General features: G+C 68.5%; 57 protein-coding genes and 1 tRNA gene (1 of these 58 running past the window's edge). 40 read left to right on the forward strand and 18 right to left on the reverse strand.

Translation table 11 applies throughout. The features are described 5' to 3' along the window. Positions 1–108: 108 nt before the first annotated feature. From ACE3T2_RS03300 to ACE3T2_RS03315, 4 genes are read left to right on the forward strand one after another with little or no spacing between them, the layout of a single operon-like run. Entirely contained in the window at positions 109–939 is an 831-nt protein-coding gene (locus ACE3T2_RS03300; protein ID WP_374654678.1) for a TonB-dependent receptor domain-containing protein, read from the forward strand. Positions 940–991: 52 nt separating this feature from the next. Further along, the gene (locus ACE3T2_RS03305; protein ID WP_374654680.1) at positions 992–1,615 is read left to right on the forward strand and encodes a peptidylprolyl isomerase; all 624 of its coding nucleotides are present in this window, start codon (positions 992–994) and stop codon (positions 1,613–1,615) included. Between the two features lie 8 nt (positions 1,616–1,623). Continuing rightward, positions 1,624–2,058, forward strand: coding sequence for an SgcJ/EcaC family oxidoreductase (locus ACE3T2_RS03310; protein WP_374654682.1), 435 nt, complete (start codon positions 1,624–1,626; stop codon positions 2,056–2,058). A gap of 3 nt (positions 2,059–2,061) precedes the next feature. Beyond that, positions 2,062–3,006, forward strand: a complete 945-nt coding sequence (locus ACE3T2_RS03315; protein WP_374654684.1) for an ornithine cyclodeaminase family protein — start codon at positions 2,062–2,064, stop codon at positions 3,004–3,006. Here the strand turns inward: ACE3T2_RS03315 and ACE3T2_RS03320 are convergent. The 3 genes from ACE3T2_RS03320 to gph form a co-directional block, all read right to left on the reverse strand. After that, a complete protein-coding gene (locus tag ACE3T2_RS03320) occupies positions 3,003–3,695 on the reverse strand; it encodes a DsbA family protein (RefSeq protein ID WP_374654686.1) in 693 nt (230 codons plus the stop codon). The two genes, ACE3T2_RS03315 and ACE3T2_RS03320, sit on opposite strands and share 4 nt — an antisense overlap. A gap of 28 nt (positions 3,696–3,723) precedes the next feature. Next, positions 3,724–3,798, reverse strand: a tRNA-Val gene (locus ACE3T2_RS03325). A gap of 18 nt (positions 3,799–3,816) precedes the next feature. Continuing rightward, the gene (gene gph / locus ACE3T2_RS03330) at positions 3,817–4,530 is read right to left on the reverse strand and encodes a phosphoglycolate phosphatase (RefSeq protein WP_374654688.1); all 714 of its coding nucleotides are present in this window, start codon (positions 4,528–4,530) and stop codon (positions 3,817–3,819) included. An 84-nt stretch (positions 4,531–4,614) separates the two neighbouring features. On the opposite strand from gph, the gene glmU reads away from it, so the two are divergent. The 5 genes from glmU to ACE3T2_RS03355 all read left to right on the forward strand — a co-directional run bounded on the left by glmU (position 4,615) and on the right by ACE3T2_RS03355 (position 10,739). Next, positions 4,615–5,964 carry a bifunctional UDP-N-acetylglucosamine diphosphorylase/glucosamine-1-phosphate N-acetyltransferase GlmU gene (gene glmU, locus ACE3T2_RS03335; protein ID WP_374654690.1) on the forward strand — a complete coding sequence of 450 codons (1,350 nt, stop codon included), beginning with the start codon at positions 4,615–4,617 and terminating at the stop codon, positions 5,962–5,964. Between the two features lie 37 nt (positions 5,965–6,001). Continuing rightward, entirely contained in the window at positions 6,002–6,691 is a 690-nt protein-coding gene (gene rpiA / locus ACE3T2_RS03340; protein ID WP_374654692.1) for a ribose-5-phosphate isomerase RpiA, read from the forward strand. An 11-nt stretch (positions 6,692–6,702) separates the two neighbouring features. Beyond that, positions 6,703–8,079, forward strand: coding sequence for a glutathione-disulfide reductase (gor, locus tag ACE3T2_RS03345; protein ID WP_374654694.1), 1,377 nt, complete (start codon positions 6,703–6,705; stop codon positions 8,077–8,079). Continuing rightward, the gene (locus ACE3T2_RS03350) at positions 8,076–9,266 is read left to right on the forward strand and encodes an O-antigen ligase family protein (RefSeq protein WP_374654696.1); all 1,191 of its coding nucleotides are present in this window, start codon (positions 8,076–8,078) and stop codon (positions 9,264–9,266) included. The genes gor and ACE3T2_RS03350 overlap by 4 nt, the downstream gene beginning before the upstream one ends. A 93-nt stretch (positions 9,267–9,359) precedes the next feature. Further along, the gene (locus tag ACE3T2_RS03355; RefSeq protein ID WP_374654698.1) at positions 9,360–10,739 is read left to right on the forward strand and encodes a class II 3-deoxy-7-phosphoheptulonate synthase; all 1,380 of its coding nucleotides are present in this window, start codon (positions 9,360–9,362) and stop codon (positions 10,737–10,739) included. Here the strand turns inward: ACE3T2_RS03355 and ACE3T2_RS03360 are convergent. Further along, positions 10,736–11,218, reverse strand: coding sequence for a DUF4188 domain-containing protein (locus ACE3T2_RS03360; protein ID WP_374654700.1), 483 nt, complete (start codon positions 11,216–11,218; stop codon positions 10,736–10,738). The two genes, ACE3T2_RS03355 and ACE3T2_RS03360, sit on opposite strands and share 4 nt — an antisense overlap. A gap of 164 nt (positions 11,219–11,382) precedes the next feature. Here ACE3T2_RS03360 and ACE3T2_RS03365 point away from each other — a divergent pair, with 164 nt between their 5' ends. Together ACE3T2_RS03365 and ACE3T2_RS03370 are read left to right on the forward strand one after the other, a co-directional pair. Further along, positions 11,383–12,759, forward strand: coding sequence for an MATE family efflux transporter (locus ACE3T2_RS03365; RefSeq protein WP_374654702.1), 1,377 nt, complete (start codon positions 11,383–11,385; stop codon positions 12,757–12,759). A 60-nt stretch (positions 12,760–12,819) separates the two neighbouring features. After that, entirely contained in the window at positions 12,820–13,221 is a 402-nt protein-coding gene (locus tag ACE3T2_RS03370) for a VanZ family protein (RefSeq protein WP_374654704.1), read from the forward strand. Here ACE3T2_RS03370 and ACE3T2_RS03375 read toward each other — a convergent pair. Then, positions 13,218–14,117 carry a cobalamin biosynthesis protein CbiG gene (locus ACE3T2_RS03375; RefSeq protein WP_374654706.1) on the reverse strand — a complete coding sequence of 300 codons (900 nt, stop codon included), beginning with the start codon at positions 14,115–14,117 and terminating at the stop codon, positions 13,218–13,220. The two genes, ACE3T2_RS03370 and ACE3T2_RS03375, sit on opposite strands and share 4 nt — an antisense overlap. A 149-nt stretch (positions 14,118–14,266) precedes the next feature. Here ACE3T2_RS03375 and ACE3T2_RS03380 point away from each other — a divergent pair, with 149 nt between their 5' ends. Genes ACE3T2_RS03380 through ACE3T2_RS03390 form a run of 3 tightly spaced genes read left to right on the forward strand, consistent with a single transcriptional unit; the run spans position 14,267 to position 16,398 of the window. Further along, a complete protein-coding gene (locus tag ACE3T2_RS03380) occupies positions 14,267–15,193 on the forward strand; it encodes a Gfo/Idh/MocA family protein (protein ID WP_374654708.1) in 927 nt (308 codons plus the stop codon). Between the two features lie 36 nt (positions 15,194–15,229). Further along, the gene (locus ACE3T2_RS03385) at positions 15,230–15,709 is read left to right on the forward strand and encodes a glutathione peroxidase (protein ID WP_374654710.1); all 480 of its coding nucleotides are present in this window, start codon (positions 15,230–15,232) and stop codon (positions 15,707–15,709) included. A 5-nt stretch (positions 15,710–15,714) separates the two neighbouring features. After that, positions 15,715–16,398, forward strand: a complete 684-nt coding sequence (locus ACE3T2_RS03390) for an aspartate/glutamate racemase family protein (RefSeq protein ID WP_374654712.1) — start codon at positions 15,715–15,717, stop codon at positions 16,396–16,398. Between the two features lie 3 nt (positions 16,399–16,401). On the opposite strand, the gene ACE3T2_RS03395 is transcribed toward ACE3T2_RS03390, so the two are convergent. Continuing rightward, on the reverse strand, positions 16,402–17,037 hold the full coding sequence (locus ACE3T2_RS03395) for a hypothetical protein (RefSeq protein ID WP_374654714.1): 636 nt from the start codon (positions 17,035–17,037) through the stop codon (positions 16,402–16,404). A gap of 128 nt (positions 17,038–17,165) precedes the next feature. Here ACE3T2_RS03395 and ACE3T2_RS03400 point away from each other — a divergent pair, with 128 nt between their 5' ends. Next, a complete protein-coding gene (locus tag ACE3T2_RS03400) occupies positions 17,166–17,567 on the forward strand; it encodes a YidB family protein (RefSeq protein WP_374654716.1) in 402 nt (133 codons plus the stop codon). Here the strand turns inward: ACE3T2_RS03400 and ACE3T2_RS03405 are convergent. Then, positions 17,564–18,157 (reverse strand): DUF4126 domain-containing protein, encoded by a 594-nt coding sequence (locus ACE3T2_RS03405; protein WP_374654718.1) that lies wholly within the window; start codon positions 18,155–18,157, stop codon positions 17,564–17,566. The genes ACE3T2_RS03400 and ACE3T2_RS03405 overlap by 4 nt on opposite strands. Positions 18,158–18,227: 70 nt before the next feature. After that, on the reverse strand, positions 18,228–19,007 hold the full coding sequence (gene xth, locus ACE3T2_RS03410) for an exodeoxyribonuclease III (RefSeq protein ID WP_374654720.1): 780 nt from the start codon (positions 19,005–19,007) through the stop codon (positions 18,228–18,230). Positions 19,008–19,137: 130 nt separating this feature from the next. Between xth and ACE3T2_RS03415 the strand changes: the two genes are divergently transcribed. Continuing rightward, a complete protein-coding gene (locus ACE3T2_RS03415; protein WP_374654722.1) occupies positions 19,138–20,109 on the forward strand; it encodes a CsgG/HfaB family protein in 972 nt (323 codons plus the stop codon). A gap of 54 nt (positions 20,110–20,163) precedes the next feature. Here ACE3T2_RS03415 and erpA read toward each other — a convergent pair whose 3' ends face one another. Beyond that, positions 20,164–20,496 carry an iron-sulfur cluster insertion protein ErpA gene (erpA, locus tag ACE3T2_RS03420; protein WP_267229748.1) on the reverse strand — a complete coding sequence of 111 codons (333 nt, stop codon included), beginning with the start codon at positions 20,494–20,496 and terminating at the stop codon, positions 20,164–20,166. A 77-nt stretch (positions 20,497–20,573) separates the two neighbouring features. Here erpA and ACE3T2_RS03425 point away from each other — a divergent pair, with 77 nt between their 5' ends. From ACE3T2_RS03425 to ACE3T2_RS03480, 12 genes are all read left to right on the forward strand, one after another. Then, positions 20,574–21,746: a deoxyguanosinetriphosphate triphosphohydrolase gene (locus tag ACE3T2_RS03425; RefSeq protein WP_374654725.1), complete on the forward strand. Its 1,173-nt coding sequence runs from the start codon at positions 20,574–20,576 to the stop codon at positions 21,744–21,746. Between the two features lie 98 nt (positions 21,747–21,844). Next, entirely contained in the window at positions 21,845–22,663 is an 819-nt protein-coding gene (locus ACE3T2_RS03430; RefSeq protein ID WP_374654727.1) for an SPOR domain-containing protein, read from the forward strand. Continuing rightward, positions 22,660–23,682, forward strand: coding sequence for a beta-N-acetylhexosaminidase (gene nagZ, locus ACE3T2_RS03435; RefSeq protein WP_374654729.1), 1,023 nt, complete (start codon positions 22,660–22,662; stop codon positions 23,680–23,682). The genes ACE3T2_RS03430 and nagZ overlap by 4 nt, the downstream gene beginning before the upstream one ends. After that, positions 23,679–24,482, forward strand: coding sequence for a ScpA family protein (locus tag ACE3T2_RS03440; RefSeq protein ID WP_374654731.1), 804 nt, complete (start codon positions 23,679–23,681; stop codon positions 24,480–24,482). Before nagZ ends, ACE3T2_RS03440 begins: the two co-directional genes overlap by 4 nt. Continuing rightward, positions 24,479–25,126, forward strand: a complete 648-nt coding sequence (gene scpB, locus ACE3T2_RS03445) for an SMC-Scp complex subunit ScpB (RefSeq protein WP_374654733.1) — start codon at positions 24,479–24,481, stop codon at positions 25,124–25,126. Before ACE3T2_RS03440 ends, scpB begins: the two co-directional genes overlap by 4 nt. Positions 25,127–25,226: 100 nt before the next feature. Then, positions 25,227–25,436 carry a twin-arginine translocase TatA/TatE family subunit gene (locus tag ACE3T2_RS03450; RefSeq protein WP_374654735.1) on the forward strand — a complete coding sequence of 70 codons (210 nt, stop codon included), beginning with the start codon at positions 25,227–25,229 and terminating at the stop codon, positions 25,434–25,436. 77 nt (positions 25,437–25,513) lie between these two features. Continuing rightward, positions 25,514–26,032 carry a Sec-independent protein translocase protein TatB gene (gene tatB, locus ACE3T2_RS03455; protein WP_374654737.1) on the forward strand — a complete coding sequence of 173 codons (519 nt, stop codon included), beginning with the start codon at positions 25,514–25,516 and terminating at the stop codon, positions 26,030–26,032. Beyond that, positions 26,029–26,973, forward strand: coding sequence for a twin-arginine translocase subunit TatC (gene tatC / locus ACE3T2_RS03460; RefSeq protein ID WP_374654739.1), 945 nt, complete (start codon positions 26,029–26,031; stop codon positions 26,971–26,973). Before tatB ends, tatC begins: the two co-directional genes overlap by 4 nt. An 80-nt stretch (positions 26,974–27,053) precedes the next feature. Beyond that, complete coding sequence (serS, locus tag ACE3T2_RS03465) at positions 27,054–28,331, forward strand: serine--tRNA ligase (protein ID WP_374654741.1); 1,278 nt, start codon at positions 27,054–27,056, stop codon at positions 28,329–28,331. Next, positions 28,328–29,107, forward strand: coding sequence for a 5'/3'-nucleotidase SurE (gene surE / locus ACE3T2_RS03470; RefSeq protein ID WP_374654743.1), 780 nt, complete (start codon positions 28,328–28,330; stop codon positions 29,105–29,107). Before serS ends, surE begins: the two co-directional genes overlap by 4 nt. Positions 29,108–29,114: 7 nt before the next feature. Then, complete coding sequence (locus ACE3T2_RS03475; protein WP_374654745.1) at positions 29,115–29,783, forward strand: protein-L-isoaspartate(D-aspartate) O-methyltransferase; 669 nt, start codon at positions 29,115–29,117, stop codon at positions 29,781–29,783. 96 nt (positions 29,784–29,879) lie between these two features. Continuing rightward, positions 29,880–31,676 (forward strand): LysM peptidoglycan-binding domain-containing protein, encoded by a 1,797-nt coding sequence (locus ACE3T2_RS03480; protein WP_374654747.1) that lies wholly within the window; start codon positions 29,880–29,882, stop codon positions 31,674–31,676. A gap of 34 nt (positions 31,677–31,710) precedes the next feature. Here the strand turns inward: ACE3T2_RS03480 and ACE3T2_RS03485 are convergent, their stop codons facing one another. Further along, entirely contained in the window at positions 31,711–32,550 is an 840-nt protein-coding gene (locus tag ACE3T2_RS03485) for an ATP-binding protein (RefSeq protein ID WP_374655225.1), read from the reverse strand. A gap of 115 nt (positions 32,551–32,665) precedes the next feature. Here ACE3T2_RS03485 and yajC point away from each other — a divergent pair, with 115 nt between their 5' ends. The 6 genes from yajC to ACE3T2_RS03515 all read left to right on the forward strand — a co-directional run bounded on the left by yajC (position 32,666) and on the right by ACE3T2_RS03515 (position 37,397). Next, a complete protein-coding gene (gene yajC / locus ACE3T2_RS03490) occupies positions 32,666–33,016 on the forward strand; it encodes a preprotein translocase subunit YajC (RefSeq protein ID WP_374654749.1) in 351 nt (116 codons plus the stop codon). A gap of 15 nt (positions 33,017–33,031) precedes the next feature. Then, the gene (gene secD / locus ACE3T2_RS03495) at positions 33,032–34,633 is read left to right on the forward strand and encodes a protein translocase subunit SecD (RefSeq protein ID WP_374654751.1); all 1,602 of its coding nucleotides are present in this window, start codon (positions 33,032–33,034) and stop codon (positions 34,631–34,633) included. 15 nt (positions 34,634–34,648) lie between these two features. Next, positions 34,649–35,587 (forward strand): protein translocase subunit SecF, encoded by a 939-nt coding sequence (gene secF / locus ACE3T2_RS03500; RefSeq protein WP_374654753.1) that lies wholly within the window; start codon positions 34,649–34,651, stop codon positions 35,585–35,587. 4 nt (positions 35,588–35,591) lie between these two features. Continuing rightward, positions 35,592–35,951: an Mth938-like domain-containing protein gene (locus tag ACE3T2_RS03505; protein ID WP_374654755.1), complete on the forward strand. Its 360-nt coding sequence runs from the start codon at positions 35,592–35,594 to the stop codon at positions 35,949–35,951. A 67-nt stretch (positions 35,952–36,018) separates the two neighbouring features. Further along, a complete protein-coding gene (locus ACE3T2_RS03510) occupies positions 36,019–36,624 on the forward strand; it encodes a urate hydroxylase PuuD (RefSeq protein WP_374654757.1) in 606 nt (201 codons plus the stop codon). A gap of 71 nt (positions 36,625–36,695) precedes the next feature. After that, positions 36,696–37,397 carry a squalene/phytoene synthase family protein gene (locus tag ACE3T2_RS03515; RefSeq protein WP_374654759.1) on the forward strand — a complete coding sequence of 234 codons (702 nt, stop codon included), beginning with the start codon at positions 36,696–36,698 and terminating at the stop codon, positions 37,395–37,397. Here the strand turns inward: ACE3T2_RS03515 and trmFO are convergent, their stop codons facing one another. Further along, on the reverse strand, positions 37,398–38,804 hold the full coding sequence (trmFO, locus tag ACE3T2_RS03520; protein ID WP_374654761.1) for a methylenetetrahydrofolate--tRNA-(uracil(54)-C(5))-methyltransferase (FADH(2)-oxidizing) TrmFO: 1,407 nt from the start codon (positions 38,802–38,804) through the stop codon (positions 37,398–37,400). Positions 38,805–38,933: 129 nt separating this feature from the next. Here trmFO and ACE3T2_RS03525 point away from each other — a divergent pair, with 129 nt between their 5' ends. Beyond that, the gene (locus tag ACE3T2_RS03525; protein WP_374654763.1) at positions 38,934–39,812 is read left to right on the forward strand and encodes a hypothetical protein; all 879 of its coding nucleotides are present in this window, start codon (positions 38,934–38,936) and stop codon (positions 39,810–39,812) included. 4 nt (positions 39,813–39,816) lie between these two features. On the opposite strand, the gene ACE3T2_RS03530 is transcribed toward ACE3T2_RS03525, so the two are convergent. Next, positions 39,817–40,428, reverse strand: coding sequence for a glutathione S-transferase family protein (locus ACE3T2_RS03530; protein WP_374654765.1), 612 nt, complete (start codon positions 40,426–40,428; stop codon positions 39,817–39,819). A 147-nt stretch (positions 40,429–40,575) separates the two neighbouring features. On the opposite strand from ACE3T2_RS03530, the gene ACE3T2_RS03535 reads away from it, so the two are divergent. Both ACE3T2_RS03535 and ACE3T2_RS03540 read left to right on the forward strand, forming a co-directional pair. After that, entirely contained in the window at positions 40,576–41,049 is a 474-nt protein-coding gene (locus ACE3T2_RS03535) for a nuclear transport factor 2 family protein (protein WP_374654767.1), read from the forward strand. A gap of 78 nt (positions 41,050–41,127) precedes the next feature. Beyond that, positions 41,128–41,655, forward strand: a complete 528-nt coding sequence (locus tag ACE3T2_RS03540) for a methylated-DNA--[protein]-cysteine S-methyltransferase (RefSeq protein ID WP_374654769.1) — start codon at positions 41,128–41,130, stop codon at positions 41,653–41,655. Here the strand turns inward: ACE3T2_RS03540 and uvrA are convergent. Then, a complete protein-coding gene (uvrA, locus tag ACE3T2_RS03545; protein WP_374654771.1) occupies positions 41,652–44,549 on the reverse strand; it encodes an excinuclease ABC subunit UvrA in 2,898 nt (965 codons plus the stop codon). The genes ACE3T2_RS03540 and uvrA overlap by 4 nt on opposite strands. A gap of 249 nt (positions 44,550–44,798) precedes the next feature. Here uvrA and ACE3T2_RS03550 point away from each other — a divergent pair, with 249 nt between their 5' ends. Further along, the gene (locus tag ACE3T2_RS03550; RefSeq protein WP_374654773.1) at positions 44,799–46,580 is read left to right on the forward strand and encodes a DUF885 domain-containing protein; all 1,782 of its coding nucleotides are present in this window, start codon (positions 44,799–44,801) and stop codon (positions 46,578–46,580) included. A gap of 48 nt (positions 46,581–46,628) precedes the next feature. Here ACE3T2_RS03550 and ACE3T2_RS03555 read toward each other — a convergent pair whose 3' ends face one another. The 4 genes from ACE3T2_RS03555 to ada form a co-directional block, all read right to left on the reverse strand. After that, positions 46,629–47,846 (reverse strand): dipeptidase, encoded by a 1,218-nt coding sequence (locus tag ACE3T2_RS03555; protein ID WP_374654775.1) that lies wholly within the window; start codon positions 47,844–47,846, stop codon positions 46,629–46,631. Positions 47,847–47,965: 119 nt separating this feature from the next. Beyond that, positions 47,966–48,436, reverse strand: a complete 471-nt coding sequence (locus tag ACE3T2_RS03560; protein WP_374654777.1) for a DUF1203 domain-containing protein — start codon at positions 48,434–48,436, stop codon at positions 47,966–47,968. A 17-nt stretch (positions 48,437–48,453) separates the two neighbouring features. Continuing rightward, positions 48,454–49,185, reverse strand: a complete 732-nt coding sequence (locus tag ACE3T2_RS03565) for a 2OG-Fe(II) oxygenase (protein ID WP_374654779.1) — start codon at positions 49,183–49,185, stop codon at positions 48,454–48,456. Continuing rightward, complete coding sequence (ada, locus tag ACE3T2_RS03570; protein WP_374654781.1) at positions 49,182–50,237, reverse strand: bifunctional DNA-binding transcriptional regulator/O6-methylguanine-DNA methyltransferase Ada; 1,056 nt, start codon at positions 50,235–50,237, stop codon at positions 49,182–49,184. Before ada ends, ACE3T2_RS03565 begins: the two co-directional genes overlap by 4 nt. A gap of 254 nt (positions 50,238–50,491) precedes the next feature. Here ada and ACE3T2_RS03575 point away from each other — a divergent pair, with 254 nt between their 5' ends. Beyond that, complete coding sequence (locus tag ACE3T2_RS03575) at positions 50,492–52,096, forward strand: ABC-F family ATP-binding cassette domain-containing protein (RefSeq protein WP_374654783.1); 1,605 nt, start codon at positions 50,492–50,494, stop codon at positions 52,094–52,096. Here the strand turns inward: ACE3T2_RS03575 and ACE3T2_RS03580 are convergent. After that, the gene (locus ACE3T2_RS03580; RefSeq protein ID WP_374654785.1) at positions 52,068–52,904 is read right to left on the reverse strand and encodes a LysR family transcriptional regulator; all 837 of its coding nucleotides are present in this window, start codon (positions 52,902–52,904) and stop codon (positions 52,068–52,070) included. The two genes, ACE3T2_RS03575 and ACE3T2_RS03580, sit on opposite strands and share 29 nt — an antisense overlap. An 87-nt stretch (positions 52,905–52,991) precedes the next feature. Here ACE3T2_RS03580 and ACE3T2_RS03585 point away from each other — a divergent pair, with 87 nt between their 5' ends. Next, positions 52,992–53,810: the 5' portion of an MBL fold metallo-hydrolase gene (locus tag ACE3T2_RS03585; RefSeq protein WP_374654787.1), read on the forward strand. 102 nt of this gene lie beyond the right edge of the window; 819 of the gene's 921 nt are visible here — the first part of the coding sequence; the start codon lies at positions 52,992–52,994; its stop codon lies beyond the right edge, outside the window.

Below are 53,810 nucleotides of genomic sequence, written 5' to 3' on the forward strand. Positions count from 1 at the left end.
TGGGGAAGTGCGGCCGTAGCCGCTCCATCTGCTCGTCCGTCAGCCAATACAGGTCGCTCATATCCAATCTCCTTGCAGAGCCTGAATCAGATCGAGCGCATCACATCAATGGGTCCTGAGCCTAAGGAAGACGGCTACAATCCGAAGGTCAACGTCTCGTATGACCTGACCGACGACTTCCTGGTCTACGCCCAGGCCGCGCGCGGCTTCCGCTACGGCGGCATCAACACCCCGGTTCCGAAGGACGTCTGCGCCGCTGAGTTGGCCGACTTCCAGCGCACCGGAACCGACCCGAACGTGTTCTCGGCCGACAAGCTGTGGAACTACGAAGTCGGCGGCAAGGGAACCCTGGCGGACGGCCGCATCCGCGTGAACGGTTCCTACTTCCACCTGGTGTGGGACGACATGCAGACGGCCCGCCGTCTGGACTGCGGCTTTGGTTTCCGCGAGAACGTCGGCGGCGCGGTGTCGGACGGCGTGGAACTGGAAGTCGTGGCCCATCCCATCGACGGCCTGACCCTCACGGCCGGCGGTTCCTACATCAATTCGCGCCTGTCGCGCGACGTGGTGAACCTGAAGGCCAAGAAGGGCGACAAGGCGCCGTTCGTGCCGGAGAAGACCTTCAACGCCTCGGCGGAATATAACTTCCCGCTCACCGGCACGATCGACGCCTTCGTCTACGGCAACGTCCAGTACATGGGCGAGCGCGCCACCGAGTTCAGCCCCTCCCAGGCGGCCTATCGCAAGATGGACGCCTACACCCTGGTTAACCTGCGCGCTGGCGTGAACTACGGAAACGTCGAGTATTCGGTCTACGCCAACAACGCCTTCGACGATCGCGGCGTTATCCGGGCCATGCCTGCCAGCCCGTTCGATCCGGAAGCGCGTATCCGCGTGACGCCGCGCACGATCGGAGCCAATGTGCGGATGACGTTCTAGTCGTCCGGGGCCGGCGGGTTCGCCCGTCGGCCCTTTTTGTTTGCGAGGACATATGAGCCTGATCCGCCGCGCCGTCCTCGGCGCCACGCTCGCCCTGGCCGTGGGAGGGCTCGCCCAGGCTGCAGCGCCCGCGGTGGTCCCTGTGGTGATGACCACCGACCTGGGCGTGGTCGAACTCGACCTCTATCCCGCCAAGGCGCCGGTCACTGTCGCCAATTTCCTGCGCTATATCGACGAGGGCCGCTTCACGGGCGCGCGCTTCTATCGCGTCGTGCGCTCCGACACCGATCCGAATTTGAAGGCCCCGATCCAGGTGATCCAGGGCGGTATCGACGACGAGGCTCACCGCGGCCAGATGCTGCCGCCGATCGCGCACGAGACCACGGCGACAAGCGGGATTTCCCACACCGACGGCGTCATCTCCATGGCCCGCGACGGCCCGGGCACGGCGACCTCGGAGTTCTTCATCACGGTCGGCGACAACCGCGCCCTCGACTTCGGGGGGCTGCGCAATCCGGACGGGCAGGGCTATGCGGCTTTTGGCCGGGTGACCCAGGGCATGGACGTCGTGCGGAAGATCCAGGGCCAGCCCTCGAACGCGCCCACCGACGTCGTCTATGTGAAGGGCCAGATTCTGGAACGCCCGGTCCAGATCCTGTCGATCAAGCGCAAGTGAGAGCCCCTATGCCCCGCAAGTTCCTCATCGCCGCCGGCCTGACGCTCGGCCTCGCGTTCGCCGGTCCGGCCCTGGCCGACGACCGTGCGGCCATCGCCAAGGTGCTGGCCGATTCCAGCGCCGGCTGGACCCGCGGCGACCTCGACGCCTTCATGGCCAGCTACGAGAAGGCGCCGCAGATCAACTATGTCAGCGGTGGCAAGGTCATCCAGGGCTTCGACGCCATTCGCGCGACCTACGCCCCGCGCTTCGCCGATCCAAAGGCGATGCCGCCGCTCTCGACCGAGATCGTCGACTTCGACCCGCTGGGTAAGGACTACGCTGCGGTCGTCGGCCGCTTTCACCTGAAGATGCCGGACGGAACCGACGCGACAGGGCTCTTCAGCCTGATCTTCCACAAGACCAAGGACGGCTGGCGGATCGTTTCCGATCATTCGAGCTGACCCATGCGGTTCATCGACCACGACGAGGTGGCCAGGCGACTGACCTATGAAGTCGCCATCCCCATCGTGCGCGAGGCGATGATCGCCTTCTCCACCGGGCAGACGCGGCAACTGCTGCGCTCGATCATTCCACTGGCCCAGGGCAGGATGTTTGGGATCATGCCCGGCGCGCTCGGCGAGCGCGCGCCCTTCGGTGCGAAGATCATCAGCGTCTACCCGGAGAACTTCGAAGCCGGACTACAGTCGCATCAAGGCGTCATCGTCCTGTTCGAGCCGGAGAGCGGCGCGCCGGTCTGCGTCGTCCACGCGGGGGAAGTCACAGCCATCCGCACAGCCGCGGCCAGCGCGGTGGCCACCGACGCGCTCGCCCGGCCGGACGCCTCGCGCATGGCCATCCTCGGCTATGGCGAGCAGGCCCGGACCCATCTGCGGGCCATCGCCAAGGTGCGCGCCCTCGATAACGTGCTGGTATGGGGGAGGGCGCCTGAGCGCGCCGAGGCTTTCGCCCGCGAGATGTCCGCCGAAATGGGCCTCCAGGTCGGCGCGGCGCCTGACGTGCAGGCGGCGGTCGCGCAGGCCGATATCGTCTGCACCGTGTCAGCCGCCAGCGAGCCGATCCTCAAGGGAGGGTGGCTGCCGCCCGGCGTCCACGTCAACCTTGTCGGCTCCAGCCGCGCTGGCCCTGCGGAGGCCGACGATGACGTCGTGCGCCGCTCGCGCTTCATCGCCGACAGCCGCGAGGGCGTGATCGCCCAGGGGGCCGAGTTCCTCAACGCCAAGGCCGCCGGCGTGGTCGGCGACGATCATGTAGTCGGCGAGATCGGCCAAGTGCTGGCGGGCCAGATCGATGGGCGGCAAAGCCGCGAGCAGATCACGGTCTACAAGTCGCTGGGCCACGTCGTGCAGGACCTGGCCAGCGCCTGGGCGCTTTATCGGGAAGCGATCTAGCTGGAGGGCCTCGGCGGCCCGGCTTTGCGCGCCCTGGCGACTTCACGGGCCAACCGGCGGTCGTCCAGACCGCCCTGGATCAAGTGCGGGCCGACCAGATAGGCCGGCGTGCCCTTCAAGCCGAGTGCGAAGGCCTGGGCCGCATGTCGATTCAGTTGCTCGTCGATGTCGCGGGCATGCTCGGCCATGTCGCGCGTCAGCTGGTCCGCGTCCAGGCCGGCGCGGCGGGCGACCTCAGGCAGCCGATCGGCCGTCAGAGGCGCAGGATCGCTCATCAGGGCGCGATGCAGGGCCAGGTACTTGTCCTGGCGCTGCGCCGCCAGCGCCGCCTGCGCGCCCAGTCGCGAGGCCTCGCCTAGGATCGGCCAGTCCTTGAAATGCACCCGCACACGAGGATCGGCGGCCAGCAGCCGCTCCAGCGCCGCGTCCGTGCGTCGGCAGATGGGGCAGCGATAGTCGGTGAACACCACCACGATCACATCGGCGTCCGCCGCTCCGGCGCGCGGCGTGCCGGCGTCTCTCAGGACCGATTCCACGACCGGTGTGAGGCGCACGACCACCGGCGGCGGCCCCTGCAGGCGCAGGACGAACGCGATCAGCGCCCCGACGCCGGCCAGCACCGCCAGGGTCAGCAGCGGAGAGGCCTCCGCGGCCTTCGACGCGCGCTTAAGCAGGTGCGCGAACGTCACGGGCGGCTCCGGCGATGTCGGTGAGAAATGGTGGATGCGACAGGGATTGAACCTGTGACCCCCTCGGTGTGAACGAGGTGCTCTCCCGCTGAGCTACGCATCCGCCGCAGGAAGGGTGCGCCTATAGCCGCTCGCTTTGCGCCGGGCAAGCGCTGAGAAGCTGAACACATGCTTTTGGCATCTCGTCGAAGTGGTCGACCAGGATGTCGGCGCCTAGCTCGGCGACCGGAATCTCTGTGTAGCCGAAGCTGACAAGGATCAGCGGCGTCTTTGCGGCGCGCGCCGCGCCCGCGTCGGTCGATGCGTCGCCGACCATGACCGCACGGTCGATCCGCCCGCCGGCCGCCTCGACCGTGTGAATCAGATGTCGCGCGTCGGGCTTGGGGGCCGGAGCCGCGTCGGCTCCGATCACCGCGTCGAAGAAACCGGCGAGATCCAAACGCTGGAGGATCGGCGTCGACAGCCGGGTCAGCTTGTTCGTGCAGACCGCCAGCCGCGCGCCCGCGTCCTTCATGGTCTTGAGGGCGGCCACGGCGCCGGGAAAGGGGCGGGTCAGGTCGGCGCTGTGCTCGTTGTAGTGGGCGATGAAGCGCTCGAAGAGCTCGGGCATGCGTTCGGCCGGTGCGGGATGGCCTTGGGCCGCGAACCCGCGCTCGATCAGCCGGCGCGCGCCGTGGCCGATGAAGGGCCGGGCCTCGTCGACGGGCAGGGGCGCGATCCCTTCCTGCTGCAGGATCACGTTGAGCGTGCCGATCAGGTCGGGCGCGGAATCGACTAGCGTTCCGTCCAGATCGAAGACGATGGTGGCGCCCGCCAGGGCCGTCAGGTCGGTCAAGCGCGTCGCCTCCGTCGAAACCGCTCGCCGTTTCGGCTAAACGCCGGATGATTGCAACATCGCCGACTCGCGAAGGGACCGCCCATGACCAGACGCGCCGCAGTGATCATGGCCGCCGGCCAGGGAACGCGCATGAAGTCGCCGACCCCCAAGGTGCTTCACAAGGTCGGCGGGCGGGCGATCCTCGACCGCGTGATCGACACGGTTCAGGCCAGCGGCTGCGAGCGCATCGTGGTGGTGGTCGGCAATCACAGCCCGGGCGTGCGCGCGCTGGTCGAGGCCCGCCTGGGCGCTGACGCTGTCGCCGTACAGGACCCGCCGCTCGGCACCGCCCACGCCGTCCTGGCCGCTCGCGACGCCCTGGCCGATTTCGATGGCGACGTGCTGGTGCTGAACGGTGACTGTCCGCTGCTGGAGCCGCACGACCTGGAGCCGCTGTTCGACCTGCGCGAGAACGGCGTGGCCATGGCGATGCTGGCGTTCGAGCCGGCCGACCCGCTGCTCTACGGTCGGGTGCTGCGCGGCGCCGACGGCCATGTGCTGCGGATCGTCGAGGCGCGCGACGCCACCGAACAGGAGCTGTCGGTCAAGATCTGCAACGCCGGCATGATGGTCGCCGACCGCGCCAGGATGTTCGGCTGGCTCGCACAAGTGCGCAACGACAACGCCAAGGGCGAATATTATCTGACCGACATCGTGAAGATCGCGGTGGCCGAGGAAGCCCTGGTCAAGGCCGCCATCGCGCCCGAAAGCGCGGTCATGGGCGCCGACACGGCCATGCAGCTCTCCCAGGCCGAGGCGATCTTCCAGCAGCGGCGGCGTGCACATTTCCTGGCGCAAGGCGTGCAGATGCTGGCGCCCGACACGGTCCATTTCAGCTGGGATACGGAAATCGCCACCGCCGCCGTGATCGAGCAGTTCGTGGTGTTCGCCCCCGGCGTCCGCATTGAGGCCCAGGCCGTGATCCGCGCGTTCAGCCATCTGGAGGGCGCTCATGTGAAGGCGGGCGCCCTGATCGGGCCCTATGCCCGCCTGCGGCCGGGCGCGGAGATTGGCGAGGAGGCGCACATCGGCAACTTCGTCGAGGTCAAGAAGGTCAAGGTCGGGCCGGGCGCCAAGGCCAACCATCTCAGCTATCTCGGCGACGGCGTCGTAGGGGCCAAGGCCAACCTCGGAGCCGGCACGATCTTTTGCAATTACGATGGCTTCGACAAGCACGAGACCCATGTGGGCGAGGGCGCTTTCGTCGGCTCCAACTCGGCCCTGGTGGCGCCGGTCACGATCGGTGCGGGAGCCTATACGGGCTCGGGGTCGGTGATCACCCGCGACGTGGCGCCCGACGCGCTCGCGCTGGAGCGCGGCCAGCAGGTCGAGAAGGAAGGCTGGGCGGCCCGGTTTCGCGCCATGAAGCTGGCCAAGAAGGCCAAGAAATAGCATCGCCCAGCGACCCGGCTTGGCCTATGTGACCGCCATGAGCACTCTCGCAGACGATCAGAAGCGGGCCGCAGGCGAAGCCGCCGCCGCGCTTGTCGAAAACGGCATGACGGTTGGCCTGGGCACCGGTTCGACCGCGGCTTGGTTCGTGAAGGCGCTGGCGGCCCGCGGCCTCGGTATCGTCGGCGTGCCGACCTCCCTGGCCACTGCCGAGCTGGCGCAGAGCCTGGGCATCCCGCTGGGTGAGCTGGGCCAGGTGAAGTCGATCGACCTGACCGTCGACGGCGCCGACGAGATCGGCCCGGCCCTGTCGCTGATCAAGGGCGGCGGCGCGGCGCTGCTGCGTGAGAAGCTGGTCTGGGAGGCGTCCAAACGCTGCGTCGTCATCGCCGACGCCGAGAAGCGCGTCGCGACCCTCGGCAAGTTTCCGCTGCCGATCGAGGTTGTCGCCTTCGGCCACGAGATCACCGCCCTGCGCATTTGCGATGCTCTGGCCGAGTGCGACCTGGGCATCGCGCCGCGCCTGCGGCTCAAGGACGGCGCCCCCGTGAAGACCGACGGCGGCAACCTTATCTATGACGCAGCTTGCGGGCGCATCGAGGATCCCGCCCAGCTCGCCGACGCGCTGAAGAGCGTGACCGGCGTGGTCGATCACGGCCTCTTCCTCGACCTGGCGGACATGGCCCTGGTGGGGACGCCCGACGGCGTCGTCACCCTGGAGCCCTAAGGAGCAGCAAGTTGGGCAAGTACGACTACGACCTCTTCGTTATCGGGGCCGGTTCGGGCGGCGTGCGCGCCGGACGGCTTGCGGCGCTTACCGGCGCCAAGGTCGGGCTGGCCGAGGAGCATCGGGTTGGCGGCACCTGCGTCATCCGCGGCTGCGTGCCGAAGAAGTTCATGGTCTACGCGTCGGAATTCGCCAACCAGGCGGCCGTGGCGGAGGGCTACGGCTGGTCGGCCAGCCAGGCGACCTTCGACTGGAAGCGGTTCCTGGACGCCAAGGACCGCGAGATCTCGCGCCTGTCGGGCATCTACGTGACCAACCTCAGCAACGCCGGCGCCGAGATCGTCCACGCCAAGGCGCGCCTGGCCGACGCCCATACCGTCGAACTGGAAGGCAAGGGGAGCGTCACCGCCGACAAGATCCTGATCGCCACCGGCGGGCGGCCCTGGAAGCCGACCGAATTCCCGGGCGCCGAGCACATCATCACCTCGGAAGAAGCCTTCCATCTGGACGAGCTTCCCAAGCGCATCCTGATCGCCGGGGGCGGCTATATCGCGGTCGAGTTCGCCGGCATCTTCGCGGGGCTGGGCGTCGACACCACCCTCGTCTATCGCGGTCCGAACCTGCTGCGCGGCTTCGACGACGACGTGCGTGCGCATGTGGCCGAGGAAATGAAGAAGCGCGGCGTGAAGATCATGCTGGGCTGCCAGCATACGGCCATCGAGAAGACCGCCACCGGCTACGTCAACAAGATGACCGGCTGCGCCGACATCGAGACCGACCTAGTCATGTTCGCCACCGGCCGCCGTCCCTATGTCGATGGCCTCGGCCTCGAGAACGCGGGCGTGCGACTGAACGAGGCCGGCGCCATCGCCGTCGACAAGTTCTCGAAGACCAATGTCGACAACATCTGGGCCGTGGGCGACGTCACCGACCGGATCAACCTGACGCCGGTCGCCATCCGCGAGGGCGCGGCCTTTGCCCAGACCGAATTCTACAACAACCCGACCACCTTCGATCACGACATGGTGGCGTCGGCGGTGTTCTCCCAGCCGCCGGTCGGTTCGGTCGGCCTCTCGGAGGCCGACGCTCGCCATCTTCATGGCAAGGTCGACATCTACCTGTCCCGCTTCCGTCCGATGAAGACGACCTTTTACGGGGGCGACGAGCGGTGCCTGATCAAGCTGGTGGTGGACGCCGCTTCGCAGAAGATCCTGGGTTGCCACGTGGTGGGCCCGGACGCGCCGGAAATAATCCAGATGGCGGCTATCGCCCTCAAGATGGGGGTGACCAAGCAGCAGTGGGATTCGACCTGCGCGGTGCACCCGACTCTGGCCGAGGAGTTGGTCACCATGCGCGACAAGTACGTGCCCCAGGGCGCGGCCGCGTGACGACAGGGCAGGGGGCCGGGCGGGGCGAACTCTGGCTGGGGGGCGTGCTCGTCCTCCTGTTCGGGCTCACGCCGCTGGTCGCCTGGCTCGCGCCGCTGGCCTTCGCGCCGCTGGCGGCGATTTGCGGCCTGGCCGCGATCTGGAACCTTCGAAGCGGGGAGAGCGACCGGCCCGCGGCCATCGCCATCCTCGTGTTGGTCTGCTGGGCGGCGGTGTCGCTGGTCTGGAGCCCGAACCACCCGACCAAGCTCGGCAATTCCACGGCGCTGAAGCTGATCGCCGAGGCGATCCTTTACTGGTCGATGTTCCGCGCCGCCGGCCGCGCCGCGCCGGCCTCGCGAAAGCTGGCGCTGAAGCTGCTGGCCTGGGGCTTGGCCGCTTACGGCGTTGTGCTGGTCATCGAGGCGGCGAGCGGCGCGCTGCTCTATCGCAGCCTGCGCGACGCCATCGGCGATCCCATCCGTCCCGACCTCGGCGTCAAGAACGTGGCCCAGGGCGCCTACGCCCTTGCGGCCCTGGCCCCCATCGGCGCGCTCGCCGCCTGGCGAACCGGCGGAGGTCCCTGGCCAGGCCTGCTGATCGCCGCTGGAGTGATCGCCGCGACCCTCGGGCTGGCCGCCGACGCGCCGACCCTGGCGCTGGTGGTCGGGCTCTGCGCGGCGGCGCTGGCCTGGGCCTGGCCCACCGGAGGACCGCGGGTGATCGCGGCCGGCGCGGCGGCCTATGTCCTGGCCGCGCCCCTCGTGGTGTTCGCCGCGCGCAAGACCGGCGTCTTCCAGGCCATCGAGGAGAAAGTAGAGCTCTCCTGGTCGATGCGGATGGGTTACTGGCGTCACGCGGTCGACTGGATCGGCGACCATCCGTTCCGCGGCTGGGGGATCGACGCCAGCCGCATGTTCGGACCCGGCATCGCCCTGCATCCCCACAACGGCGCGCTACAGGCGTGGCTGGAACTGGGACTGATCGGCGCCATGGCCATGGCTGTGTTCTTCGCGGTCGCCATCGCCCGCCAGGCGAAACGCGGGCGCGATCCTGCCGCCGCCGTCGCCGTTGCGGTGGCCAGCGCCTATCTCGTCATGGGGGCGGTCTCCTTTGGCCTCTGGCAGGAATGGTGGCTGGCTGTGGGCGCCGTGGCCGCCACCGGATGCCTGGCCCTTCACCGCCAGGGCGTGGCCGAAAAGGCCTAGCGCCGGGCGCAAACGGCGCCTAGGTCATCGACGGCCCGGCCTTTCCGGGTTTAGAAGCCAGCGGCCCGATCGAGCCGGGCGCGGAGTTGGAACATGAGCGACCACTGGACACCTGCCTCCTGGAGGACCAAGCCGGCCAAGCACGTGCCGACCGACTATCCGGATCTGGCCGAGCTGACCAAGGTCGAGCAGACCCTGCGCGGCATGCCGCCGCTGGTGTTTGCCGGTGAGGCGCGTCGACTGAAGAGCCTGCTGGGCGATGTGGCCGAGGGCCGCGCCTTCCTGCTGCAAGGCGGCGACTGCGCCGAGAGCTTCAAGGAATTCCACGCCGACAACATTCGCGACACCTTCCGCCTGATCCTGCAGATGGCGGTGGTGCTCACCTTCGCCGGCGGCAAGCCGGTGGTGAAGGTCGGGCGCATGGCCGGCCAGTTCGCCAAGCCGCGCTCGTCGCCGGTCGAAAGCGTCGGCGGCGTCGAGCTGCCGTCGTATCGCGGCGACATCATCAACGGCATGGAGTTCGACGCCGGCTCGCGCACGCCCGACCCGCAGCGCCTGCTGCAGGCCTACAGCCAGTCGGCGGCGACCCTGAACCTGCTGCGCGCCTTCGCCGGCGGCGGCTATGCCGACCTCTACAACATCCACCGCTGGACCCTCGGCTTCGTCGCCGACAGCCCGCAGGGCGCGAAGTACCGCGAGCTGTCCGAGAAGATCAGCGAGGCCCTGACCTTCATGGCGGCCATCGGCGTCACGCCCGACAGCCAGCCCGACCTGCACCGCGTCGAGTTCTTCACCAGCCACGAGGCCCTGCTGCTGGGCTTCGAGGAGGCGATGACCCGCGTCGATTCCACCTCCGGCGAATGGTACGACACCTCGGCCCACCTGATCTGGATCGGCGAGCGCACCCGGCAGTTGGACGGCGCGCATGTCGAGTTCTTCCGCGGCATCAAGAACCCGATCGGCGTGAAGTGCGGCCCGACTATGGAGCCGGACGACCTCCTGCGCCTGATCGACGCCCTGAACCCGAAGAACGAGCCGGGGCGTCTGACGCTCTACGGTCGCTTCGGTCACGACAAGATCGCCGAGCGCCTGCCGCGCCTGCTGCAGGCGACCAAGGCCTCGGGCCGCTCGGTGGTCTGGGCCATCGACCCGATGCACGGCAACACCCTGACCGCCGCCAACGGCTACAAGACCCGGCCCTTCGACCGCATCCTGTCCGAGGTGAAGAGCTTCGTGCAGATCGCCGAGGCAGAAGGCGTCCATCCGGGCGGCGTGCACCTGGAGATGACCGGCCAGAACGTCACCGAATGCCTGGGCGGGGCTCGCGCCCTGACCGAAGGCGACCTGGCCGACCGCTACCACACGCACTGCGACCCGCGTCTGAACGGCGAGCAGGCGCTGGAACTGGCCTTCCTGGTGGCCGAGAAGCTCAAGGAAGAGCGGCTGGAAGCGGCTCTGCGCGCGGCGGTCTAACCCGCCGCCGCGGCCATCCGCTGGCGCGCCGCCTGCCGGGCGCCCTGGGCTTCCTTCAGGACGCCCGCCGCGCCCAGGCCGAAGGCCGGCATGTTGTTGTAGACGTTCTCGTAGGCGCCGGCCTTGACCACATAGGTCTCGTGCCAGATGCCGACGTCGCCGTTCGAGGCGACCGCGCGGTTGAACGCCTGCCAGGCGGGCAGGTGGGCGTTGGAGCCGCTGCGGGCATAGGCTTCGAGCGCCTCGAAGCTGCGCCAGTACTGCACGACCATGACGACCGGCAAGCCGAAGTGGCTGCGCGCGTGAAGCAGGCCGAGCTCGGGACGCTTCGCCAGCTCTATCAGCATGCGCGGCATGGCCTGGGCGACGGGCCACCATTTCCAGACCTTCCAGAGTTTGTTGATCCGCATGCCGATCAGGAAGACGACGAACTCGCCCTCCAGCTCGGCGCACATCCGATTGGCGATGATCCTGCTCATGAGGCCCTCCCTGGACTCGCGTAATATACGCTGTAAGCCATCCTCGTCGAGGGCGTATGGAGGCGGCGAGGGCGCCTGAAAAAAAGGCGCCAGGGCCAAGCTCGCCCTTGCCTTGCGGCCTGCAAAGCCTCACGTTCCGCGCCTCTTTGAAAACCGGTGAGACCATGGCCGACCCGGCCCAGGCGGCCCTTCCCTCGGGAGGGCGCGAAATCGACGTTGTCCGCAAAGAAACCGCCGAGCTGTGGAAGCTCTCGTGGCCGGTGGTGCTGTCGCGCCTGGGCATCATGGTGATGGGCCTGTCCGACGCCATCGTCGTCGGCCGCTTCTCCGCCACCCAGCTGGGCTATCATGCCTTGGCCTGGGCGCCGACCAGCGTGGTGGTGACCATGTGCGTGGGCCTGCTGACCGGCGTCCAGGTGATGACCGCTCGCCGGATCGGGCAGGGGCGTCGCGACCTCACCGGGGCGGTGCTGCGCCGCGGCCTGGCCTACGCCTTCTGGATCGGCGCCATCTCCACCGCGGTGACCCTGCTTGGCGGCCCCACGTTCCTGCACCTGATCGGGTTGGAGACGGACCTCGCCGACGGGGCGGCGCGCGCCATGCTGATCTTCGCCCTGTCGCTGCCCGGCTACGCCTTCAGCGTCGCGGCCAGCTTCTGGCTGGAAGGGCTCGGCCGGCCCAAGCCAGGGGCGGTGATGATGTGGGCGGCCAACGGGGTGAACCTGGCCCTGCTGTTGGTGCTGGTGCCCGGCAATTTCGGGCTTCCCGCGCTCGGCGCAGTGGGCGGCGCCTGGGCGACCACGGGCGCCCGGACGTTCCTGGCGCTCGCGTTCCTCGTCTACATCTGGCGGATGCCCGAGGCCCGGGGGCTGGGCGTCTTCGACAAGTCCGAGCGCGACCGCCCGGCCGAGGTCGAACAACGCCGTATCGGCTACGGCGCCGGCGCCTCGAACTTCTTCGAGGTCGCGGCCTTCGCGTCGATGAACGTCTTCGCCGGCTGGATGGGCGGCCTCAGCGTCGCGGCCTGGGCCGTGGTGCTGAACGTGGCGGCGATCATCTTCATGGTGCCGCTCGGGCTGTCGACGGGTACGGCGGTCATGGTCGGCCGCGCCTATGGCGCGCGCGACGCGCACGGCGTGGTGCGCTCGGGCCTGATCGGCTTCGGCATTACCGCGGCCTTCGGCCTGGTCATCTCGCTGGTCGTCTGGCCCGCCGCCGGCCTGATCAGCCAAGCCTACACGTCCGACCCGAAGGTCATCGCCATGGCCTCGGCCGCGTTGGTGCTGTCGTGCCTGTTTTTCCTGGTCGACGCGCTGCAGGTGGTCATCGCCCAGGCGCTGCGTGCGCGGGGCGATGTCTGGTTGCCGACCTTCACCCATATGACCAGCTATGTGCTGGTGATGATGCCACTCGCCTGGTTTCTGGCGATCCATCTGAAGATCGGCCTCAATGGCATCGTCTGGGCGGTCATCGCCGCTTCGTTCCTGTCGGCGGGTCTGCTGGGATCGCGCTTTGCGATCCTGGCGCGGCGCGGGTTGTAGCCGCAGTATTTTTCTCGCGGTGAACGGTCGATTCACGCTGACCTGCCATGACTTCGCGCCATGGTTCTCTCGTCCAAGATCCTCGCGCGCTTCCTGCTGGTCCTCGCCGCCGCCGTCTGCGCCGTGGGAATGATCACGCCCTCGCTCCAGGGCGTCGAGAAGAACTTCGTGCCGGCCGATAAGGCGGCCCACTTCGTCGCGTTCTACGGCCTCACGGCGCTGATGATGGCGGCGTTTCCTAAGAACCGGCGGCTGGAGATCACGTTGGCGGCGGTGCTGTTGGGCGGTTCGATCGAGATCGCCCAGATGTTCACGCACCGGGGCGTCAGCCTTGGAGACCTGAGCGCCGACGCCGTCGGGGCATTCGCGGTCTGGGTTCCGATGTGGCTGCAGTCGCTGCGCAGCCCGCCGGTGGTCGAGCGGCGCCGTCGCGCGAGCGATGCGGTGAAAGAGGCCGCTTAAGCCTCGACGCCCAGGATCCAGCCTTCCTCGGTCTCGGCGTCCACCACGACATCCGCCGCCGACCTGGTCGCCGCGAAGATCGCGCCCAGCTTGCCGGTCTCGTCCAGCCGCGCGAAGTGCTCGGCGGTGACGCGCACCTGGGCCTGGTCCTTGATCTCGCCCGGTTGCGGCTGAGCCTTGTAGAGCGAGGGATAGACCTCGGCGACCACCACCTCGACGCCGGCCAGGTCGGCCTCGGTCAGGGCCTTGAAGCCACCCTCGAACGGCCAGACCTTCATCGCTTCGCCGCGCGCCAGCTTCAGTCGGCGGACCGCCGGAATGCCCAGGATCGCCTGACCGCCGACCGAGCCGTTGTAATAAAGCTTCCAGATCGAGGCCGCGCCCTTGGCCGCCAGGTCCGCGTGGCGGAACTCGGGCAGATCGTCCGGGCCGTGGGCGCGGGGCCGCTTGGGCTGGAGGGTGGTCAGGGCGTCCTTCGGCGGACAGCCCCAGAACGGGAAGGGGCCGCCAGTCAGCCGCCGGTTGATCTCCGAACCGACGCCGAAGCGATTGTTGGTGTTGTCGGCCTTGTCCTTGACCATCTTGTCCAACTGGTCCCAGACGGCGCGCCAGGGGTGCTCGCCGGCCAGGTTCAGCCCTCGGGCCAGTCCGCGCGGGAAGCCAAGGGGAAAGTCGAAGCCCACCAGGGCGCGCTCGCCCCGCTTTTTGAAATCGTCCAGGATCTCGACAAGCTTCTTCTCGGCCTCGGCGCGGGTCGCCGGATTGAAAGCTTCGAAGGTCAGGCGAAAGCGCAGGTCGCGCTTCATCACCCCGATCCAGACCGAATCCGGGCCGGTGGCCGGCTTGGCCGCGGCGCTCCAGTCGACGATCACATAGGCGCTGAAGAGGCGGGACACGGGACGCTCCGGAAAATACTGACCCGTGCTTGTAGCGGCTCGCCCAGAGCCGGCCAACGGGGCAACGCGTCGATCGGTCCGCAGAGGGCCGGTGGCGCGGGTCGCCGTTTCCGTGTTAGGCGCGCCCGGAACTGGTTTGGAGCTGAGTCATGGGGCAAATCCTGCGAGGCGGCGTGATCGGCGCCGGCGTGTTCGGCGGGCACCATGCGCGCAAGTACGCCTCCGCTCCCGACATGGTGCTGTCGGCGGTGCTGGACACTCACCATCCCGACCGCGCCGCGGCCCTGGCTGTGCCGCTTGGAGGCCGCGCCTTCCACAAGATCGACGAGTTTCTCGAGGCGGTCGACGTCGTCACCGTGGCCTCGCCCGCCAGCGTCCATATCGAGGGGGCCCTGGCCGCCCTCAAGGCGGGCAAGCCGGTCTATATCGAAAAGCCTATCGCCATCAGTCTGGCCGACGCCGACAAGGTCATGGCCGAGGCCGCGCGCCGGAATCTGGTCGTCGCCTGCGGCCACCAGGAGCGGGTGGTGTTTCAGGCCATGGGCCTGTTCGACATTCCCGAGCAGCCGCTGCGCCTGGAATCCATCCGCCACGGCACGCCTTCCGAGCGCAGCCTGGACGTCTCGGTCGTGCTCGACCTGATGATCCACGACCTGGACCTGGCGCTGTCGCTGTCGAGCGCCGACCCTATGACGGTCGAGGGGGAGGGCGCGGTGGACTTCTCGGGCGGCTGGGACCAGGCGCGCGCCGAGGTCACCTTCAACGACGGTTTCACCGCCATCTTCGATTCCTCGCGCATGGCGCTGGAACGCAAGCGCAGCATGAAGCTGGTCTATCCGTCGGGCGAGGTCGAAATCGACTTCATCAGCCGCAAGTTCCGCAACACCACGGGCTTTCCGCTGAACGCCGACTACGCCGACACGCCGGCCGTGAAAGACACGCTCGCCACCAGCGTCGCCGGCTTCCTGGCCGCGGTGCGGGGCGAGGCGCCTCGCCCGATCGTGACCGCCCAGGAGGCCACTAAGGCCCTGGATCTGGCCCTGGCGGTCGAACAGGCCCTGGAGGATCGCCGCTAGCGGCGTTAGCATCCGGCTCCAGTCTGGAGCACGGCCATGACCAAGTTCGCCTACGACTTCGAGTTCCATACGATCGACGGCGGCCACATGCCGCTCGAGACCTATCGGGACAAGGTCATGCTGGTGGTCAACACCGCCTCCCAGTGCGGGCTGACGCCGCAGTACGAGGGGCTGGAGAAGCTCTACTCCGACTATCGTGACCAGGGCCTGGTGGTGCTCGGCGTGCCGTGCAACCAGTTCGCCGGTCAGGAGCCGGGCACCGAGAGCGAGATCAAGGCGTTCTGCGAGACGCGTTTCTCCGTCGACTTCCCGCTGACCGGCAAGACCGACGTGAAGGGCGACAGCGCCCATCCGTTCTACAAGTGGGCCAAGGACGTGCTGGGCGAGGCGGCCGAGCCGGTCTGGAACTTCCACAAGATCCTGGTCGGCAAGGACGGCAAGCTGATCGCCGCTTTCGGCCCGCGCACCGAGCCTCTGGACGATACGATCGTCAGCGCGATCAAGGCGGCGCTGTAGACTGCATGCGGACGGTCGGACTGCTCGGCGGGATGAGCGCCGAGAGCACCACCTACTATTATCAGGCGATGAACCGCTTGGTGCGCGAGCGATTGGGCGGACTGCATTCGATGCAGCTCCTGATGTGGTCGGTCGACTTCGCGCCGATCGCCAAGATGCAAGCCGACGGCGACTGGGCGGGCGCCGGCGCGGTGCTGGCGCGGGCCGCGGCCCGGCTGGAAGGGGCGGGCGCCGAGGCGATCATGATCGGCGCCAACACCATGCACATCGTCGCCGACCAGGTGCAGGCGGCCATCTCCGTGCCGTTGATCCACATCGCCGACGCCACCGCCGATGCGGTGAAGGCGCGCGGCGGCTCGCGCCCGCTGCTGCTGGCCACCCGCTTCACCATGGAGAAGGCGTTCTATCGCGACCGTCTGGCGGCGCAGGGCGTCGAGGCGCAGGTCCCTGACCAGGCCGACCGCGATCGCCTGCACGCCATCATCTACGACGAGCTTTGCCAGGGCGTCGTCTCGCCGGCTTCGAAAGCCGAGGTGCTGGCCATGATCGCTCGCGCGGGCGACGCCGACAGCGTCATCTTCGGCTGCACCGAGGTCGGATTGCTGCTGTCGCCGCTGGACGTGGCCGCGCCGGTGATCGACACCGCCCTGGTCCATGCCGAGGCCGGCGTGAGGTTCGCCCTGAGCTGAGGCTCAGATCAGCCGCTCGTCCTCATCCAGATGGAACGGCGGCGCGTCGTCGTCATCGTCTTCATCGGGCTGCGGCCGCAGGGGGCTGGGCCCCTCCGACGCGGCGCGTGGGGCCTGCGGGCGGCGCAGTACGACCTCGGCGCGGGCCAGCCAGCGATTGGCCTCCTGCATGGCCTCGGCCGGAGAGGCGGCGTTGCGGCGCGCTTCGTCGCCGGCCAGCCACAGGTCGAGATCGAAGTCAGGATGGTGCGGGTCGTCGAAGATCAGCCGCAGGGTGACGCGCGCCGCATGATCGACGGTCTGGTCGAGCGCCCGCCGGGGTTCGCCCCGATATGCGCGGGCCAGCACCTGGCCGTCGACGATCAGCTCGGCGCCCATCAGCTCGTCCAGCCGGTAGACCAGCATCCAGCCGCCGGCGTCCCATGCCACCGCCGCCAGGCCCGTGGAAAAGTTGAAGCCCGCCGCACGGCCCCGCCCGCGGGCCAGGATCATCGCCTCGGGCGGCCCCTTCAGCACCCGCTGCAGGTTGCGGCGAATGCGCCGCTCCTCGTTCATAAGCCAGGCCGCAAGGCTGCCCAGCAGCGTGACGGCGACGCCCGCGAGGGCGAGCATCAGCAGGAGCCTGGGCCATTCGTTCATGCGTCGACGCTAACGCCGTTCGCGCGGGCCGAGAAGTCGTCCATGGACGGGCGACCCGTCACACGCCTAGTGTCTAGTCGTCGGGGGCGTTCAACCGGGCGTGAGCCCAAAGACGGTAGGAGCACGACATGGGTCTGCTGGACAGCATTCTGGGCGCTGCGGGCGGTGGAGGCGGCGCGGCCGGCGCCATTGGGGATCTGCTCGGATCTCAGGAAGGGGGCCTCGGCGGCCTCGTGGGCGCGTTCGAGAAGAGCGGCCTGGGCGGAGTGGCGGCTTCCTGGGTTGGGAAGGGCGAAAACCTGCCGATCAGCGCCGACCAGATCGAGACCGTGCTGTCGTCGGGCATGATCGCCGACTTCGCGGCCAAGCTGGGCGTCGATCCCAAGCAGGCGGCTGGAACCCTTGCGCAGATCCTCCCTCAGGTGATCGACCAGCTTACGCCCGACGGCCAGGTGCCGGCCGGTGGCGGCCTGGGCGGTCTAGGCGGGCTCGGCGGCCTGGGAGACCTGCTCGGAAAGCTGCGCGGCTAGAGCTCGCTCCACCAGCGGCGCATCCGTGTCAGGATGCGCCAACTGAGGAACAGCACGCCGATCGCCCCCAGGGCCAGCGCTATGGCCACCGCGATCGCGATATGTGGCTGGCTCAGCGCCAGCCACAGGCCGCCGGCCGTCACCACGTCCTCGAAGCCGCTGACGGCGATGTTGCTGACCGGCTCGGGGCTAGTGTTGACCGCGGCGCGCGCGCCAGCCTTGGCGCTGTGGCTCAGCAGCGCCGCGCCGCCGCCGAGCAGGAAGACGACCACTTGCCAGGCTGGGTCCTTGGCGTCGACGATGGCCAGCGCCAGCAGGGCGCCGCCGATCGGTCGGATCAGAGTATGGGCGCCGTCCCACAGGCTGTCGAACCACATGATTTTGTCGGCCAGCAGTTCCGCGAGCGCGCCGACGCCGGCCACGCCGATCACCCAGGGATTGGCCAGGGCGTCCAAGGCCGGGACCTTCTGGGGTAGGTCGATCAGCCCGTAGCGCATGGCCAGCCCGGCCGCGGCGACGCAGGCGTATAACCGCCATCCCGCCAGGAAGCTCAGGCTCGCCGCCACTCCGACCAGTTCGACCGCGCCCATCGGCCGATCCCCCGCCTGCTTGTGGAAGCGAGGCTATCGTCCATCGGCCCGCACGAGAAGAGACTTGCGATCAGAGGTCCAGCTCGACCACGACGGGCACGTGGTCCGAGGGCTTGTCCCAGCCGCGTACGTCCTTGTGGATCACGCAGGCGCGCAGCAGGTCGGCGGCTTGGGGCGAGAGCAGGGCATGGTCGATGCGGATGCCGTTGTTCCGCTGCCAGGCGCCGGCCTGATAGTCCCAGAAGGTGTAAGCGCCCTCGTGCCCGTCGATCGCCATGAAGGCCTCGGTGAAGCCCAGCCACTGCAGCGCCCGGAAAGCTTCGCGGCTCTGCGGCTGGAAGAGGGCGTCGCCGACCCAGTCCTGCGGCCGCGCCGCGTCCCGCGCCTCGGGGATCACGTTGTAGTCGCCCATCAGGGCCAGCGGCTCCTCATAGGCGAGCAGTTCTTTGGCGTGGGCGTTCAGCCGCGCCATCCAGCCGAGCTTGTAGCCGAATTTCTCGGTCTCGATCGGATTGCCGTTCGGAAGGTAGATCGAAGCGACCCGGACCGGCCGCGGCCCGCTGACCACCGCCTCCAGGTATCTTGCCTGTTCGTCCGTCTCCTCGCCGGGCAGACCGCGCCGCACGTCCTCCAGCGGCGTCTTCGAGAGCAGGGCTACGCCGTTGTAGGACTTCTGGCCGTGCACCGCGACGTTGTAGCCGAGCCGCTCGAACGCCTCGGTCGGGAACTTCTCATCGACGCACTTGATCTCCTGCAGGCAGGCGACGTCGGGCGAGGCCTCCTCGAACCAGCGCAGGACCGTCTCCAGGCGTGCGTTGACAGAATTTACGTTCCAGGTGGCGATGCGCATCGGGGGCTCCGGCTTGGGCTGGGGACGCTAGTTGCGGGGGCGTGTGCGCTCAAGCCCCTCTGTTCGGGCGTGACCTCGCCGCGAGGATAGTCTAGCTACTGCGACCTATTGTCCTTACATGGGGGTATTCATGTCGCGTTTCGCCAAGCTCGCCATGTTCGGCGCGGCTATCATGACAACGGTCCCGGCGGGGGCGCTCGCTCAGGGCCGTCCCGCCAAGCCGACCAATGCGCAGAAGATGCAGGAAGCCGCGGCGGCCGAAATCCCGCGCTGCACCCGCAAGCTCGGTACGCTTTCGATCACCAACGGCGACGATCCGCGCGGTTGGAACCAGTACAATCTGGCTCCGCCGGCCAAGCTGCTGCGTTCGATCGTGCAGAAGTCTGGCTGTTTCAACCTCGTCGACCGGGGCGCGGGCCTCAATGCGGCCGTCACCGAACGTGACATCGGCTCGGGCCTGGGCCTGCAGCGCGGCTCGAACGTCGGTCAGGGCCAGGTCAAGGCCGCCGACTACGTGCTGGTCGCTGAAGTTCAGGGCTCCAACAGCAACGCCGGCGGCTCCGCTCTGGCGGGCATCGCGGGCGGCCTGATCGGCGGCACCGCCGGCGCCCTTGTGGGCGGGATCCGCACCCGCAAGCTGGAAGCCAACACCGTCCTGTCGCTGACCAACGTCCGTACGACCGAGACCCTGGCGGTGACCGAAGGCTATGCGGTGAAGAACGATATCGGCTGGAGCGCCGGCGGCGGCGGTTTCGGTTCGACCGGCTTTGGCGGCGCCGTGGGCGGCGGCTACGAAGACACCGATATCGGCCGCATCGTCACCCTGGCCTTCATCCAGTCGTACTCGAAGATGGTGGCCGAGCTGGGCCTGGTCTCCGATTCGCCGGCCGCGGCCCAGAATTCGCCGACCAAGACCTTCACCGCGACTGCGCCGGTGAACATGCGCCGCTCGCCGGACGCCAAGGGCGCCCTGATCCGCGCCCTGCCGCCGGGCGCGGTGGTCTACCCGACGGGCAAGAAGCAGGACATGTGGTGGGAAGTGGCCGACGAGAACGACAACGTCGGCTGGGTGCTGAACACCAAGCTCGAGCCGACCCGCTAGCCGGATCGGAAGAGGGGCGGGGGCTTCGGCTCCCGCCCTTTCTGATTCAAGATGTCAGATCGAGAAGCTGACGCCGCAGCCGCAGCTGGACTTGGCGTTGGGATTGCGGACCTTGAACTCTGCACCCGCCAGTTCGTCGACGAAGTCGATCTCCGACCCTTTCAGCAGCACCAGGGACATCTCGTCCACCAGGGCCGCAGCGCCGTCGCGTTCGATCTTCAGATCGTCGGGCTGCGCCGCGTCGACCAGATCGAACTGGTACTGGAATCCCGAGCAGCCGCCGCCTTCGACGGCGATGCGCAGCATGATCGGCTTGCCCTCGGCGGCGCCGATTTCATGCAGCCGCTTGGCGGCGGCGGGGGAAAGGGTGAGTTCGGTCGTGGTCATGCTGCGGAAAACCTCTGCCTCGACTATATGAGATCGCCAAGCCCTTCGTCCAAGAGGGCGTCGACATACGAGATCCGATGAGCCCTCCGCCCCGCGCGGCCTACGCCGAAGATTCGACCAAGTCCCTCGGGCGCAAGGTCCCCGAGCCGGAGAGCCGCACGCGCACGCCTTTCGCCCGCGACCGGGACCGGATCATCCACGCCACCGCCTTCCGGCGTCTGAAGGAAAAGACCCAGGTCTTCGTCGCACACGAAGGCGATCACTTCCGCACGCGCCTCACCCATTCGCTGGAAGTGGCGCAGATCGCCCGGTCCGTGGCCACGGCGCTGGGGCTGGAAGCCGACCTCGCCGAGACCATCGCGCTGGCCCACGATCTCGGCCACCCGCCGTTCGGCCACGCCGGCGAGGACGAGTTGCAGATCCAGATGGAGAAGTACGGCGGCTTCGACCACAACGTTCAGACCTTTCGGGTGGTCACCAAGCTCGAGCGCCGCTATCCGCGCTGGGAAGGGCTCAACCTGACCTGGGAGACCCTGGAAGGGGTCATCAAGCACAACGGGCCGGTCGCCGATAAGCTCGGCCGCCCGTCGTGGAACGCGATCGCCGAGTTCGACAAGGACTATAATCTCCGCCTCTCGACCTGGGCTTCCGCCGAGGCGCAGGTGGCGGCGCTGGCCGACGACATCGCCTATAACAACCACGATGTCGACGACGGGGTGGCCGCCGGTCTCTTCACCCTGGAAGACCTGCTGGATGTCCCGCTCATCGGACCGATCCTCGCGGGGGTCTTCAAAGACTACCCCGGGCTCGATCCGGTGATCATCCGGCTGGAGGCCGTGCGGCGGATGATCGGGGCCATGGTCGACGACGTGCTGGCCGAGACCCATCGCCGCGCTGCGGCGGCCAAGGTCGCCTCGGCCGAGGACGTGCGCAACATGGACCACGCCCTGGTGTCGTTCTCGCGCGATATGCTGGAAGATCTCTCGCGCCTTCGCGAATTCCTGATGGCGAGGATGTACCGGCACTGGAAGGTCAACCGCACCCGCAGCCAGGCGCGCCGCATTCTTGCCGAGATGTTCCAGTTGTTCATGGCCGAACCGGATGTCCTGCCGACGGAGTGGTTCGCTCGCTCGCAGAACCGCGACGAGGCCGGACGGGCGCGGGTGGTGTGCGACTACATCGCCGGCATGACCGACCGGTTCGCCATCGAAGAGCACCGGCGACTTTTCCACCTGGACGTCTGGAATTAGACTCTAGGTTGGCTTCGTAGGCGGGCTCCCTTCGGTAAAATCAGCCAAACGCCGCGCGCGATTCGCGCCGCGGCCCCGAGTCCAATTCGGAGCCTTCGATGTCCGACCCCGATCGCGGCGCCTATACCCCGCCGACCGACGCGCCGCTGTCCTTCGACGCGCGCCAGCCGGTCCGCGGTGGAGGGCCGGCGCCCGTCATGCTGATCCTGAGCGCACTGGTGCTGATCGCGCTCGTGATCGCCATCGTCATGTTCTACCGCTCCGGCGTGCGCGAGGCGGGCCAGCCGCCGCGCACGGTCGGCGCGCCCGTGGGCGAAATGAAGGGCCCGCCGCCGGCTGAGGCCCAGCCTGCAGATCCGGCCGCCGGTCTTCAGATCTACCAATCCGAAGGCGGCGAAGCGCCGCCCGCGACCCCCAACTTTACTGCGCCGCCTGAACAGCCCCAGGCGCGCCCGGCGCCGGTCGCCGTCGCCCCGCCGCCGCGTCCGGCCCCCACTGCTCCGGTTTCGGCCGCCCCGATCGCCGCGGCTCCGGCCGCGCCGTCCGCGAGCGGCGGCCTGAAGCCGGCCGTTCAGCCGCCTGTAGTCGCCCCGGTGGTGAAGATCGCGCCGCCGGCCCCGCCGAAGCCGGCTGCGCCTGCGCCCGCCGCGGCTCCGGCCAAGCCCGCCGCGGTCGGCGGCGCAGCGGCCGTCCAGATCGGCGCCTTCTCGTCCCAGGCCCTGGCCGACAGCGAGTGGACCAAGGCTGTCGCCGTCGCTCCCGGCGCGGCCGCCGGCAAGGGCAAGAAGGTCGAGGCCGTACAGAAGGGGGAATCGACCCTCTACCGCACCCAGGTCACCGGCTTCGCCAGCCGCGCCGACGCCGCGGCCTTCTGCGACAAGCTGAAGGCGGCCGGCAAGAACTGCTTCGTGAAGTGACCTCCGCCGCGATCCTCGGCTGCTCGGGCCTGACGCTGTCGCGCGAGGAACAGGCGTTCTTCCGCGACGTGCGGCCGTGGGGGTTCATCCTGTTCGCGCGCAACGTCGAGAGTCCCGACCAGGTGCGCAAGCTGGTCGACGAGTTGCGCGCGACCGTTGATCGCGACGACGCGCCGGTGCTGATCGACCAGGAAGGCGGGCGGGTCCAACGGCTCGGCCCCCCGCACTGGCGGCGCTATCCGCCGGGCCGGGCCTACGGCGAGCTCCCGGCTAACGATCCTTTGCTGCGCCGGGAGATCACCCGCCTGGGCGCCCGGCTGCTGGCCTACGACCTGGCGGCCCTGGGGATCAATGTCGACTGCGTGCCGGTGCTGGACGTGCCGGTCGATGGCGCTCACGATGTCATCGGCGACCGCGCCTACGCCAAGACTCCGGAAGGCGTCGCGCTGCTGGGCCGTGCGGCCTGCGAGGGGCTGATCGCCGGCGGCGTGCTGCCGGTCATCAAGCACATCCCCGGCCACGGCCGCGCCATGGCCGACAGCCATCTGGACCTGCCGGTGGTCGAGACGCCGTACGACGAGCTCGACGCCTGGGATTTCGCGCCGTTCAAGATGCTGTCGGACATGCCGATGGCGATGACCGCCCACGTGGTCTACTCGGCCATCGACCCCAAGCGCCCGGCCACGACGTCCAAGAAGGCCATGCGCAACGTGGTCCGCGAAGCCATCGGCTTCGACGGACTGGTGATGAGCGACGACCTGTCGATGAAGGCCCTGGGCGGCAGCTTCAAGAGCCGGGCCAAGGACTCGCTCGCCGCCGGCTGCGACGTGGTCCTGCACTGCAACGGCGACATGGACGAGATGAAGGCGGTGATCGGCGGAACGCGGGACCTGTCCGGCCCCGCCGCACGTCGCGCCAAGGCCGCGCTGCGCCGGCTGGCCAAGGTTTCCGAGCCGTTCGATCTGGAAGAGGCGCGGGCCCGCTTCGACGCCGCCTTCGCCGGGACCTGGGCGCCGTGAGCGGCTTCCAGCCCACGCTGGACTTCGAGGCGGCCAATACCGCGGCTGAGGACGGCGATGCGCTGGTCATCGACATCGACGGCTATGAAGGTCCGCTGCATGTCCTGCTCGCCCTGGCGCGCAATCAGAAGGTGGACCTGCTCCAGCTGTCGATCACCCGGCTGGCCGACCAGTACCTGTCCTTCGTGCAGCAGGCGCGGCGCGTGCGCTTCAGCCTGGCTGCGGACTATCTGGTCATGGCCGCCTGGCTCGCCTACCTGAAATCGCGCCTGCTGCTGCCCAAGCCCGAGCGTCCCAAGGCCGAGGAACCGCCGGCCGAGGAGATGGCCGCGCAGCTGGCCTTCCGGCTGGCGAAACTGGACGCCATGCGCAAGGCCGCCGACAAGCTTCGCGACGGGGCCCAGCTCGGCCGAGAGGTGTTCGTCCGCGGCGACCCCGAGGCGATCAAGATCGTGCCCTCGACGCGCCTGGAGGGCGACCTCTACGGCCTGATGAGCGCCTATATCGACCAGCGCCGCAAAGAGCAGGGGCGGCACTATGTCCCGCGCGTGCAGCAGGCCTATCCGTTGGAAGACGCCCGCGACCGCCTGCGCCACATGCTGCCCGAGTTGGAACGCTGGACCCCGCTGACCGGCGTTGCGCCGCTGCGCCCGACCGGCGACGGGCCGAGCCAGGCCTCCTATGTCGCCTCGACCCTCTCGGCCAGCCTGGAGCTGGTGAAGGAAGGGGCGCTGGAGACCCGCCAACTCGAGGCGTTCGCGGACATCTACCTGCGCGCCCGCAAGGAGCTGCGGCCATGAGCGCCGACGCCGAGCGTCAGATCGAGGCCCTGCTGTTCGCCGCCGCCGGGCCATTGAGCCTGGAGGATCTCGCCAAGCGCCTGCCGGCAGGCGCCGACGTCGCCGGCGCGATCGCCGCCTTGCAGGCGACCTATGAGGGCAGGGGAGTCGAGCTGGCCTGCGTCGCCGGCCGCTGGCGGTTCCAGACCGCCCAGGACCTGGCCTTCCTGATGACCGAGGAGCGCGAGGAGCCGCGCCGCCTCTCGAAGGCCGCCCAGGAGACGCTGGCCATCATCGCCTATCACCAGCCCGTGACCCGCGCCGAGATCGAGGCCGTGCGCGGCGTGCAGGCCAGCAAGGGCACGCTCGACGTCCTGTTGGAACTGGGTCTGGTGCGGATGCGTGGCCGTCGCCGCTCTCCGGGCCGCCCGGTCACCTACGGCACCACCGACGCATTCCTCGAACACTACGGACTGGCGCATCTGAGCGACCTGCCAGGCGTGGCGGAGATGAAGGCGGCGGGCCTGCTGAGCCTAGACCTGCCGCCGGACTTCAATGTTCCGAACCCGTCGGGACTTGGCCTGCCCGAGGAAGACCCCTTGGAAGACGGCGATGCGCCTGAGTTCCACGTGGATTTCCTTGGCGAAGACGACGCGCCGCACTAGGACGCGTTGGCTTCGGACCGCGTGAACGACTATATTCGGTTCTCAAAGAGGGGCGGGCGTGCGGCCGAGGTCGGTCGCCGACGTTGAGGAGTTTGGCCTGATGGGCTCATTTTCGATTTGGCACTGGCTGATCGTGCTGGTGGTCGTCGCGTTCGTGTTCGGCGGCCGTGGCAAGCTGTCCGGCATCATGGGCGACGCCGCCAAGGGCATCCGCGCGTTCCGTGACGGTCTCAAGGAAGAGCCGACGACGAGCGCGGAAAACAAGCCGCTGCCGACCGCCGAGCGCGAGAAAGACGAAGCGCGCGGCTGATCCCAGCCGTCTTCCCGAAGGTCTCGCCCGCGCCGGTCCTCATCGGCGCGGGCTCTTACGTCTAGGCTGCCTCACGAATGCTACCCGATGTCGGCGGGCTCGAACTCCTGGTCATCGCGGCGGTCGCCCTGATCGTCGTAGGCCCCAAGGATCTGCCCATCATGCTGCGCAAGCTCGGCCAGTTCACGGCCAAGATCCGCGGCATGGCCAATGAGTTCCGGGCCAGCTTCGACGAGATGGCGCGCCAGTCCGAGCTGGACGAGCTGCGCAAGGAGGTCGAGGCCATGCGCCGCGGGCAGCTTGCCGACAGCGCCGCCGCCGACGCCTCCAAGGCCCAGGTCGAACAGGTCTTCAAAGAGATCGGCGACAGCCTGCAGGGCTCGGATATCCAGCTCCATCCGCCGATGAGTTACCAGTACGACACGCCGGCCGAGCCCGAGCCTGTGGCCCCCGCGCCCGAACCGGCGCCTGTCGTCGAGGCGCCCAAGAAGCCGCGGGTCCGCAAGGCCGCCGCGCCGAAAGCCGAGGCGGGCGTCAAGCCGAAGGCGGCGGCCAAACCCAAGGCGTCCAAGCCGAAGGCGGGAGCCAAGGCGTGAGCAATCCTTACGATTCCGACGAGTCCGAGATCGAGGCGTCGCGCGCGCCGCTGCTCGATCACCTGGTCGAGTTGCGCTCGCGCCTGATCGTCTGCGTCATCGCCATGGCGCTGGGCTTTGCGCTCTGCTTCGGGTTTTCCAAGCAGATCTACATGTTCCTGCTGCATCCGTTCGCCATCGCCGCCCAACTGCTGGCGGCCGAGCAGGCGGCCCATGCGCAGCAGGCCGGGGGCTTCGATCCCATGCGCTTCCTCAACGGGACCAAGGACCTGTTCCTGGCCCTGGTCGGTGCGCGAGAAGTGCCGGACGCGGCGGGGGCCGAGCGCCTGAAGCTGGTCTTCACCGCCCCCCTGGAATTCTTCTTCACCAAGCTGAAGCTGGCCGGTTTCGGCGCGGTGGTCGTGACCTTCCCGGTGCTGGCCTGGCAGGTCTACGGCTTCGTGGCGCCGGGCCTCTACAAGCGCGAGCGCAAGGCCTTCCTACCGTTCCTGGTGGCCTCGCCGACCCTGTTCCTGATGGGCGCGGCGCTGGTCTACTACGTCATCCTGCCCTTCGTGCTGTGGTTCTCGCTGTCGCAGCAGATCGTCGGCGACGCCTCGGTCTCGGTCGAGCTGCTGCCCAAGGTTTCCGACTATCTCAGCCTGGTCACGACCCTGCTGCTGGCCTTCGGGCTCTGTTTCCAACTGCCGGTGGTGCTGACCCTGCTCGGTATGGCGGGCATCGTCTCGTCCAAGGCCCTGGCGGCCGGCCGGCGCTATGCGATCGTCGGGGTGTTCGTCGTCGCCGCCGTGGTCACGCCGCCCGATCCGATCAGCCAGACCCTGCTCGCGGTGCCGATCATCCTGCTCTACGAGATCTCGATCTGGTGCGTCCGCCTGATCGAGGCCCGCCGCAAGCGCGAGGAAGACGCCGAGGCCGGCAGCGACATCGTCCCGGTCTGACGTCCCGTTGGGCGGCAGGGGTTGGCCGTCCTCCCAACGCGCTCTAGAGAAGTCCGCTCAATCCCACCTGCGGCGGACCCATGCACGATATCCGAGCCATTCGCGAAACCCCCGAGCTTTACGAGACGGCGTGGGCTGCGAAGGGGCGATCGGGCGCCGCCGCCCAGGCGGTCGAACTCGACGCGAAGCTGCGCGCCGCCAAGCTGGCCCTGGAGACCGCCCAGAGCCGCCGCAACGAAGCCTCCAAGCTGATCGGCCAGGCCAAGGCCAAGAAGGACGACGCAGAGGCCGAGCGCCTGATGGCCGAGGTCGAGCAGGTCAAGACCGTGCTGGCCGAGCAGGCCGAGGTCGAGCGCACCGTCTCGGGCGAATTGCATGATCTGCTGGCGGGCCTGCCGAACATTCCGTTCTCCGACGTACCGGTCGGCGCCGACGAGCACGACAACGTCGAGGTCCGCCGCTGGGGTGAGCCCTTCGCGATCTCCGCGCCCAAGGATCACGTCGATCTGGGCGAGGGGCTGGGCCTGATCGACTTCGAGGCCGCCGCCCGCATGAGCGGCGCCCGTTTCGTGGTGCTGAAGGGCCAGATTGCGCGGCTGGAGCGGGCTATCGGCCAGTTCATGCTGGACCTGCAGACCCGCGAGCATGGCTATACTGAGGTCTCGCCGCCGCTGCTGGTCAACGATGCCGCCGCTTATGGCACCGACAAGCTGCCCAAGTTCGCTGGCGACCTCTTCCAGACGACCGACGGCCGCTGGCTGATCCCGACGGCGGAGGTGCCGCTGACCAGCATGGTCATGGACCAGATCGTCGCCGAGGAAGAACTCCCCCTGCGCATGACCGCCCTGACGCCGTGCTTCCGCTCCGAGGCCGGCGCTTCGGGCCGCGACACCCGCGGCATGATCCGCCAGCACCAGTTCTACAAGGTCGAGCTCGTCTCGATCACCGCCCCGGACAAGTCCGAGGAGGAGCACGAGCGCATGGTCGGCTGCGCCGAGGCGGTGCTGAAGGCGCTGGAGCTGCCGTTCCGCACCATGCTGCTCTGCACCGGCGACATGGGCTTCGGCGCGCGCAAGACCTACGATCTGGAGGTCTGGATCCCGTCCGAGGCGCGCTATCGCGAGATCAGCTCCTGCTCCAACTGCGGCGACTTCCAGGCGCGCCGCATGAACGCCCGCACCAAGAAGGCCGGCGAGAAGGGCACGCGCTTCGTCCACAGCCTCAACGGCTCGGGTCTGGCCGTCGGCCGGACCCTGGTGGCGGTCATGGAGAACTATCAGGACGAGAACGGCCGCATCGCCATTCCGCAGGCCTTGCAGCCGTACATGCACGGCCTGACCCACATCGGTGGCCAATGAGGATCCTGCTCACCAACGATGACGGCGTCCACGCCGAAGGTCTGGTCGCGCTGGAGAACATCGCCCGCGCCCTGACCGACGACATCTGGATCTGCGCGCCGGAATACGAGCAGTCGGGCGCCAGCCGCGCCCTGACCCTGGCCGACCCCGTGCGGGTGCGGAAACTGGACGAGCGGCGCTATGCGACCACCGGCACCCCGACCGACTGCGTGATGCTGGCGGTCACCGAGCTGATGGGCGGGCTGAAGCCCGATCTGGTGCTGTCGGGCGTCAACCGCGGTGCGAACCTGGCAGAGGATGTCACGCTGTCAGGGACCGTCGCCGGCGCAATCGAGGGCATGGCCTTGGGTGTTCCTTCCATCGCGCTTTCCCAGACCGGCTGGCCCACGGGCGAGGGCCGGGAGATGTTCGAGCCGGCCGAGCGGTTTGGTCCGGGAATCGTCAAGCGGTTGGTCGAGATCGGCTGGCCCGTCGACGTGGTGATGAACGTCAACTTCCCTTCGCGACCGGTGGACGAGATCGTCGAGGTCGAGGTGACGCGTCAGACTTTCCGCGATGTTGCGGTCCGTCACGCCGAGAAGCGCACCGACCTGCGCAACCGCGACTATTACTGGATGGGCTTCCGCCACGAAATGTCGCAGCCGGCCGAGGGGACCGACCTTCGCGCCATCTATGACGGTAAGATTTCCGTCACCCCCTTGCATATCGACCTGACTCACGCCGAAACCGTCTATCGCCTGAAGGGCGTGCTCGGGGGCGCGCCGCCGAAGGTCTGAGGCAAGCATGGCGACGAACGAGAGCGACGGCGGCAAGGAGAAGGACGTCCAGCTCGCGCGGCTGGTCCTGGCCCTGCGCTCGCAGGGCGTGACCGACGCCGGCGTGCTGGCGGCCATCGAATGGGCCCCGCGCGAGCTCTTCACCCCAGACCTTTTCAAGGAACGGGCCTTCGAGGATTCCGCCCTGCCGATCGCCTGCGGGCAGACGATCAGCCAGCCGTTCATCGTCGGACTGATGACGCAGGCGCTGCAGGTCGAGCCGCGTTCGCGCGTGCTGGAGATCGGCACCGGCTCGGGCTACCAGACCACCATCCTTTCGCGGCTCTCGCGGCTGGTCTACACGGTCGAGCGCTATCGGACGCTGATGGGAGAGGCCGAGGCGCGCTTCAAGCAACTGGGCCTGACCAACATCATCACCAAGTTCGGCGATGGCGGCCTCGGCTGGCCCGAGCAGGCGCCTTTTGACCGCATTTTGGTCACAGCCGCGGCGCCGGAAGAGCCCAAGGCGCTTCTTTCGCAACTGAAGCCTTCGGGGATCCTGGTGGCGCCCGTGGGGAAGAGGCCCGTGCAGAAGCTCATCCGCTATCTCGGCGACGGGAACGGTGTCTTCCGATCCGAGGTCATGACCGACGTCCGCTTCGTCCCGCTGCTGCCTGGCGTGGCGAAGGAACCCTGAGGTTACGAGGAATTGGGGTGGCTTGGGCGTCGGCCGTAACCCATCATTAACCGTGACGCCTCGACTGATTCCGATCCAAAAGTCTCCGGAGCGGCGATGACGCTTTCTCTTTCGCGTACGGTTCTATTCCTTCTCGCAGGCACGGCCCTGACCGCCTGCGCCTCGACCGAACCGCTGCGCCCCAGCTACCCCGTGCGCCCGAACCCCGCGCCGTCGCAGCCGCCGCCCTCGCAACCTCCGCCCACCGTCGTCATCCCGCCGGTCGAACCGCCGCCGGCCACGCGCCCGGCTGCGCCGTCGGTCGAGGCCACGCCGCTGCCCTCGCTGCCGCCGGCCCAGCCCCTGCCGCCGTCCCAGCCGCGCCCGACGCCGCCGCCGACCATGCAGACGGTGACGCGGACCACGACCGCCGGCCGCGTCGTGGACGCGGCCGGCCCGGCTAAGGACTACGCCGTCAAGAAGGGCGACAATCTCGACGCCATTGCGCGCACCCTGGGCACGACCCGCCAGCAGCTCGCGGAGGACAACAACCTCAAGGCGCCCTATGCGCTGAAGCCAGGCCAGGTGCTGAAGGGGCCCAAGACCAAGGGCGCGAAGGCCTATGTGGTCGAACAGGGCGACACCCTGTTCGCTATCGCCCGCCGGTTCAGCGTGACGCCCGCGGCGATCGCCGAGGCCAACGACCGCGACGTGGAGGCTCCGCTGTCCACCGGTCAGAAGTTGATCCTGCCGGACGGCTTCAAAGACAAGGGCCCGACCACTGTTCGGACCCAGGTTCCCGTCTATGGCGGGACCAGCGAAGCGGCGACCCCGCCGCGCAGCGAGCCGCCGCGCGCCACGCGTCCGACCCCGGCGCCCGCGCCCGAGCCGGAGGAAGAGCCGGCCGCCCCGACTGTCGTACGACGGGTGACCGGCAAGGTTGTCGAAACCACCGGCAAGCCGGTCTCGTACAAGGTCAAGAAGGGCGACAACCTCGACGCCATCGCCCGCGAACTCGACACCACCCGCAAGGACCTGGCCGACGACAACAAGCTGAAGGCGCCCTATGCGCTCCAGCCTGGGCAGGTTCTGAAGGGGCCGCCGACCAAGGCCAAGGCCTATGTGGCTGGCCAGGGCGACACCATGGCCCTGATCGCAAAGCGCTTCAGCGTCACTCAGAAGGCGTTGGCCGCGGCCAACGGCCTGAAGGTCGGCGCGGCCATCAAGCCCGGCCGCCAGGTTATCCTGCCGAGCGGCTATCGCGACCGCGGGCCGATCCGCGAGGAAACCCCTGCGCCGTCGCGGCCGAAGCCCGCGCCAAGCCTGCCGCCGCCGGCTCCGGCCCTGCCGCCGCCGCGCGCGATCGAGCCCCAGCCGACGCCCGTCCAGCCGTCTCCGCGACCGACGCCGACGCCCACTCCGCCGCCCGCGCGGCCGACGCCGACCCCGGTTCCGCAGCCGATTACGCCTCCGGCCAGTTCGGCGACTCCGACCGACGCTCAGATCTCCAGCTACGGGCGCGGCCGTTTCATCTGGCCCGTGCGCGGCGATATCGTCTCGGACTTCGGCCCCAAGGGCACCGGGCAGCGCAACGACGGGATCAACATCCGCTCGACCGCCGGCGAGGCGGTGCGTTCAGCCGCCGCTGGCGATGTGGTCTATGCCGGCGATCAGGTGCCGGGCTTCGGCAACTTGGTGCTGATCAAGCACGCGGACGGCTGGGTCACGGCCTATGGCCACATGTCCCGCGTCGACGTGAAGATGCAGCAGAAGGTCGTCCAGGGGCAGCAGATCGGCCAGGCGGGGACCACTGGCGGCGTCACCGAGCCCCAACTGCACTTCGAAGTGCGCTACGCCCCGACGCCGCAGGACCGCGCCCGCCCGATCGACCCCAAGCTGGTCCTGCCGAAGTAGATGTCCTCCCTCCCGATGAGGGAGGGGGATTCCGTCATAGCGGCAGGTGCTTGCCCTGTTCCCCGGCCAAGTCGCGGATGAACTGGTAGGCGACGCGGCCCGAGCGCGAGCCGCGCAGCTGCGCCCATTGCAGGGCGCGGCGATCAAGGTCGGCGTCGAATAGGCCATACCGCTCGGCATAAGCGTTGATGGCGGCCAGGTAGGTCGCCTGGTCCATGGGCGGGAACCCGATCCACAGGCCGAAGCGGTCGGAGACGCTGACCTCCTCCTCGGCGTCCTCGGCCGAGGCGACCAGTCCGCGGTCCTCGGTGTTGGTCCGCGGCATCAGGTGGCGGCGGTTCGAGGTGGCCACGAACAGCACGTTCGACGGCGGGCCGGAAACCCCGCCCTCCAGCGCCGATTTCAGCGCCTTGGCGGCTGCGGCGCCTTCCTCGAACGATAGGTCGTCGCACAGGACCACGAAGCGCTCCGTGCGCACGCGCAGCACGTCGAACAGGGCCGGCAACTCGGTCACCTGGTCGCGGTCGACCTCTATCAGCTTCAACTCGGGCGCGTTCGCCACGATCTGCATGAAGGCGGCCTTGGAGATCGAGCTCTTGCCGGTGCCGCGCACCCCCCAGAGCAGCACGTGGTTGCTGGGCAGGCCGCGGGCGAACCGCTCCAGGTTCTCGAGGAACCGGCCCTTCTGGCGATCGATCCCCAGCAGGGAATCGAGGGGCAGGGGATAGTCCGGCGCGGGATGGAAGCCGCCGGTTACGGGATCGTGCCGGAAGAGGCGGGCGCCGGCGAAGTCGGGCTCGGCCTTGACGGGCGGGGCAAGGCGCTCAAGGGCCTCGGCGATACGGACGAGAACGGGATGCAACGCGTCTTCCATGGCTGCGCTGCTTAGCGGCATGGCGCTTCCATTGCAAAACGAAGACGCAGCGCATAGCTTCCGCCGACCTGAAAACCGGGCCGCGACGCGCCCGACACTTGAGCTTCGGAGCGCCATGTTCGCCACCCCCGCCTTCGCCCAGACCGCCGGAGCCGCCGCCGGCGCCGGTCCGCAGGATATGCTGATCCAGTTCCTGCCCCTGGTTGGTCTGGTGGTGCTGTTCTACTTCCTGATGATCCGTCCGCAGCAGCGTCGGATGAAGCAGCACCAGCAAATGATCACCAATCTCAAGCGCAACGACACGGTCGTGCTGAACTCGGGCGTGATCGGCAAGGTCGTCCGGGTCGAGGACAAGGAGATCGGCCTCGAAATCGCCCAAGGCGTCACCATCAAGGTGGTGAAGGGCATGATCGCCGAGGTCCGCGTCCGCGGCGAACCGGCCCCGGCCAACGACTCCAAGGCCTAAGGGCTCGAACCGCACATGATGAATCTCTCGCGCTGGAAGGTGATCGCCGTCGTTCTGTCGGCGATCTTCGGCGTGCTGTTCACCCTGCCGAACGTATTGCCGGCGGATGTTCGTGACAGCCTGCCGGGCTTCATGCCCAAGCAGACGCTCAACCTCGGCCTTGACCTGCAGGGCGGTTCGCACCTGTTGCTGGAGGTCGATACCGCGGCCCTCAAGCGCGAGCGGCTGACCAATCTGGTCGAAGACACCCGCACCACCTTGCGTGACGCTCAGATTCCCTTCGCCGAACTACGGGAAGTGAACGGCGAGGTCAGTGTCCTGATCAACGACCCGGCCCAGGCCAATACGGCGGTCAACAAGCTGCGCGCCACCGTCGCCGGCGTCGTCGCCGGCCAGCCCGGCGGCCGCGAGGTTTCGATCAGCAACGACGGCGGCGGCCGCATCCGCCTGTCGCTGTCGCAGGAGGCCATGACCGCCGAGGCGGGCCGCGCCGTGGACCAGTCCATCGAGATTCTGCGCCGCCGGATCGACGAACTGGGCACCAAGGAACCGACCATCGTCCGCCAGGGCGTCGACCGCATCGTGGTCCAGGCTCCTGGCGAGAGCGACCCGCAGCGCCTGCGCGACGTGATCGGCAAGACCGCCAAGCTGACCTTCCAGATGGTCGACGACAGCGTCAGCCTGGAAGAAGCGGCCGCCGGCCGCGTGCCGCCCGGATCGGAACTGCTGCCCAGCGAGGACGGCTACACCTCCGTCGTGCTGGTCAAGAAGCGCGCCCTTGTCACGGGCGAGATGCTGACCGACGCTCAGCAGTCCTTTGACCAGCAGTCCGGCCAGCCCGTCGTCTCGTTCCGCTTCAACAGCGCCGGCGCCCGCCGCTTTGGAGAGGCGACCGCCTCCAGCATCGGCAAGCGCTTCGCCATCGTGCTCGACGGCAAGGTGATTTCGGCCCCGGTCATCCAGAGCGCCATCACCGGCGGCTCCGGACAGATCAGCGGCAGCTTCACCCCGCAGAGCGCCAACGACCTGGCCATCCTGCTGCGCGCCGGCGCCCTGCCGGCTCCGCTGAAGGTGGAGCAGCAGTCGACGGTCGGCGCCGAACTGGGGGCCGACGCGGTCAAGGCCGGCGTCGTCTCGCTGGCCATCGGCGGCGTCGCCATCATCGTCTTCATCATTCTGGCCTACGGCCTGTTCGGGCTCTTCGCGGCCATCGCCCTGGTGGTGAACGTGCTGCTGATCCTGGGGATCATGTCGTTCACGCAGGCGACCCTGACCTTCCCCGGCATCGCGGGCCTGATCCTCACCCTGGCGGTGGCGGTCGACGCCAACGTGCTGATCTACGAGCGGATACGTGACGAGGCGCATGCTGGAAGGTCGCCCATATCGGCGCTGGAGCACGGCTATTCGCGGGCCCTCGTGTCCATTCTCGACGCCAACATCACCAGTGCGATCTCCGCCCTGATCATGTTCCAGTTCGGCTCGGGGCCGATCCGGGGCTTCGCCTGGACGCTGCTGATCGGGGTCGTGACCTCGGTGTTCACGGCGGTCGTCATCACCCAAGTCCTCATTGGCCTGTGGTTCCGCATCAAGCGGCCCAAGGCCCTGCCGATCGTTTAGGGGAGGGTTCAGAACATGTGGCCTCTGATCCGCATCCTGCCGCGCGAATTCCACTTCAACTTCGTGCGGCTCGCTCCCTACGCGGCGATCCTGTCGGCGCTGCTCATCGCCGGCTCGGGCGTTTCGTTCTTCACCAAGGGCCTGAACCTGGGCATCGACTTCATCGGTGGTTCGATGATCGAGGTGCAGACCAAGGGGCCGGCCGACATCGCCAAGCTGCGCGCCACCATGATGCATGTCGGCGGCGAGGACGCGCAGGTCCAGCAGATGGGCGCGGCCAATGGCGCCATGCTGCGCTTCCGCACCGCCGAGGGGGTGAACCCCGTCGACGGGGCCGAGCGCATCAAGGCCGAGCTGACCAAGGAATTTCCGGGCATCACCTTCAAGAAGGTCGAGGTCGTGGGGCCGAAGGTCTCGGGCGAGCTGATGCAGGGCGGCTTCATGGCGCTCGGGGTCGCCGTCTTCCTGATGCTGCTCTACATCTGGTTCCGCTTCCAGCTGCAGTTCGGCCTTGGCGCCGTGGTGGGCGTGTTCCACGACGTGCTGCTGACCTTGGGCATGCTGTCGCTGACGCACCTCGAGTTCTCCATGACCTCGATCGCGGCGCTGCTGACCGTCATCGGCTATTCGATGAACGAGAAGGTCATCACCTTCGACCGGCTTCGCGAGAACCTGCGCAAGTACAAGACCGCGCCCCTGGCCGAGGTCATCAACCGCTCGGAGAATGAGCGTCTGTCGCGGACCCTGATCACCGGCTCGACGGCGATCCTGGCTCTGTCGGGCGCGGTGTTCTTCGGCGGTCCGGTGCTGCTGCCGCTGGTCGTGACCATGGTGTTCGGCATCGTCGTCGGCACCTACTCGTCGATCTACGTGGCCCTGCCGATCATCCTGCTCTGGGGCGTGAAGCGCGGCGACGAGCCGGCCGAACCGCTCAAGCCGCAGGCCGCGCGATAAGTCCATGGCCCGCGACGCGCCCCAGATCGACACCTATGGAGACGGCGGCTTCCGCCTCTCCACCGGACGTCACGAGGGCTCGCTCTTGATCCTGCAGGACGAGGCCAGGCCCTGGCCTGTCCGCTCCATGGCCGAGCTCGCCCCAGAGCACTTCGCCGAGATCATCGCGGTGGGACGGGGCGAGGTGGAGTTCGTCCTGCTCGGGGCCGGGGCGGCCAACGCCCTGCCGCCGCGCGCCGTGCGAGAGGCCCTGCAGCGGGCCGGGATCGGACTGGAATTCATGGACACGGCTAGCGCCTGCCGCACCTACAACATCCTGACCGCCGAAGGTCGCAAGCTGGCTGCAGCCCTGATTGCGGTCTAGCTATCGCCCAGACTCACATAACGCCGTATATCCAACCGATTAGGGTTGGAAACGTGAGGGGCTAGTGATGTCGGGACTTTTGTCCAACTTCCGCAACACCATGATCGTGAGCTTCATTCTCGCGATCATCATGGTCGCAGGCTATATGAGCCATTACGGCGTGGCCGACCGGATCTTCTGGCAAGGCGTTTTCCGTTGGCTGCACACCTTCTTCGGCATCCTGTGGATCGGGCTGCTGTACTACTTCAACTTCGTCCAGATCCGGAAAATGCCGGACATCCCGGCCGAGCTGAAGCCGGCCGTTTCCAAGTACATCGCGCCTGAGGCGCTGTTCTGGTTCCGCTGGGCGGCCCTGGCCACCTGGGTCATGGGCGTCATCCTGGCCTTCAATCGCGGCTTCCTGGTCCAGGCGTTCACCCTGGGCGCGCTCGACGGCTTCCAGGCGCCCCAGCACACCTTCATCGGCGTCGGCATGTGGCTGGCCACCATAATGTTCTTCAACGTCTGGGTCTTCATCTGGCCGAACCAGAAGATCGCGCTCGGCCTCGTCGAAGGCGACGCGGAAGCCAAGGCCAAGGCCGGCCGGCTCGCCATGCTGTTCTCGCGCACCAACACCCTGCTGTCGGTGCCGATGCTGGTGACCATGACCATGAACCAGACGATCTTCGGCTGAGGCGCTTTCAGCCGAACAGGTTTAGAAACGGAAGGCCCGCCGCATTGGCGGGCCTTTTGCATTCCTGAGCGATGTCCGATCCCCAAGTTTCCGACGCCCCTGAAGACCTCGACGCTCAGACCCGCCGTCTCGACCCCGAGCGCTGGCTGTCGAGCCGCTTCGTCTCCGATCCGGAAGCCCGGGCCGACGTCGTGGCGATCTACGCCTTCGATCATGAGCTCGCCCGTGCGCCCAAGGTCGCTTCCAACGCCCTGCTGGGCGAGATTCGGCTGACCTGGTGGCGCGAGGTGCTGGACGAGGCCTATGGCGAACGCCCGGTTCGCCATCATCCGGCCGCCCTGGCCTTGGCCGGGGCGATCGCCCGCCGGGGCCTGCCGCGTACGCCGCTGGAGGCGATGATCGACGCCCGCTACCGCGAGCTCGACCCGGCCCCGATGAACCTGGCCGACGCCCTGGAATGGGCGGAGGGAACCGGCGGCGGGGCCGCCGAGGCCGCCGCTCTGGTGCTCGACCCGGCCGCCGATGTCGACAAGGCGCGGCAGGCGGGCAAGGCGTGGGCCATCGGCCGGCTCATGGGCACGGCAGGCATGGAGGGGGAGGCGGCCCTGGCCGCTCTCGCGCAGGCGCTGGCCAACGGCCAGGGCCTTTCCGTTGCGGCGTTCCCGGCGGCCGCGCACGCCGCCCTGGCCCGTGTGCGGGCCAAGGGGCGGCGGCCCTCCGACCTGGAGGCTCGCCTGCGCCTCTTCTGGGCCGTGCTCCGCGGCCGGCTCTAGCTATTCCGCCGCCAGCGCCGGGACGCCTGACACCCAGGCGTCCAGGTCGGACAGAGCCCGCTCGCCCATGGCCAGCTTCTTGTTGCGGCCGCGTTCCTTGGCGCCGATGCGGCTGCCGTCCTCGCGGCGCTTGGGTCCGGCCTCGTCCAGCGGCGGCAGTAGGCCGTAGTTGATGTTCATCGGCTGGAAAGACCCCTTGCCGGCGTCGATGTGGCCGCCGGTGATATGGCCGATCAGGGCCCCCAAGGCGGTCGTGGCCGGCGGCGCGTCGATCGGGCGGCCCAGGCGCTCGGCGGCGGCGAAACGGCCGGCCAGCAGGCCGACGGCGGCGCTCTCGACGTAGCCTTCGACGCCGGTCACCTGGCCGGCGAAGCGCAGGCGCGGCTGCTTCTTCATCCGCAGCTGGACATCCAGCAGCTTGGGGCTGTTCAGGAACGTGTTGCGGTGCAGCCCGCCGAGCCGCGCGAACACGGCCTTTTCCAGCCCGGGGATAGTCCGGAAAATTTCGGTCTGCGCCCCGTGCTTCAGCTTGGTCTGGAAGCCGACCATGTTCCAGAGCGTGCCCAGCGCGTTGTCCTGGCGCAGCTGGACGACAGCGTAGGCTTTCTCCTCCGGCTTGTGGGCGTTGGTCAGGCCCACCGGCTTCATCGGGCCATGGCGCAGGGTTTCGCGGCCCCGCTCGGCCATCACCTCGATCGGGAGGCAGCCGTCGAAATAGGGGACGTTCTCCCAGTCCTTGAACTCGGACTTGGGGCCGGCCAGCAGGGCGTCGATGAAGGCCTCGTACTGGGCCTTGTCCATCGGGCAGTTGATATAGGCGGCGGTCTCGCCGGCCGGGCCAGCCTTGTCGTAGCGCGATTGGCGCCAGCAGACGTCCATGTCGATCGATTCGAAGTTCACGATCGGCGCGATGGCGTCGAAAAACGACAGTTCGCCTTCGCCCGACAGCTCCAGGATCGCGTCCGACAGGGCCGGCGAGGTGAGGGGGCCGGTGGAGATGATCACGTTGTCCCATTCGGCGGGCGGCAGGCCGGCGATCTCCTCGCGCACGATGGTCACCAGCGGATGGGCCTCCAGTCGCGCGGTCACGGCCTGGGAGAAGCCTTCGCGGTCCACCGCCAGGGCGCCGCCGGCCGGCACCTGATTGGCGTCGCCGCAGCTCATGATGATCGAGCCGAGCTTGCGCATCTCGGCGTGCAGCAGGCCGACGGCGTTGCCCGTCCAGTCGTCGGCGCGGAAGGAGTTGGAACAGACCAGCTCGGCCAGGCCTTCGGTCTGATGCGCGTCGGTCTTGCGGACGGGACGCATCTCGTGGAGCACGACCGGAACTCCGGCCTGCGCGACTTGCCAGGCGGCTTCGGAGCCGGCCAGGCCCCCGCCGACGATATGAACAGGTTGGATCGACATGCGTGACTAACTAGCAACGTTCAGACGACTTCGCGAGCTAGGCCTTGCGGGCAGGCCCGGAGGCCACCAGAATCCGCAGCCGAACAGAGGCCGACTCGTTCATTCATCAGGGGCGGCCAGAGGATTGAGATGACTGCGTTCTCGGCGACCGACGCCGCCTTGGAAGGTTTCCGGATTACGCGCGAGAGGCCAAGGGTCGTCCTTGTCTGGGCGGTCTTCTCCTTTCTGGTCAGCATCTGCAGCGCGATCTACCTGATCAGCATCGGCCAGGAGGCGCGCGCCGTGCTGGACGCGCGCGTGGCCGAGCAGGCCCCGGACCTGCAGGCGTTCGGCGCGGCCATGGCCGACCTCGCGCCCATGATGGTCATGGGCCTGCTGGTTCAGTGCGTGATGGCCGCTGCGGTCTACCGCATCCTGCTGCGGCCCGAGGACCGCGGTCTGGCCTATCTGAAGGTCGGCATGGATGAGCTGCGCCTGGCCGCACTGACCTTCATCTACGTGCTGTTGGCCAGCCTGATGCTGGCGGTCGTCGTGTTGGCGGCGGGCCTCATCGCCGCCCTGGCCTCGTTCGCCGGGCAGGGGGCGGCCATCCTGGTCGCCGCAGCCTCCGAGCTGTTCTTCCTGGGGCTGCTGTTCTACGTCGCCGTGCGGTTGTCGCTGGCGCCTGCCATCACCTTCGCCGAGCAGCGCATCGCCATCTTCGACTCCTGGCGGCTGACGCACGGCCAGTTCTGGCGTCTGACGGGAGCCTATTTCCTGGCGATCTGCGGGATCATGGTCATCGCCCTGCTGGTCGTGACCATCTTCTCGGCCCTGGTGGCTGTGGCGGTCGGCGGCGACCTGCAGGCGGTCGGCAAGATGTTCGCCCCCGACCAGACCTCGCTCACCACCTATTTTTCGCCGGTGATGATCATCTACCTGCTGGTGGCGGGGTGGCTCAGCGCGCTCTACTACGCTGTGGTCATCGCCCCCGCCGCCGTCGCTTATCGCGAGTTGACCCGCGCCTGACGCCTCAGGCGTCGGCGCTCGGCCGCGCCTTGACGCGTTCGCGCCAGGCCTTGAGGTTGGCGAACTCGTCCTCGACCGGCAGGCCGATCCAGTCGGCGAAGTCGACCGTCGAGAGCAGGCAGATGTCGGCCATGGTGTAGCTGTCGCCGACCAGGAACTCGCGCCCCGCCAGTTCGCGGTCGATGTACTTCTGCGCGCCCCGATAGGTCTCCTTGTTGGATTCGCCGAAGTCCTTGAACTGGGTCAACAGCGCCGCGGTGAACGGGTGCGCGTGGCGCCAGAAATTGCCGACCGGCATCATCACCGCGAACTCGACGCGGCGGATCCACTGGTCGACCAGGGCCTTCTCGATCGCCGTGCGGCCGAACATCGGCGGCTCGGGGTGGGTTTCCTCGAAGTAGCGGCAGATGGCGACGGTCTCGGAGATGCAGGTCCCGTCGTCGAGCTCCAGGGCCGGCAATTGACCCATCGAGTTCTTGGCGCGGAACTCGGGCGACTTATGCTCGCGCTTGCGCATGTCGACCGTGGTCTCGGGCAGATCGACGCCCTTCTCGGCCAGGAAGATGCGCACGCGGCGGGGATTCGGCGCCGGCATCGGCGCGCCGTAAAGGATCATGGGTGGCTCCCTAATGCTCTAAGTATGGCGACAGGCTAATTCGAACGCTTGTTTGAGTGCAAGCGCCGATAACGCCGGTTTGGCGCTCGAAAATAGTTTGTCACCATACTAATATCGCCTGGCGCAGACAGCGCGGGGAGGGTGAGTATGAAGCGTATGGTTCTGGCGGCGGCGATGACGCTGGCGCTGTCCGGTGTGGCTCAGGCGTTGGAAGTCGCCTCGGCTACCGAGACGGCGCGCTTCTACGACCTGGAGGGCAAGCTGTGGGCGGCGTGGAACGCTCGCCTGCGTCCCGCGGACGCCGCGCCGTTCTATTCGCAGTCGCCCCACAATCTCTATTTCAACGTCACGCCGCTGAAGTTCACCGGCTGGGCCGAGTTCGAGAAGGTGATGACGCCGGCGCTTGCCGGCGGGGCCGCCGCCAAGATGCTGATCGGCGACGATTTCCGGGTCCTGCGCGAGGGGCGCACGGCGATCGTCGCCTACACCTTCCGGACCGAGTTCAGCGGCGCCAATGCGCCCCAGAGCTTCACCGGCCGGATGACCGACGTCTGGACCAACGAACGGGGGACCTGGCGGCTGGTCCACCAGCATATGTCCTCGCCACTCGTCGCGCCCTGAGGCTTCCCAGAGTCCGAAAGTCGCGAGCCGGTGGGGCGGGAGGGTGCTAGTCTTCCCGCCATGACCCAGGGCTGCTGCTTGTTTGAAACCGCCATCGGGACCTGCGGCGTCGCCTGGAGCGACCGGGGCCTGACAGGCGTAATGCTGCCGCTCACTGAGGGCGGAGATCCGCTTTCACGGCTGATCCGGCGCAATCCCGGCGCGGTTGAAGCCGCGCCGCCGCCGGCCGTCGCCGCGGCCATAGAGGGCGTCCAAGCCTTGCTGAGCGGGGAGAAGCGCGACCTGCTGGAGGTGGCGCTGGACGACGGCCATGTCGATGGGTTGCCGGCGCAGGTCTACGCCATAGCCCGCGCGATTCCGCCGGGACAGACCCTGACCTATGGCGACATCGCCCGTCGGCTCGGCGACCTGGCGCTGTCGCGGGCCGTCGGCCAGGCGCTGGGGGCCAACCCTTGGCCCATCGTCGTGCCGTGTCACCGCATCCTGGCTGCAGGCGGCAAGAAGGGCGGCTTCTCCGCGCCCGGCGGCGCCGACACCAAGCTGCGTATGCTGGAGATCGAGGGCGCCTTGGCCCCCGATACCCTGCCGCTGTTCGGGGGCCGTTAGGCCCGCAGCTTCGCCCGGCGCGCGCCGCGGCGCTCCTCGTGTTTCTTCAGGATCTCGGCCAGGTAGCGGCCGGTCCAGCTGCGCGGATTGGCGGCCACCTGTTCGGGCGATCCCTGCGCGACGATCTCGCCGCCCCCGTCGCCGCCCTCTGGGCCGAAGTCGACGATCCAGTCCGCGGTTTTCACGACGTCCAGGTTGTGCTCGATCACCACCATGGTGTTGCCTTGGTCGGCAAGCTCGTGCAGCACCTCCAGCAGCTTCTTCACGTCCTCGAAGTGAAGGCCGGTGGTCGGTTCATCGAGGATGTAGAGCGTGCGTCCGGTCGCCCGGCGCGACAGCTCCTTGGAGAGCTTCACCCGCTGGGCTTCGCCGCCGGACAGGGTCGTCGCCTGCTGGCCCACCTTGATGTAGCTCAGGCCGACGCGCTTCAGCGTCTCCATCTTGTCGCGAACCGGCGGCACCGCCTTGAAGAACTCGGCCGCCTCCTCGACGGTCATCTCCAGCACGTCGGAGATCGACTTGCCTTTGAACAGGACTTCCAGGGTCTCGCGGTTGTAGCGCTTGCCGTGGCAGACGTCGCAGGTGACGTAGACGTCCGGCAGGAAGTGCATCTCGATCTTGATCAGGCCGTCGCCCTGGCAGGCCTCGCAGCGCCCGCCCTTGACGTTGAACGAGAACCGGCCGGGGCCATAGCCGCGCGCCTTGGACTCCGGCAGGCCCGCGAACCAGTCGCGGATCGGCTGGAACGCGCCGGTATAGGTCGCCGGGTTCGAGCGCGGCGTGCGCCCGATCGGCGACTGGTCGATGTCGATGACCTTGTCGAAGTGCTCCAGGCCCTCGATGCGCTCGTGCGGGGCGGGCGCGTCCGAGGCGTTGTGCAGCCGCCGGGCGGCGGCCTTGTAGAGCGTCTCGATGGTGAAAGTCGACTTGCCGCCGCCGGACACGCCGGTGATGCAGGTGAAGGTGCCGGTCGGGATCTCCGCCGTCACGTTCTTCAGGTTGTTTCCGGTCGCGCCGACGACGCGCAGCACTTTCTTTTTCGAGATCGGCCGGCGGTCCTCCGGGATCTCGATCTCGCGTGCGCCGGACAGATACTGGCCGGTGATGCTCTTGGGATTGTCCATCACCTGCTGGGGCGTGCCCTCGGCGACGATCTCGCCGCCGTGGACGCCGGCGGCCGGGCCCATGTCGATGACGTAGTCGGCGGTCAGGATCGCCTCTTCGTCATGCTCGACCACCAGCACCGAATTGCCGAGATCGCGCAGGCCCTTCAGGCTTTCCAGCAGGCGGGTGTTGTCGCGCTGATGCAGGCCGATCGACGGCTCGTCCAGCACGTAGAGCACGCCGGTCAGGCCCGAGCCGATCTGGCTGGCCAGGCGGATGCGCTGGCTCTCGCCGCCAGACAGCGTGCCGGACGAGCGTGACATGTTGAGATAGTCGAGGCCGACATTGACCAGGAACCGCAGGCGGTCGTTGATCTCCTTCAGGATCCGCCTGGCGATCTCCATCTGCTTGTCGGTGAGACTGGTCTCCAGCGCCGTGAACCATTCGCCGGCGTGGCGGATGGACAGGCGGCTGACCTCGCCGATGTGCTTGCCGTCGATCTTCACGGCCAGGGATTCCGGCTTCAGACGGTAGCCTTCGCAGGCCTCGCAGGGAGTCTCGGACTGATAGCGGCCAAGCTCTTCGCGAACCCACGATGAGTCCGTCTCGCGCCAGCGGCGCTCCAGGTTGGGCAGCACGCCCTCGAAGGTCTTGTTGACCTCGTACTTCCGGGCGTTGTCGTCATAGACGAACTTGATTTTCTCGCTGCCCGATCCGTACAGCACCACGGTTTTTGCGCCCTCGGGCAGCTTCCACCACGGCATGTCCATCGAGAAGCCGTAGTGGCCCGCCAGCGCCTGCAGGGTCTGGGTGTAGAGCGGCGAGGGACCCTTCGCCCAGGGGGCGATGGCGCCCTTGTGCAGGGTCTTGTCCTTGTCCGGCACGACCAGGTCGGCGTCGAAGGCGAGCTTGGCGCCCAGGCCGTCGCAGACCGGGCAGGCGCCGTAGGGATTGTTGAACGAGAACAGCCGCGGCTCGATCTCGCTGATGGTAAAGCCGGAGACCGGACAGGCGAACTTCTCCGAGAAGATCAGCCGCCGCGGCTCACTCGCGCCCTCGGCGATGTCGGCCCACTCGGCGGTGGCGATGCCGTCGGCCAGCTTCAGCGCCGTCTCCAGGCTGTCGGCGTAGCGGCTTTCCAGCCCGCCCTTGGTCACCAGCCGGTCCACGACGACGTCGATGTCGTGCTTGAACTTCTTGTCGAGCGCAGGGGCGTCTTCGATCGGGTAGAACTCGCCGTCGATCTTCAGCCGCTGGAAGCCGGCCTTCTGCCACTCGGCGATCTCCTTGCGGTACTCGCCCTTGCGGCCGCGCACCACGGGCGCCAGCAGATAGATCCGCTCGCCGTCGGGCAGGGCGGTCAGCTTGTCGACCATCTGGCTGACGGTCTGGCTTTCGATCGGCAGGCCGGTCGCCGGCGAGTAGGGGACGCCGACCCGCGCCCACAGGAGGCGCATGTAGTCGTGGATCTCGGTCACCGTGCCCACGGTCGAGCGCGGGTTGCGGCTGGTGGTCTTCTGCTCGATCGAGATGGCCGGCGACAGGCCCTCGATCAGGTCCACGTCCGGCTTGCTCATCAGTTCGAGGAACTGGCGCGCGTAGGCCGACAGGCTCTCGACATAGCGGCGCTGGCCCTCGGCGTAGATCGTATCGAAGGCCAGCGAACTCTTGCCCGAGCCCGAAAGGCCGGTCAGCACCACCAGCTCGCCGCGCGGGATGTCGACGCTGACGTCCTTGAGATTGTGCTCACGCGCGCCGCGCACGCGGATGAAATTCAGCTGTTCGGCCATGGTTTTCCGGAAAACGCTTACTGCCGCCGATCGCTTCGGCGGCGCCCGTCTAATGTAGTTCCGAGACTCACCGATAACACAGGAACATTGTGTGAACAAACTGCGCTGCGGCGATCCGACCGGCAGGTTCTAGCGCGAACCTCGCACAAACCTGTCAGCAGCGTTGTCAGCAGGAGGACGTTCCACGGCGCTTCCGGCCCGCTCGACCAAGGCGTAAGCATATGACGTTTCCCGCTGGAAGGGCCGTCCATGCATCGCCTGATCTCCCGCCGCAGCTTGATCGCGGCTGCTGGCTTCGCCGCCATGCCGCTGAACGCCGCGCTCGCCCAGGGCGGCTCGGCAGAGGACGCCGCCTTCGCCAAGCTGGGTCGGGACTGGCTGGAGGGCAGTCTGCGGCTCAGTCCGGTGTTCGCCACCGCGACCGGCGACCACCGCTTCGACGCCGAGCTGGACGACATGAGCGCGGTGGGGCGGGCGGCCACCGTCAAGCTGAACCGCGACCTGCTGGCGCGGCTGAAGACGATCCCCCGCGACAAGCTCTCGCGCGCCAACCAGGTGGACGCCGCCATCCTGGAGAACCAGCTCGCCGGCCAGGTCTGGACCGACCAGGTGCTGCAGGACTGGGCCTGGGACCCGCTGATCTATTCGAACGTGGCGGGCGGGGCGCTCAACAGCCTGATGTCGCGCGAGTTCGCGCCGCTGGCGGACCGCCTGCGCTCGGCGACCGCCCGCATGGAAAAGCTGCCGGCCCTGCTGGCGCAAAGCCGCAGGGAGCTGCAGCCCAAGCGGGTCCCGAAGGTCCACGCCGACACCGCGGTCCTGCAGAACAAGGGCCTGCATTCCCTGGTCGCCCAGGTGACGGCCGAGGCCGGCGCGCTGAGCGGCGCGGACCGTACGCAGCTGGACGCCGCGGCGGCGGCCCTGACCAAGGCCATCGACGAGCATCAGGTCTGGCTGGAAAAGACCCTGGCTCCGAACGCGGCCGGCGACTTCCGCATCGGCGCCGAGCTCTATGACCGCAAGCTCGCCTTCGCCCTCAATTCTTCACTCGGTCGGGCCGAGATCAAGGCCAAGGCGCTGGCCGCCCTCGGAACCATCCGCGCCCAGATGTACGACATCGCCCGCGGCGTGGTGGCCGGCCGCCCCGGCGCGCCCGAAGCGCCCGTGAGCCCGACGCCCGACCAGCAGCAGAAGGTCATCGAAGCGGCGCTGGAGCTGGTCTACGCCCGCAAGCCCGCCCGCAACGGCTTGGTCGAAGAGGCCGAGCGCCAGCTCAAGCAGACCACCGAGTTCGTCCGCGCCAAGGGCCTGGTCACCGTGCCTCAAGAGCCGGTGAAGGTGATCCTGACGCCGGAGTTCCAGCGGGGCGTAGCTGTCGCCTACTGTGACCCGCCCGGTCCGCTCGATAAGGGCCAGAGCACCTTCTATAAGATCTCGCCGATCCCGGACGACTGGACCGACGCCCAGGCGGATTCCTTCCTGCGCGAATACAACCTCTTCGGGATGCAGGAGGTGACGATCCACGAGGCGATGCCGGGCCACTACCTCCAGCTCGCCCACTCGAACCGCTATCCGTCGGTGCTGCGCTCGGTGCTGTTCTCCGGCTCGTTCGTCGAGGGCTGGGCGGTCTATGCCCAGGACCTCATGGCCGAGGCCGGATACCTCGACCGCGACCCGCTCTACCTGCTGGCCCACCTGAAGCTGCACCTGCGGGTCATCGCCAACGCTATCCTGGACCAAGGCGTCCATGTCGACGGCATGAGCCGCGACGAGGCGATGAGGCTGATGACCGTCCAGGCCTTCCAGCAGGAGCGCGAGGCGGCCGGCAAGTGGGTGCGCGCCCAGGTCTCCTCGGCGCAGCTGCCGACCTATTTCATCGGCTGGCAGGAGCACCACGCCCTGCGCAAGGAGGCCGAGCAGCGCTGGGGCGCAGGCTTCGCCCTCAAGCGCTACCACGACACGGTGCTGTCCTTCGGTTCGCCGCCCGCGCGGTTCGCCGGCCAGCTGATGTTCGATCAGCCGATCGCGTAGACCTCGCTCACCCGGCTTTCGCCGGACGAGCGAGAGAGAACGGCGGCTCTACTTCGCCTTCATCTCGTCGGCCTGCTTCAGCACGCGCAGGGCGTTGCCGCCCCAGAAGCCGGCCAGATCGTCCTTGGTGAAGCCGGCCGCCAGCAGCTTCTCGGTCAGGACCGGGAAGTCGGTGATGTCGTCGAAGCCGTCCAGACCGCCGCCGCCGTCGAAGTCGCCCGAGAGGCCGATGTGGTCCTTGCCCGCCACCTGGGCGGCGTGGACGATATGCTTGACCAGGTCGTCGATATTGGCGCGCGGGACCGGGTATTTGGCCAGGATCGCGCGGCGGGCTGCGCGATAAGCCTCGCGCTTGTCGGCGGGCAAGGCGCTGGGATCGCCGAAGGTTTTCTCCAGCTCGGCCAGGGCCGCGCGGCGCTCGGGGTTCTGCGGCGTGTCGATCATGTAGCCGGAGAGGGCGTTGAGCTGGATCACCCCGCCCTTGGCCGCCAGCTTGCGGATCAGGTCGTCAGGGGCGTTGCGCGCGTGGTTGTAGATGGCCCGAACGCCCGAGTGCGACAGGATGATCGGCGCCTTGGACAGCTCGATCATCTGCTCGGCGGTGGCGTCGGAGGCGTGGCTGGCGTCGAGCAATACGCCCAGCCGGTTGGCCTCGGCCACGAACTGCTTGCCCAGCGGGGAAAGCCCGCCGTGGACCGGTCCCTTGGGATCGGTGGCCGAGTCGGCCAGATCGTTATTGGCGAAGTGGACGGGGGACATCATCCGCACGCCCATGTCGTAGAAGGTCTTCATCAGCGTCAGGTCGCCGGCCACGGGCGAACCGTTCTCCATGCTGATGAACACGAATTTCTTCTTGCCGGCCTTGGCCAGGGCCGCGGCGTCGTCGGCCTTGGTGACCAGCTGGAAGACGTCGCCGTTCTTGGCGACCATCTCGTGGATGACCATGGCCCGCAGCAGGGCGTGATCGCGCGCGGCCTGGTTGCCCGCGACGGTGTTGGCGCCCTGGGGAGTGAAGATCACGAAGACGCCGCCGTCGACGCCGCCCTCGACCATCCGCGGATAGTCGACCTGGCTGCCGTCCATCGGCTGGTGGCGCTCGCGGATGTTGAAGCCGGGGGACGCCATGTTGGCCGGGGTGTCGAAGTGGGTGTCCAGCACGATCAGGCTCTCGTGCAGGGCCTTGGTGGCCGGCTTGACCTTGGGTGCGGCCAGCACCGGCGAAGCGCTCGCGAGCAGGATTGCGAGCGGAAGACCAAACTTGAGCACGAACGCCTCTCCCCGGAACTGCTAAAGCGTGACAGCCAAAAGTGGGCGCCGGTTTTGGCGCCCGTCACGCTCCTGATTGAGGGGCGAACCTTCACGGTTCCGGGGAGTCTGCGCAAGCCTCAGTTGCGATCTATCCGGGCCGCGAAACAGCCTCGGCCCGCATTGTGGGCATGGAGGTAGGCCGCCGCCGGCACAGCCAGCATCCGCTCGATCGCAGGCGCGAGCGCGTCGCCGGGAACCAGTTCGGCCGAGGTCATCATTCCGCGCCTGTCGAAGGCCCGCAGCGAGATCGTCGGTCGGACCGCCAGGCACGGCGGAACCTCGTCCACGAAGACGGCGGCGTCCTGGGCGGCCTCGTTCACGAAGATCGCATGGCGCGAGCGATAGGGCGTGTCGGCGGCCTGATGCTCGTAGTTCAGCAGCAGCAAGGTCTGGCCGACGTCCGCATCGCGCAGGGTGACGCGGCAGGGGAAGCCGATCGGGGCGTCGGCGGTCATCCGCACGATCCCGTGACGGTCGAGTTCGGCCTGGGGCAGGCCGAACAGCGGACGAAATTCATCGACCGGCAGGCCGGTGATCTTGAAGGACATGGTGATTTCCAGAAGGGTTAGAGGGCGTCGTGGAAGATGACGCCAAGGGTGTGGCGGGCGCCTGAGCGCACCTGGCTGACGCCATGGCGCAGGTTGACGCGATAGCTGCCGCGGGTTCCGCGCACCGGGCGGTGGTGGACGGCGAAGATCGGTCCGTCGCCTTGGCGCAGCGGGGCGACCTCGACGCGCGACTGCATGCGTGGCCGCTGCTCGGTCAGGACGAACTCGCCGCCCGTGAAGTCGCGGCCCGGTTCCGACAGCAGGATAGCCACTTGAAGCGGGAAGACGTGTTCGCCGTAGAGGTCCTGATGCAGGCAGTTATAGTCGTCCGGCCCGTATTGCAGCAGCAGCGGCGTCGGGCGCAGTTGGCCGGCCTCGTGACAGCGCTTCAGGAAAGCGCTGTGCTCGGCCGGATAGCGCACGCCGATCCCCATCTCGGTGTTCCAGCGGTTGGCGACCCCGACCAGGCGGGGATAGAGCGCCGTGCGCAGGTCCGCGACCAGGGCGGGCAGGGGATAGGCGAAGTACTTGTACTCCCCGCGCCCGAAGCCGTGGCGGCTCATCACCACCCGGCTGCGGAAGCCGGCGTCCTGGGCGTAGCGCCCCGAGATCGCGGCGCATTCCTCTGGGCTGAGTAGGCCCTTCAGCAGGGCGCTGCCCTGGGCGTCGAGGTCGTGTTCGACGCCCGGCCAGTCGAAGGCCGCGATGCGGGTCTCCAACGAGACGGGCGTGATGACGGCGGCGCTCATGCCGCGGCCTCGCGGTCCAGAAGGACGCGCTTGCGCTCCACGCCCCAGCGATAGCCCGACAGCGCGCCGTCGTTGCGCACCACCCGGTGGCAGGGGATGGCGATGGCCAGCGCATTGGCGGCGCAGGCCTGGGCGACGGCCCGCACGGCGGCGGGCTTGCCGATGCTCTCGGCGACCTGGGCGTAGCTCGCCGTCTCGCCGGCCGGGATCTCGCGCAGAGCCTGCCAGACGCGCTGCTGGAAGGCGGTGCCGCGCACGTCGAGCGGCAGGTCGAGGCCCAGCCTCGGCTGTTCGACCAGGCCGACGACCTTGGCGACCAGGGCTTCGAACTCGGCGTCGCCGCCGATCAGCTCGGCCTGGGCGAAGCGGTCCTGCAGGTCTTCGGTCAGGGCCTGGGGATCGTCGCCCAGCAGGATCGCGCAAACCCCCTTGTCGGTCGCCGCCACCAGGATCGAGCCCAGCGAGCACTCGCCGACCGCAAAGCGGATCACCGCCCGCTCGCCGCCGGCCCGGAACCGGCGCGGGGGCATGCCCAGCACCTCGTCCGACTTCTCGTAGAAGCGGCTGCCGGAGCCGAAGCCGGCCTCGTAGATCGCCGCGGTGACGGTCGGCGTCTCGCCCAGGGCCTCGCGCATGCGCTCGGCCCGCCGCGCGTCGGCGTAGCCCTTGGGCGTCAGGCCGGTGACCGACTTGAACACCCGGTGGAAGTGGAACGGGCTCATGCCGGCCTCCATCGCCAGGGCCTCGAGGCCGGGAACCTCCTCGGCCGCCTCGATGGCGCGGCAGGCGGCGGCGACGGCCGCGGCGTTGCGTTCGGCCAGCGGCGGCTGGTCGGGCTTGCAGCGCTTGCAGGGGCGGAATCCCGCCGCCTCGGCGGCTTGCGTCGTTGGGTGGAAGGCCACGTTCTCCGGCCGCGCCGGGCGGGCGGCGCAGGAGGGGCGGCAGTACACGCCGGTGGTGCGCACGGAATAGAAGAACGCGCCGTCGGCCGTGCGGTCCCGGGCGGCGAGGGCGGCCCAGCGGGCGGCCTCGGTGTCGAATGCGGTCTGCATCTCTGAACTCCATCGTTCGGTCTTGAGCGATGGGATAGGCCCGGCTGGGGGCGCTGAAACTCCGGCTCTTGCTTTCAAATTCGCCCACGACGGCCGGATCGCAAGCGCGACCGCAGCGACAGGTCCGAAAAGCGCGATTTGCAGCTGCGCGCGGGCGCCCCTATATCGGCGGCTCACCGTTAGGAGGCGCAGCGGCATGGACATCGCGACGAAAACCCATCTCGTCCCGAACTCGAACCAGTCCACGGTCGCCCATGTCCGCCTTCCTCACGCTCGACGGTCTTTCTGCAAGAACGCCTGACGGCCGCCCCCTCTTCGACAACCTGACCCTCGCCTTCGGGGCCGAACGCACCGGCCTCGTAGGGCGCAACGGCGTGGGCAAGACCACGCTGATCCGGCTGATGCTGGGCGAACTTGCGCCGGCCGCGGGCGCCGTCGTCACGCGCGGCACGGTCGGCGTGCTGCGCCAGGCGCTGGCTCCGCCGCCTCAGGCCAGCGTCGCCCAGGCCCTGGGCATGGCCCCGGCCCTGGAGCGCCTGGCCCGCATCGAGCGCGGCGAGGGGAGCGAGGACGACTTTGCCGAGGCCGACTGGACCTTGCCGGCGCGACTGGACGCGGCCTTCGCCGAGGTCGGGCTGGCGGGGCTCGATCCCGGCCGTCCCGCCGCCTCGCTCAGCGGCGGCCAGGCCACGCGCGCGGCCCTGGCCGCGCTGCTGGCCGGCGAGCCCGACCTGCTGCTGCTGGATGAGCCGACCAACAATCTCGACGCCGAGGCGCGCGAGCTGATCGCCGACGTCCTCGGCCGCTGGAAAGGCGGGGCGGTGGTGGTCAGCCACGACCGCGCCCTGCTGCGCCGGATGGACCGCATCGTCGAACTGACCAGCCTGGGCGCCAAGGTCTATGGCGGCGGCTACGATCTCTATGTCGAGCGCAAGGCGCAGGAGAGCGCTGCGGCCGAACGTGACCTGGACCAGGCCGAGCGGGCGCTGGCCCGCGTCGAGCGCGAGGCCCAGGCCGCCCGCGAGAAGAAGGCCCGCCGCGACGCCGCGGGTCGCAAGTTCGCCGCCCGTGCCTCCGAGCCGAAGATCCTGCTGGGCCGCCAAGCCGAACGCGCCGAGATGTCCGGCGCCCGCGAGGGGCGGCTGGCCGACCGGCTGAAGGCCGACGCCGCCGCCGAGCTGGAGGCCGCCGAGGCCAAGGTCGAGCGGCTGCGAAGCCTCGCCTTCGACCTGCCGCCCTCCGGTCTGCCGGCGGGGCGCACGGTGCTGGAGTTCGATGCCGTCGCCTTCGGCTATCCCGGCGGCCGCTCGATCCTCAGCGATCTGTCGCTGCGGATCGTCGGCCCGGAGCGGGTTGCTGTGGTCGGAGCCAACGGGGCAGGGAAGACCACGCTGATCAAGCTGGCGGCGGGCGAGCGCGAACCGACACACGGACGCATCGTCCGTGGCGCGCCGGCCGCGGTGCTCGACCAGCACACGGCGATGCTGCGCGGCGATGAGACCTTGGTGGAGGCGTTCCGGCGCCTGAACCCCGACGCGACCCGCAACGACGCTCACGCGGCCCTGGCGCGATTCCTGTTCCGCAACGCCGCCGCCGAGCAGAAGGTCGGGCTCTTGAGCGGCGGCGAGCGCCTGCGCGCGGCCATGGCCTGCGTACTGATGTCCCGCACGCCGCCGCAACTGCTGATCCTGGATGAGCCGACCAACCACCTGGACCTCGACTCGATCGCTGCGGTCGAGGCGGCCCTGCGCGGCTATGACGGGGCCATGCTGGTGGTCAGCCACGACCCCGACTTCCTGGAGGCGATCGGCGTGGAACGCGAGATCGTCCTTACGCCGCGCGCCGGCCGCTCGGCTTGATCTCTGCGGCTGCGGCCAGGATCCGTGTCACGGCCGCAGAGGTTGCGTCCGCGCGCCGATAGGCGACCCCGACCTCGCGGCGCAGGCCGAGGTCGGCGAGCGGGCGCAGGGCGACCTGGGCGCCGGGCGGGGCGACGCCTTCCGGGATCACGGTCGCGCCGACGCCGGCCTCGACCAGGGCCAGCGCCCATTCCTCGGTGGTGGCGACCGCGGCGATCTCGGGCTTGAAGCCGAGGTCGGCGGTCTCGTCGGCGTTCTCACAGTTGCAGCGGCCGATCAGCCGCAGACCCTGGAGGTCGGCCATCGACAGCCGCGGCTTGAAACGCAGCTCGTGGCGCGGCGGGAGAGCCAGGACGTAGCCCTCCGACCAGAGCGGAGCAAAGCCCTCGTCCTCGCGGGTCATGTTGCGCGCCACGATCCGCGCATCGCACGGCGCGTCGTGATCGACCAGGAACAGCCGCAGGTCGCCTGCTTCGGACAAGCGCTTTAGAAGGCCCTGCGTGCGGCGGATGTCCAGGCTGCGCATCAGGCCCACCGTCAGGGTCGTGGCGGGCGCCGGCTCAAACAGGCTCTTCAGCGAAAAGGCTCCGTCCACCAGTTCGCGCGCCCTGGGATACAGCGCGTCGGCCGCCTCGGTCGCCGCCACGCCCTTGCGGTGGCGCACGAAGAGCTGGACGTCCAGTTCACGCTCCAGCGCCGAGATCGCCGCCGAGATCGAGGGTTGCGAGATGAAACAGCGGCGCGCCGCCGCCGTCACGCTGCCGGTCTCGTAGACCGCGAGGAAGTAGCGCAGCTCTCGCAGTTCCATAGTCATAGCCTATGATAGTGGTTGGATATATATATTTTGCAGATGTCTGGGCGCGAGCCAAGTCTGGCGTGTTCAGGAGAACTCCCCATGCCGAAGATCATCCCCTCGCTCGCCGCCCTGGCGCTCGCCGCATCCCTGGCCGCTTGCGCCGCGCCGCCCTCGCAAGCCGCCGCGCCGGTCCCGCCCGCGCCGCCGGCGCCGCATCCGCCCGCCGGCATGACGCTCAGCGCCATCGCCTCCGGCTCGACCCGGTCGACCGCCGCCATGGCCTTCGAGGGCGGCGGCCGCGACGACCGGCGCACCTTCGTGGCCGGGGCGATTCTGGTCGACCACCCGAAGGGCAAGCTGCTGTTTGACGCCGGCTACGGCCGGGATCTCGCCACGCACTTCAAGACCGCGCCGGCGATCATGCAGGCCACGATCAAGCCCGTGCTGACGACGCCGGTGGCCCAGCAGCTCGCGGCGGCGGGCGTGCCCGTGTCCAGCCTGAAGGCCGTCGTCCTGACCCATGCCCACTGGGACCATGTCAGCGGCCTGCAGCACTTCTCGGGAACCCCGGTCTGGGTCACCAAGGCCGAGCTCGATTTCGCCGATCATGCCGATGGCGCGAAGTTGGCCCGCCAGCTCGGGACGGGGAACTACAAGGTCTACGACTTCCCGGACGGCCCTTATCTGGGCTTCGACCATAGCTGGGACATCTTCGACGACGGCAGCGTCGTCCTGGTCCCGACGCCCGGCCACACGCCGGGCTCCATCGCCGCGTTCGTCAACACGCCCGACGGCAAACGCTACGTGCTGGTCGGCGATACGGCCTGGCAGGCGGAAGGCGTCACGCTGCCGGCGCCGAAGCCGGCGCTGTCGCGGATGCTGGTCGACGCCGACGGTCCAGGGACCTGGACCATGCTT

This window comes from Phenylobacterium sp. (assembly GCF_041919955.1).
In the GTDB taxonomy this organism is placed as follows: Bacteria; Pseudomonadota; Alphaproteobacteria; order Caulobacterales; family Caulobacteraceae; genus Phenylobacterium.

Bases quoted from the DNA above. Each gene is read 5' to 3' on its own strand.
- rpiA (WP_374654692.1), top strand. From the start codon at position 6,002: ATGAGCACTCTCGCAGACGATCAGAAGCGGGCCGCAGGCGAAGCCGCC.
- ACE3T2_RS03360 (WP_374654700.1), bottom strand. From the start codon at position 11,218: ATGAGCAGGATCATCGCCAATCGGATGTGCGCCGAGCTGGAGGGCGAG.
- ACE3T2_RS03475 (WP_374654745.1), top strand. From the start codon at position 29,115: ATGGCGACGAACGAGAGCGACGGCGGCAAGGAGAAGGACGTCCAGCTC.
- ACE3T2_RS03425 (WP_374654725.1), top strand. From the start codon at position 20,574: ATGAGCCCTCCGCCCCGCGCGGCCTACGCCGAAGATTCGACCAAGTCC.
- ACE3T2_RS03405 (WP_374654718.1), bottom strand. From the start codon at position 18,157: ATGGGCGCGGTCGAACTGGTCGGAGTGGCGGCGAGCCTGAGCTTCCTG.
- ACE3T2_RS03310 (WP_374654682.1), top strand. From the start codon at position 1,624: ATGCCCCGCAAGTTCCTCATCGCCGCCGGCCTGACGCTCGGCCTCGCG.
- serS (WP_374654741.1), top strand. From the start codon at position 27,054: ATGCACGATATCCGAGCCATTCGCGAAACCCCCGAGCTTTACGAGACG.
- ACE3T2_RS03355 (WP_374654698.1), top strand. From the start codon at position 9,360: ATGAGCGACCACTGGACACCTGCCTCCTGGAGGACCAAGCCGGCCAAG.
- ACE3T2_RS03400 (WP_374654716.1), top strand. From the start codon at position 17,166: ATGGGTCTGCTGGACAGCATTCTGGGCGCTGCGGGCGGTGGAGGCGGC.
- secF (WP_374654753.1), top strand. From the start codon at position 34,649: ATGTGGCCTCTGATCCGCATCCTGCCGCGCGAATTCCACTTCAACTTC.
- ACE3T2_RS03450 (WP_374654735.1), top strand. From the start codon at position 25,227: ATGGGCTCATTTTCGATTTGGCACTGGCTGATCGTGCTGGTGGTCGTC.
- ACE3T2_RS03505 (WP_374654755.1), top strand. From the start codon at position 35,592: ATGGCCCGCGACGCGCCCCAGATCGACACCTATGGAGACGGCGGCTTC.
- ACE3T2_RS03300 (WP_374654678.1), top strand. From the start codon at position 109: ATGGGTCCTGAGCCTAAGGAAGACGGCTACAATCCGAAGGTCAACGTC.
- ACE3T2_RS03315 (WP_374654684.1), top strand. From the start codon at position 2,062: ATGCGGTTCATCGACCACGACGAGGTGGCCAGGCGACTGACCTATGAA.
- scpB (WP_374654733.1), top strand. From the start codon at position 24,479: ATGAGCGCCGACGCCGAGCGTCAGATCGAGGCCCTGCTGTTCGCCGCC.
- tatB (WP_374654737.1), top strand. From the start codon at position 25,514: ATGCTACCCGATGTCGGCGGGCTCGAACTCCTGGTCATCGCGGCGGTC.
- ACE3T2_RS03510 (WP_374654757.1), top strand. From the start codon at position 36,019: ATGTCGGGACTTTTGTCCAACTTCCGCAACACCATGATCGTGAGCTTC.
- ACE3T2_RS03385 (WP_374654710.1), top strand. From the start codon at position 15,230: ATGACCAAGTTCGCCTACGACTTCGAGTTCCATACGATCGACGGCGGC.
- ACE3T2_RS03565 (WP_374654779.1), bottom strand. From the start codon at position 49,185: ATGAGCGCCGCCGTCATCACGCCCGTCTCGTTGGAGACCCGCATCGCG.
- ACE3T2_RS03535 (WP_374654767.1), top strand. From the start codon at position 40,576: ATGAAGCGTATGGTTCTGGCGGCGGCGATGACGCTGGCGCTGTCCGGT.
- ACE3T2_RS03530 (WP_374654765.1), bottom strand. From the start codon at position 40,428: ATGATCCTTTACGGCGCGCCGATGCCGGCGCCGAATCCCCGCCGCGTG.
- uvrA (WP_374654771.1), bottom strand. From the start codon at position 44,549: ATGGCCGAACAGCTGAATTTCATCCGCGTGCGCGGCGCGCGTGAGCAC.
- ACE3T2_RS03515 (WP_374654759.1), top strand. From the start codon at position 36,696: ATGTCCGATCCCCAAGTTTCCGACGCCCCTGAAGACCTCGACGCTCAG.
- ACE3T2_RS03380 (WP_374654708.1), top strand. From the start codon at position 14,267: ATGGGGCAAATCCTGCGAGGCGGCGTGATCGGCGCCGGCGTGTTCGGC.
- secD (WP_374654751.1), top strand. From the start codon at position 33,032: ATGATGAATCTCTCGCGCTGGAAGGTGATCGCCGTCGTTCTGTCGGCG.
- ACE3T2_RS03390 (WP_374654712.1), top strand. From the start codon at position 15,715: ATGCGGACGGTCGGACTGCTCGGCGGGATGAGCGCCGAGAGCACCACC.
- ACE3T2_RS03485 (WP_374655225.1), bottom strand. From the start codon at position 32,550: ATGGAAGACGCGTTGCATCCCGTTCTCGTCCGTATCGCCGAGGCCCTT.
- ACE3T2_RS03370 (WP_374654704.1), top strand. From the start codon at position 12,820: ATGGTTCTCTCGTCCAAGATCCTCGCGCGCTTCCTGCTGGTCCTCGCC.
- ACE3T2_RS03395 (WP_374654714.1), bottom strand. From the start codon at position 17,037: ATGAACGAATGGCCCAGGCTCCTGCTGATGCTCGCCCTCGCGGGCGTC.
- ACE3T2_RS03430 (WP_374654727.1), top strand. From the start codon at position 21,845: ATGTCCGACCCCGATCGCGGCGCCTATACCCCGCCGACCGACGCGCCG.
- ACE3T2_RS03575 (WP_374654783.1), top strand. From the start codon at position 50,492: ATGTCCGCCTTCCTCACGCTCGACGGTCTTTCTGCAAGAACGCCTGAC.
- ACE3T2_RS03480 (WP_374654747.1), top strand. From the start codon at position 29,880: ATGACGCTTTCTCTTTCGCGTACGGTTCTATTCCTTCTCGCAGGCACG.
- ACE3T2_RS03560 (WP_374654777.1), bottom strand. From the start codon at position 48,436: ATGTCCTTCAAGATCACCGGCCTGCCGGTCGATGAATTTCGTCCGCTG.
- xth (WP_374654720.1), bottom strand. From the start codon at position 19,007: ATGCGCATCGCCACCTGGAACGTAAATTCTGTCAACGCACGCCTGGAG.
- ACE3T2_RS03365 (WP_374654702.1), top strand. From the start codon at position 11,383: ATGGCCGACCCGGCCCAGGCGGCCCTTCCCTCGGGAGGGCGCGAAATC.
- ada (WP_374654781.1), bottom strand. From the start codon at position 50,237: ATGCAGACCGCATTCGACACCGAGGCCGCCCGCTGGGCCGCCCTCGCC.
- ACE3T2_RS03525 (WP_374654763.1), top strand. From the start codon at position 38,934: ATGACTGCGTTCTCGGCGACCGACGCCGCCTTGGAAGGTTTCCGGATT.
- yajC (WP_374654749.1), top strand. From the start codon at position 32,666: ATGTTCGCCACCCCCGCCTTCGCCCAGACCGCCGGAGCCGCCGCCGGC.
- ACE3T2_RS03415 (WP_374654722.1), top strand. From the start codon at position 19,138: ATGTCGCGTTTCGCCAAGCTCGCCATGTTCGGCGCGGCTATCATGACA.
- erpA (WP_267229748.1), bottom strand. From the start codon at position 20,496: ATGACCACGACCGAACTCACCCTTTCCCCCGCCGCCGCCAAGCGGCTG.
- glmU (WP_374654690.1), top strand. From the start codon at position 4,615: ATGACCAGACGCGCCGCAGTGATCATGGCCGCCGGCCAGGGAACGCGC.
- ACE3T2_RS03550 (WP_374654773.1), top strand. From the start codon at position 44,799: ATGCATCGCCTGATCTCCCGCCGCAGCTTGATCGCGGCTGCTGGCTTC.
- ACE3T2_RS03305 (WP_374654680.1), top strand. From the start codon at position 992: ATGAGCCTGATCCGCCGCGCCGTCCTCGGCGCCACGCTCGCCCTGGCC.
- trmFO (WP_374654761.1), bottom strand. From the start codon at position 38,804: ATGTCGATCCAACCTGTTCATATCGTCGGCGGGGGCCTGGCCGGCTCC.
- surE (WP_374654743.1), top strand. From the start codon at position 28,328: ATGAGGATCCTGCTCACCAACGATGACGGCGTCCACGCCGAAGGTCTG.
- ACE3T2_RS03580 (WP_374654785.1), bottom strand. From the start codon at position 52,904: ATGGAACTGCGAGAGCTGCGCTACTTCCTCGCGGTCTACGAGACCGGC.